Source organism: Streptomyces sp. NPDC058008, from assembly GCF_042886395.1.
Lineage (GTDB): Bacteria > Actinomycetota > Actinomycetes > Streptomycetales > Streptomycetaceae > Streptomyces.
This window is the reverse complement of sequence record NZ_JBHVQX010000038.1, coordinates 3,544-61,214: the sequence shown is the minus strand read 5'-3', so window position 1 is coordinate 61,214 and position 57,671 is coordinate 3,544. Positions and strand designations below refer to the sequence as shown.

The window sequence follows — 57,671 nt, the reverse complement described above, 5'->3', positions numbered from 1 at the left end:
CAGGCGTCGAACACCAGGACCGGGACCGAGCCCTGCCCGACGTTGCCCTGGTGGTCGTAGACCTGCTCGACGATCAGCTTCCCGCTGACGGGCTCGTAGGCGAGGACGCCCCAGCCGGAGCCCTGGGTGGTCGCGGCCGCCTTCGTCAGCTGGGCCCTGAAGCCCGCGTACGAACCGAAGGACTCGGTGATCGCGTCCGCCAGGTCACCCACACCGTCGGCCGCGAGGGGCTCCCCGCCGCCGTCACCGGTCATGTTGTTCCAGTAGATCGAGTGCAGGATGTGGCCGGAGAGGTGGAAGGCGAGGTTCTTCTGAAGGCCGTTGACCGCACCCCAGGCCCCCTTGTCGCGGGCCTCCTCCAGCTGCTCCAGGGTGTCGTTCGCACCCTTGACGTACGCGGCGTGGTGCTTGTCGTGGTGGAGCTCGATGATCTGCGGGTCGATGACCGGTTCGAGCGCCGCGTAGTCGTACGGGAGTTCCGGAAGCGTGTACGTGGCCATGGGATCGAACCCTCCAACTGCTGCAAGGTTGTTATTGCAAGTCTTTCGCAATTGCAGGCTAGCAGGAGGAAGCCCGGGACGTGATCGGTCCGGCGATCCGGGACGTCGTGCCGTCGCGCCTAAGGTGAGCAGGACACCGGTACGGCGGGAGGGGACGATGGTGGTGCGTGTACGCGAGGGCCGGCCGGAGGAGGCCGAGGCCCTGACCGGACTGGCCCTGCGGTCCAAGGCCCACTGGGGTTACGACGAGGCATTCCTGGCCGCCTGCCGTGACGAACTGACCGTCACCCCGGTGACACGGCGGGCGGGCGGACGGCGGTCGCGGAGGAGGACGGCCGCGTCCTGGGCTTCACCGCCCTGTCCGGGGAACCGCCCGAGGGGGCGCTCGGCATGATGTTCGTGGAGCCGGAGGCCATCGGCCGGGGCGTGGGCCGGCTGCTGTTCTCGCACACCGTGGCGCAGGCCCGGCGGCTCGGTTTCGAGTCCCTCACGATCGACGCCGACCCGCACGCCGAGCCGTTCTACCTCGCGATGGGCGCGGTCCGGACCGGCACCACGCCGTCCGGCTCGATCCCGGGCCGCGAACTCCCGCTGCTCGCCCTGCCGCTCCGCACTCAACCGCGCTGAGGCGCCGCCGCGCCGGGGAGCGCGCCGCGCCGGTCGCGCCGGAGCCCCGGTGCCAGGGCGAGCGTGACCACGAGCGAGGCGGCGGCCATCACCGCGATGGCCGCCGGGGCCGAACTCCGCTGGGCGACGGCTCCCGCGAGCGCCGCCGCCCCACCCTGCGCGGTGAGCATCCCGGAGGAGTGCAGGCCGAGCGCCTGGCCCGTCATCGTGCCCGGGGTCAGTGCCATCAGGCGCTCCTGGAACAGCAGGCTCGCCGAGAAGCCGGTGGAGGCCAGTGCCGTCAGGACCAGGGCCAGGGGCAGGGCAGGCCGCAGCGCGAACAGCACGTAGGGCGCGGCCAGCAGCAGGAGCAGCGGCGTGCCCAGCCGCCCCCGCCACCGCGCCGGCAGGAACCGTCCCGTCACGGTGTCCCCGGCCAGCATCCCGACGGCCGCGCAGGCCAGGAGGAGCCCCGCGCGGTCCGGCCGGTAGGGGACGAAGAGCGACTCGCAGCCGACGACCAGCCCGTTGGGCACCCAGAGCGAGAGGTAGACGCGCCGCCGGGGGCCCGAGGACCACAGCACGGCGTTGGTCCGCCAGGTCTCGCCCACCGACGGCCGCCCGGCCGCCCGGGGAGGCCGGCGCGCGATACCGGACCACGCGGCCGCGGCGCCGGCCAGGTACAGGGCCGCCGCCACCAAGAGCGTGCCGCGCGGCGACACCACGGCGACCAGGACGCCGCCCACCGCGTAACCGAGGACCTGAGTGGAGCCCGCGCACATGTTGAGCACCGCACGCCCCAGCAGGAAGGCGGGCCCGGGGAGCACCTCGTTGAGCAGCCCGTACCGCACCCCGCCGGTCACCGACGCGACGACGCCCTCGACCAGGACGACGGCGAACACCAGTGGCAGCGGCACCCCGGGGACGGCCAGCACGGCGGTCCCGATGCCGAAGGCGAGTGCCGAGCCGCAGAGCGCTCCGCGTGGCGGGAGCCGGTCGGCGGCGGACATCAGGAGGGTCGCGCCGATCACCTGGGCCAGCGAGGAACCGAACATGGAGAGGGCCGACAGCAGGGGAGACCCGGTCGTGGTGAACACCAGGACACCCAGGGCCAGTCCGCTCGTCGTCGAGGCGGCGTTCTGCAGGGCACTCGTCGCGAAGAGGGGGCCGAACTGCGGCATACGGAGAACGTCCCGGTAGGTGAGCATGGCGGGGAGTCTCCGTGAGCGTTCCGCAGGACCGTTACTGTTTCGCACGGAGGCGAAACCATGGGCTGGTGGCAGGTCGGCGCGGACACCCTGGCCGCGGGGCGGTTCGTCGTCTCGGAGCTGTCCGAGGCCACGGCGACGCTCCAGGCACTGGAGTGCGGAACGGCCGCCAACCCGGCCGAACGCGCCTGGTTCGAAGCCCACCGGCCCGCCTACCGGCAGCGCCTCGCCGGTGACCCGGTCACCGCCCGGCTCGTACGGACCGGTCTCGGCGGCCACTGGAACGCGGACTTCCTCACCCCCACACCCACCGGCGGGACCACGTTCGCCCAGGAGCTGGCGCAGGTGCGCGAGACGCCCCCCGAGCGCGCCCGCGCCGATCTGGAGGTGTCCGGCGGAGGACCGCTCCCCGCGGCGCTCCGGCGCTCCGACCTCCCGCGGAGGGCCGCGGGTCTGCTGGAGTGGGTGTGGGAGAGCATCGTGCTGCCGGACTGGCCACGCCGCCGGCGGATCATCGACGCGGACCTCGTGGCCCGTGCCGGACAGCTCGGCCGGGGCGGCTGGGCCGCCGCGCTGGACACGCTGAGCCCCGGGATGCGCTGGCTGGGCGACAGCCGGCTCCAGGTCAACCCGCGGGCCTACCCGCCACGTGAACTCGCCCGGGTGCAACTGGTGTTCGTTCCCGTCACACCACGCCAGGGCTGGGTCTCCTGGGACGCGGAGGCGCGACGCTACGCGGTCGTCTACGCCTGCTCCGGAACCCTGTCGGACGCGGACCGGCCCGTGGTCCCGGACGGCCTCGGCCGGCTGCTCGGAAGCTCACGGGCCGTCGTCCTCGTGCTGCTCGACCGCCCCAGGAGCACCACGGAGCTGGTGGGGCTGACCGGCCAGGGACTCGGATCGGTGGGCCGGCACCTCAAGGTCCTGCTGGACGCCGGGCTGGCCGGCCGCCGCCGGTCGGGCCGCTCGGTGCTCTACTTCCGTACGGAGGCGGGCGACGTGCTCCTCGGAGCCCCGCCCGGCTGAGGCGCCGCCGCGCCGGAGCCTCGGCCTCCGCCGCGCCCTAGGACTGCGGCCGCTCCTCGTCCCGGGTGCGGCGTTCGGCCCGCTTCTGCCGCACCACGCCGGTCACGATCAGCACCGCGGTGAGCGCGCCGGTCGCCAGCAGCTGGTCGCGGGTGCCGGGCTGGCGCAGCATCAGGGCGAAGATCCCGGCCATGGCGACCAGGGCCGCGATCGTCAGGCCCGGGAAGAGCCACATCCGGACGACGAGCCGCTCCGGTGTCTCGCGCTCCGTGCGGCTGCGCAGGACCAGCTGGGAGACGGCGATGAAGATCCAGACGACCAGGATCACCGCGCCGATCATGTTGAGCAGCCACGGGAAGACGTCGTCGGGACGCCAGTAGCTGAGCAGCACGCACAGGAAGCCGAAGACCGAGGAGGCGAGCACGGCGTTGCGCGGGACGCCCGAGGAGATCCTGCCGAGCACCTTCGGGCCCTGGCCGCGCGCGACGAGGGAACAGGCCATGCGCGAGGAGCCGTAGATGTTGGCGTTCATCGCGGAGAGCAGCGCGACCAGGATGACCACGTTCATGATCTCCGCGGCACCGCCGATGCCCAGGTGGTCGAGCATCGCGTAGAAGGGACCGACCTCGGCGACCTGGGGGTCGTCCCACGGCACGAGGGTCACGATGACGGCCATCGACCCGATGTAGAAGACGGCGATGCGCCACATCGCCGTACGCACCGCCTTGGCGACGCCCCGCACCGGGTTCTCGGACTCGGCCGCCGCGATGGTGACCGTCTCCAGGCCGCCGTACGCGAAGACGGAGGCCAGCAGGCCGATGATGAGGCCTTCGGAGCCGTTCGGCAGGAAGCCGCCGTCCCCGGTGAGGTTGGAGGTGCCGGGGGCGTCCGTGCCGGGCAGCACGCCCAGGATCGCCAGGAGGCCCAGCACCAGGAACAGGGTGATCGCGATGACCTTGAGCGCGGCGAACCAGAACTCGAACTCACCGAAGTTCTTGACGGCGGCGAGGTTCGTGCCCAGGAAGATCACCATGAACAGGGCGACCCAGGCCCACTCCGGCGTACCGGGCAGCCAGCCCGAGACGATCTGGGCGGCACCGATGCCCTCCAGCCCCACGGCCACGCAGAGCAGCACCCAGAACGACCACCCGGCGGTGAAGCCCGCCCACGGGCCGATCGCCCGTTCCGCGTGCACGGAGAAGGAGCCGGACGCGGGGTTGGCCGCCGACATCTCGCCGAGCATCCGCATCACGAACATGACCAGCAGCCCGGAGACGCCGTACGCCAGGACGATCGAGGGACCGGCCGCGGCGATCCCCGCGCCCGAGCCGACGAACAGCCCGGCGCCGATCACCCCGCCCAGGGCGATCATCGACAGATGGCGCTGCTTGAGTCCGTGGGTGAGCGCGGAGTCGGCGGCGGGGGCGTCCGTGGGGGGCGGCGCTGAGGACCGGGACATGGACAAACTCTGTTCACTGGTCGGGACAGGGGTCGGGCCACAGTCTTGCCACGAGCCCCGCCCAAGAGGAACGGCCGTCCGCTATACGGTCACCAGGTTCACACAAGGTGCGCACCCGCCTACGGCCGGACGCGCCGCTCCCGGACCGCCGCGACGAGCAGCACCAGGCCGGTGGCGCCCGCCGACCACAGCACCTGCGGACGGGCCGCGTCGTCGGTGAGCATCAGCAGCAGGACGGCCAGCAGACCGGCCAGGGTGACCCAGGTCAGATGCGGGAAGCACCACATCCGCAGGGTCAGGGCCCCCGGTGCCTCCCGTTCCAGCCGCCGCCGCAGCCTCAGCTGCGAGGCCGCGATCAGGCCCCAGACGAACAGCAGGACCGCGCCCACCGAGTTGAGCAGGTACAGGAAGACGGTGTCGGGCCACTTCAGGTTGAGCAGTACGGAGACGAAGCCGAAGGCCACCGAGGCGAGCACCGCCCGGCGGGGCACCCCGCCACCGCCGACCCGCCCGCCCGACGTCTTCAGCAGCCCGCGCGGCGCCTCGCCGCGCTCGGCCAGCGAGAAGACCATCCGGGACGAGCCGTACAGATTGGCGTTCAGAGCCGAGAGCAGCGCCACGAACACCACGATGTTCATGATCTGCCCGGCCGACGGAACCCCGACGGAGTCCAGGACCTTCACGTACGGGCTGAGCCCGGCCCGCTGCGCGGTCCACGGCAGCACGGTCACGATCACCAGCATCGAGCCGACGTAGAAGAACAGGATGCGCACCACGGCGCTGCGCACCGCACGCCCCACGGCCCGTGCCGGGTCGTCGGTCTCGGCCGCCGCGATCGTCACGACCTCCAGGCCGCCGAAGGCGAACACCACCGTGAGGACGCCGGAGACCACGCCGTCCCAGCCGTTCGGCAGGAACCCGCCCCGGCCGGTCAGGTTGGACAGGCCCACCGGGCGGGTGTCGGGGAGGACGCCGAGGACGGCCAGCAGACCCAGCGCCAGGAAGACCACGATCGCGGCCACCTTGAGCGCGGCGAACCAGAACTCGAACTCGCCGAAGTTCCTGACCGCCGTCAGGTTGGCCGCGGTGAAGACCACCATGAACAGCAGCACCCAGAGCCACTGGTCCACCGCCGGTACCCAGCCGTGGGCGATCTGCGCGGCGGCCGTCGCCTCCACGGCGAGCACCACCACCAGCATGAACCAGTAGAGCCAGCCCACGCTGAAGCCGGCCCAGCGCCCCAGCGCCCGCTCGGCGTGGACGGAGAAGGACCCGGACGCGGGCATCGCCGCCGACATCTCGCCGAGCATCCGCATCACCAGCATCGCGAGCGTGCCCGCGACCAGGTACGAGACGACGACGGCGGGCCCGGCCACCGCGATCCCGGCACCCGACCCGACGAAGAGGCCGGCGCCGATCACCCCGCCCAGCCCGAGCATCGTCAGATGGCGCTGCTTGAGACCGTGGGCCGGGGGCGCGGACGGAGCGGCGGGGTGCGTGGGGGGCGCGTCGTGCATGAGCTGCGGATCACTCTCGGATGATTTATGGGGAACCTACAGTCTCACGGGGCGGCCCTTCCTCCCGAACGCGGAGCCGCATGCACCTCTGCCTCAGTGACCAGCATCACGCCGGGGCGTGATTGCGCACGACTCTTTGTGCGAACCCGACTATCCCCTCACGCGCCGCTTTGTGGGCCGCTGATGGTGATCGAGTGATATTCCGTCGGCTAACGTCACCCTCAGTCCGTCCCTGCCTGCCGACCTCACCCGCGGAGTCCCGATGAGCACTGCTGCCGCCCCCGTCCGATCCGGAGCGGTCCTCGCCGACCTGCTGCCCGCAGCCCGGCACCGCTACGCCGTGGACACGGCGCTGGTCCTCGGCGGCGCCGCACTCACCGGCATCGCGGCCCAGATCGCCGTGCCCGTCCCCGGCTCCCCGGTTCCCGTCACCGGCCAGACCTTCGCCGCGCTGCTCATCGGCACCGCGCTCGGCGCCCGCCGCGGATTCCTCTCCCTCGCCCTGTACACGCTCGTCGGCATGGCCGGCATGCCGTGGTTCTCCGAGGGCACCTCCGGACCGGGCGGCGCGTCCTTCGGCTACGTCCTCGGCATGCTGCTCGCGGCCACCGTCGTCGGCGGCCTGGCCCGCCGGGGCGGTGACCGCTCCGTCCTGCGCACCGCGGGCACGATGGCCGTCGGCTCCCTCGTCATCTACGCCGTCGGCGTGCCGTACCTGGCGCTCTCCACCGGCATGTCCATGAGCGCCGCCGTCGCGGCCGGCCTGGTGCCGTTCCTGATCGGCGACGCCCTCAAGGCGGCCCTGGCCATGGGCGCGCTGCCCGCCTCCTGGAAGCTCATCGGGCGTCGCGGCTGACGCCGTAGGCACCGCCGAAGAGGCTCGCCGGGTCGTACCGCGACACCAGACCGGCGAGCCTCTCGCGTGTCCCGGGGCCGTGGAAGTCCCGTCCCGTCTCCGGGTGCCCCCCGCCGCCGAAGGAGAAGTTCAGCGCGCGGCCGAGGTGGTGGCGGGCCGTCCGCGCGGCCACCCGGGCGAAGAGCGCCCGTGCCGCCGTCACGTCCGTGCCCTGAAGCGGTGACAGCAGCCGCAGCAGGAAGCGCGCGTCGCGGTAGGGCACGGCGTTGCCGGGGGAGGGGGGTGAGGCCAGCGCGCCCCCCAGGTGGTTGAGCTGGACCACCGTCATCGCCGGCGCCTCCGGCCCGGTCAGTTCCAGCACCCCCGCCGCGGTCCCGGCGTCCAGTCCGCCGAGCATCAGCCCCTCGCCGTAGTAGGCGTGCGGGAGCGGCGGGTCGCTGTGGATGGTGGGGCTCTCTCCGTACGGCATCTCCCGCAGCGAGTCCGAGAGCGCGGGCCCGATCGCCCGCAGCGGCGCCACCAGCGCCTCGCCGTCCCGCGCCGTGCCGGTGGACGCGACGCGCACCGAGACGACGTACCGGCCCCGCAGCGGCTCCGGGAGCTGCGGCATGTCGGGGTAGCACAGCGCCGCCAGGGAGGAGGTGCAGGTCTCCGGCACGGTCCGCGTCCACTCCAGGTAGCGGCGCAGCACCTCGGGGGCGGTGGCCCCGTCGAAGGCGATCGAGCCGCCGTACAGCCGCTCCACGGCCACCAGGCCGGTCTCCAGCGCCGTCACGACGCCCAGCCGGTGGCCGCCGCCCCGCAGCCCCCAGAACAGGTCCGGTTCGCTGTCCGGGGTGACATGGCGCAGGACGCCGTCGGCGGTCACCACGTCCAGTGAGCGCACATGGTCGGCCGCGTAGCCGAACTCCCGCGCCAGGATGCCCAGTCCGCCGCCCAGGGTGTACGAGACGGCGCCCACGCCCGGCGCCGAGCCGTTCAGCGGCGCGAGCCCGTGCGTGGCCGCCGCGCCGGCCACCCGGCCCCAGGTGGCCCCGGCCCCGATGCGGGCCGTGCGCCGCACCGGGTCGATCTGCACGGCGTCCATCCGGCGGGTGCTGATCAGCGTCCCGCCCTCGACCGGGCCCGGAAGCCCGTGCCCGGTCGCGTGGACGGCCACGGACAGTCCGCGCGCCGCGGCCTCCCGTACGGCCGCCCGCACGTCGGCGTCCCCGGTGGCCTCCACCAGGACGTCGGGGCCGATGGTGAAGCCGGTCTGGAAACTCTCGACCGCGGGGGTGGCTGTCATGACGAAGGCTCTCCGTTCGCTGCGGGACCGCGTGGCGAGGGAGAGCCTTCCGGGTATACCTGACAACCGCCGTCAGGTATGCGTGCCGGTCACTCGACCGGCGTCCCCGCCCTGCGACCGCGGGCGTCGCGCACCAGCGAGACCACCACGACCAGGGCCGCGACCAGCAGGGAGAGCAGCACCTGCTCGCGCCCGGCGTCGTCGGTCAGCATGTAGACGAGGACGAAGGAGATCATCGCGATCGTCGCCCAGGTCAGATACGGGAAGAGCCACATCCGTACGACGAGCTTCTCGGGCGCCTCGCGCAGGATGATGCCGCGCATCCGCAGCTGGGTGAAGCAGATCACCAGCCACACGAACAGGGCGACCGCCCCCGAGGAGTTCAGCAGGAACGCGAACACCGTGTCCGGCCACTGGTAGTTGAAGAACACGGCCACGAAGCCGAACACGACGGACGACAGGATCGCCGCCTGCGGCACGCCCCGCTTGTTCACCCGGGAGAACGCCTGGGGCGCGTCGCCCCGCCGCCCCAGTGAGAAGGCCATGCGCGAGGCCGTGTAGAGGCCGGAGTTGAGGCAGGACAGCACGGCCGTGAGCACGATGACGTCCATGACCTGCCCGGCGTGCGGGATGCCTATGACGTTCAGGGCGGCGACGTAGGAACCGTCCTCGACGATCGAGGGGTCGTTCCACGGCAGCAGGGTGAGGACGACGAAGATCGAGCCCAGGTAGAAGATGGCGATGCGCCAGATCACGCTGTTGGTGGCCTTGGAGACGGCGCGCCGCGGGTCCTCGGACTCGCCGGCCGCCAGCGTCACGATCTCGCTGCCCATGAAGGAGAAGACGACCATCAGCACACCCGTGAGGACGGCCCCCGGCCCCTCGGGGAAGAACCCGCCGGTGTCCGTGAGGTGGGCGAGGCCGGACCCCGCGTGGTCGGAACCCGGCAGGACGCCGAAGACGGCGAGCAGGCCGACGACCACGAACGCGCCGATCGCCACGACCTTGATCCCGGCGAACCAGAACTCGAACTCGCCGTACGAGCCGACGGAGACCAGGTTGGTGGCCGTCAGGACCACCATGACGATCAGGGCCCACGCCCACTGCGGTACGCCGGGGACCCAGCTCTCCAGGATCTTGGCGCCCGCCGTGGCCTCGACGGCGAGCACCACGACCCAGAAGAACCAGTACAGCCAGCCGATGGAGAAGCCGGCCCAGCGGCCCAGGGCCTGGTCGGCGTAGGCGGAGAAGGAACCCGAACTCGGCCGGGCGACGGCCATCTCGCCGAGCATGCGCATGACGAATACGACCATCAGGCCGACCAGCGCGTACGACAGGAGGATGGCCGGCCCCGCGGCGGCGATGCCGGCGCCGGAGCCGACGAAGAGGCCCGCTCCGATCACACCGCCGATGGCGATCATCGAGAGGTGACGGTTCTTGAGCCCGGCCTGGAGCCCGTCCGGTGAACCGGGCCCACCCGGCTCGCCGGGCTGTTCGCCCGGTCCGGCCAGAGTCGTCTGCGACGTCATGGATCGAATCCTTACGTTTTCTGATCACGTGTGTCGGTGTTGCCTCGGCGGGGGTGCTGCGAGGACGAGGCCACGCATTCAAGCCCGGCCGACACCGGAAACGGAACCCCCTCGTCCGCTTCCTTGACCCGATCGTTGCCCTGGCGGGCCGCACGGGCCCGGACCCGAACCGGACCCCACGGAAAGCCCGGTGGGTCCCGACCCCGCTGACGATTACCCCGCCCCGTCCGTGCCACACTTCGCACCATGCGCGTGTACCTCGGCTCCGACCATGCCGGCTTCGAACTGAAGAACCACCTCGTCGAGTGGCTCACCGCCCACGGCCACGAGGCCGTCGACTGCGGTCCCCACATCTACGACGCCCAGGACGACTACCCGCCGTTCTGCCTCCGCGCCGCCGAGCGGACGGCCGCCGACCGGGACAGCCTCGGCATCGTCATCGGAGGCTCCGGCAACGGCGAGCAGATCGCCGCGAACAAGGTCAAGGGCGTCCGCGCCGCGCTCGCCTGGAGCGAGCAGACCGCCGCGCTCGGCCGTGAGCACAACGACGCCAACGTCGTGGCCATCGGCGGCCGGATGCACACGGTGGAGGAGTCCACCCGGTTCGTCGAGATCTTCCTGGACACCCCGTACTCGGGTGAGGAACGCCACACCCGCCGCATCGAGATGCTCTCGGCCTACGAGAACACCGGCGAGCTCCCCCCGATCCCGGCCCACCACCCGCAGCAGGGCTGAACGGCCCCGCACCGCCCTCCTCGTGCCGCCGGGCCCCCGCCCGGCGGCACGAGCGCGTCACCAGGAGACCCGCCGTGCCCGAGGGGCATACGATCCACCGCCTCGCCGCCGACCACCACGAGCGGTTCGCGGACCGCCCGGTGCGGGTGAGCAGCCCCCAGGGCAAGTTCTCCGACGGCGCGGCGCTGCTGGACGGCCGGGCCCTCACCGGTGTCGACGCCCACGGCAAGCACCTCTTCCTCGGCTTCGAGGGACAGGCCTGGGTCCACATCCACCTCGGCCTCTTCGGCAAGCTCGGCTTCGGCACCGTCCCCGCGCCCCCGCCCACCGACACCGTCCGGCTGCGCCTGCTCAACGACGCGCACCACGCCGACCTGCGCGGCCCCATCACGTGCGCCCTGATCACGGGCCCCGAGAAGCGCGCGATACACGACCGGCTCGGTCCCGACCCGCTGCGCGCCGACGCGGACGGCGAGCGGGCCTGGCGGCGGATCTCCCGCAGCCGTGTCACGGTCGCCGCCCTGCTCATGGACCAGAAGGTCGTCGCGGGCGTCGGCAACGTCTACCGCGCCGAGGTCCTCTTCCGGCACGGCATCGACCCCTACCGCGCGGGCACGGACCTCACCCGGGGCGAATGGGACGCGGTCTGGGCCGACCTCGGCGTCCTGATGCGTGAGGGCGTGCGGAACAACCGCATCGACACCGTCCGCCCCGAGCACCTCCCCGAGGCCATGGGCCGGCCCCCCAGGGTCGACGACCACGGCGGCGAGGTCTACGTCTACCGCCGGGCCCGGCAGGCCTGCCACATCTGCGGCACCGCGATCCGCACGGCGGACCTGGCCGCCCGCAACCTCTTCTGGTGCCCGTCCTGCCAGCCGTCGGCGGCGGGCCGGTAGGCGGCCCGGCTCAGAAGCCGTGCGGACACCACGGCTGGGTGTCCGAGGAGAACGCGAGGGACGCCGCGGCCAGCGCGCCCTCCCGCAGCTCGCGCACCCGGCCGGCCGCGGCGAGGGCCGACAGCGACACCCCGCCCAGATAGGCGGCCCCCAGCTCGTTCACGGACAGGGCCAGCCCGGCGGGGTCGTCCGTCCGCCGGCAGGTGGCCGCGCCCTTCGCGTCGGCGGTCAGCCGCCAACGCCCCGCGTTCCACGGGCAGAAGGCGTCCTCCACCTCCAGCACCACGTCGACCGGGGCCCGGTAGCTCCGGGCCTCCAGTGCCGCACCCAGCTCGACCAGCCGCACGTACAGTCCGTCGCGCACCCGCACCTCGCAGCGCCGGACGTCGGAGACCAGCCGCAGCACCGCGTCGTCCACGGGCCGGTTGCCGCACTCGACCACCGAGGTCAGGTCGATCCCGAACACGAAGCGCCACAGCGCCGCGTACGAGGCCGGATCGAGCGCCGCGAGGTCGCGCACCGCGACCGTCCCGCTGGGCACGGCGCCCTCCCAGGCGGGCCGCAGGCGGAACGTGACGTACCCCGTGACCTCGCCGTCCCGCTCCGCGAGGACGCACTGGAGCGGCGAGCCGCCGCCCCGGGCGCTCTCCGGGTCGTTCACGGGCACCCGCTCCCAGCCCGGCTGCCGCACCGGGGTACCGGGACGGCCGGGCGCCAGACGCGCGTACACGGCCTCGCAGGCGTCGAGCGCCTCCTCCGGGGACGACCGGCGCACCCGCACCCCGTCCGTGCCCGGGGGCAGCGCCAGCCGGACCCGGGAGCTGTCGATCCGCAGGCTCGTCTCCATCGTTGCCGCGCCGTAGCCGAACCGGCCGTAGATGCCGGGCTCCGACGCCAGCAGCACCGCGAGCGGCTCGCCCCACGAACGGACGTCCTCCAGCTGGCGCCGCATCATCGACGTCAGCAGTCCCTGCCTGCGGTGCGTCGCGGCGACGCTCACCATCGTGACGCCCGCGGCCGGGACCGCGGCCCCGCCGGGCACGGTCAGCCGGAAGCCGTACGCACCGGCCGTCCCCACCCACTCCGCGCCGTCCCGGTGACCGAGCGAACGCTCCGGCTCCGCAAGGGCGGCGTACATCTCACGGGTCCCGGGCGAGAACGGAACACCGCCGAACGCCAGCTCGACGCAGCCCAGCCACGTGTCCCAGTCCGATGCCGCCGGCACCCGCAATTCCGTGCTCATGATCCCTGCTTACCAGTGCCACGCCGCCCGAGCGACCCACTTTCGAACACATTGTCACAGGGTCCCCCTGCACCGGAGGCCGTCGGGTGGATAAGGTCCCGACAATGGCCCGTCGCAGAGGAGCAGAGACCTACACCGCCCGGTGGCGAAGATCGGCCCACCGGGCGCGCATCGCGCTGCGCCGGTCCGGGGTCGACTACTTCCGCGGGGACGGCTCCGACTGGATAGCTCTGGCCGGCCTCCTGGTCGTCATCCCGGTCATCACCTGCGCCACGCTGCTCAACCCGGTGTGGTGCTCACCGACCGCGCTGGCCCTGCCGATCGTCGCGGGCGGCCTGCTGCTGCGCCCGGCCAGCCTGCTGGGGCTCTACGCGGCCGCCGCCACGGCCCTGATCGTCGAGTCCCTGGCCCTCGGCCCGTACGCCGACGGACCGGCCCGGGTCACACCGGGCACCGTCCTGGTGGTCGCGGCCTGCGGCTTCTTCGGGCTGGTCCTCGCCCAGTTCCGGGCCAGGGTCGGAGTGCCGTGGCGGCGCGGCGGCACCATGCTCTTCGACCTGCGGGAGCGCATCCGGGTCCAGAGCGCCCTGCCCCGGCTGCCCGAGGGCTGGCACCGCGAGATGGCGCTCCGTCCCGCGGGCGGCCAGTCCTTCTCCGGAGACTTCGTCGTCGCCGCCCGCACCAACGGCGGGCGCACCCTGGAAGTCGTGCTCACCGACGTCTCCGGCAAGGGCATGGACGCGGGCTCCCGCGCCCTGCTGCTGTCCGGCGCCTTCGGCGGCCTCCTGGGCTCCCTGCCGCCGCACGGCTTCCTGCCCGCCGCCAACGGCTACCTGCTGCGCCAGGACTGGGACGAGGGCTTCGCGACCTCGATCCACCTCGTCCTGGACCTGGAGTCCGGCGACTACGAACTCCTCTCGGCCGGCCATCCCCCCGCGCTGCAACTGCACGCCGGCAGCGGCCGGTGGGAGGAGATGGCAGCCGAGGGCCCGCTCCTCGGCGTGTACGACGGGGCGCAGTTCGACGCGGTGAAGGGCTCCCTGGCCCCCGGTGACGTGCTGATGCTCTTCACGGACGGGCTGGTGGAGGCGTCCGACAGGGAGATCGAGGAAGGCATCGACCGGCTGACCGGCGAGGCCGACCGCTACGTCGCCACGGGGTTCGAGGGCGCGGCCTGGCATCTGATCGAGGCCTGCGCGAAGGACGTCAACGACGACCGCGCGCTCCTGCTCCTGTCACGCCACGCCTGAACCGTACGGAAGCGGTTGAAACGGTACAGGCGTCAAGTGTGGGCCCATTCATCACCCGAACGTGGAGGTGTTCCGGGGAGCACCGCCCGGGGGCCCGCCGCCCCGCGCGAGCCCCCGGCGCCCCGCACGCCGGACGCCGGGTGCGTCATCCCGGGTGCGTGGCCACGGCCCCCGCACCCGGGCCGTCCGCACCTCAGACCGGTACCGCCTCTTTCTCCGCCTCCTCCTGGTCCCGCTCCCGCTTGCCGGGCAGGATCCTGGCGAGCCAGTGCGAGCGGCCGGCCGCCAGTGGCGACAGGACCGCGAGCAGGAGCACGTACCCGGCGATGAACGGCGAGAGCCGCTCGTCCAGGCCCGCGCCCGCCGCCATCGTGGCGAGGATCAGCGCGAACTCGCCGCGCGCCAGCAGGGTGGTGGAGACGTTCGCCGTGGCCTTCGGGCCGAAGGCGTAGATCTTGGCCGTGGCCATTCCGGCGAAGACGTTCATCAGCACGGTCACCGCGACCGCCGCCAGCACCGGCCACAGCACGGTCGGCAGGTCACCGGGGTTGATGGACAGTCCGAAGGCGAAGAAGAAGATCGCCCCGAACGCGTCCCGCAGCGGATGGACCAGCTTCAGGATGCGGGTGCCCGAGGTCGTGCTGCCCAGCATGAGGCCGACCATGAACGCGCCGATCGCGTCGGCGACGCCGAACCACTCCGAGACCCCGGCCACGAAGACGGCGACACCGAGGAAGGATATGACCAGGAGCTCGTCGTCCTTGGTGTTCATCAGCTTGCCGATGAGCTTCGTGCCGAACCGCGCCATCAGGGCGAGCAGCAGCAGGAAGCCGAAGGCCTTGCCGCCGTCCAGCACCGCCGCCCCGAGACTGTCCGCACCGGACAGGATCGGCTGCAGCGCGGCCAGGTAGAGCGCGAGGAAGACGTCCTCGACGACGATGATGCCGAGGATCGGCCGTGTCTCCGGATTCCCGATCCGGCCGAGGTCCACCAGGACCTTCGTGACGATGGCGGACGACGAGATGCCGAGCACACCCGCGAGCACCAGCGCTTCCGAGGTGCCCCAGCCCAGCGCGAAGCCGAAGCCGAGACCCGCGCCGACGTTCAGGGCGAGATACGTGCCCCCGGCGAGCGCCATCTTGCGCCCGCCCGTCTTCAGGTCGTCCAGGTGGAATTCGAGGCCGAGGTAGAAGAGCAGCAGCACCAGGCCCAGTGCGGAGAGCATCTCCAGGTCGTGCGGATCGTCGAGGAGGACGACCCCCGGGGTGTGGGGGCCGAGCAGGATCCCGGCGAGGATGAACAGGGGGATGGTCGGCAGCCCGATGCGGCCGCCGACGCGGGCGAGGATGGCGGCCGCGAGGAACGCGCCCCCCATGGCGATGAGCGTGTCTGCGTGTCCGATGAGCCTGTCTCCTTCTTTCGGTCAAGAGCGCGTCAAGGAATCGTCAGTAATTAGTTTACCGAACGATCAGGGGTGCACTCGCGGGACCGTGGAGGCAGGCCGGAGCCCGGCGTAGGGTCGGCTCATGCCGTCGCCGTATCTGACCCTGTCGCAGGTGGAGACGATCGCCCGCGAGGCGCATCGTGAGCAGACCGACAAGGCGGGGCGCCCGTACGCCGAGCACCTGGCCGCGGTGGCCGAGGGCGTGCGGGCCCGGGGCGGCAGCGAGGAGCAGAGGGCGGCGGCCTGGCTGCACGACGCGATCGAGGACGGCGCGCTGTCCCGGCGGTGGCTGGAGGAGGCCGCGCTGCCCGGGAGCGTGAAAGAGATGGTCCTCGCCGTCACCAAGCGGGACGGCGAGGACCTCTTCGCGTACACCGGGCGGATTCTCGCCACGCCCGGGGCGCTGCTGATCAAGGAGTCGGACCTGGCGCACAACGCGGACCCCGGCCGGCTCGCGGTCCTGGAACCGGCGGTCCGTACCCGGCTGGCCGAGAAATATGCGCTGGTACGCGGCCTGTTGGGGCTCGACGGGGGCGGTGGGCCCGCCGAGCGGCGGGATCCGGCCAACCCCGCCGCACACTGACGGGCCGACGGGAGCGGCCCCCGGTGGAGGGGGCCGATCCGGACAGGCTCAGCGCCTGACGGGGTTCCGGCGGAAGGCCCAGTCCATGTCCGGCTCGGTCGCGAAGCGCAGCGCGCGCCGGACCGGCGGGGTGCACAGCAGACTCACCACGGCCGCCGCGGAGAGGGTCACGACGACGAGCCCCACGGGCCCGGAGAGCCACTCGTAGCGGTCGAACAGGCCGGAGTACTCGGCACCCTTCACCAGGAAGCCGTGCAGCAGATAGCCGCAGATGGTCCCGGCGCCCAGCACCGTGAACCACATGGGGCGGCGCGGCACCCAGGCCAGGAACGCGATCGTCAGCAGCAGCGCGCATCCGAACATCGCCAGGGACATCACGGCGCCCGACCACCAGGGGGCGTCCATCTCCTGGGCGGCGTTGCTGCGGTAGAACCAGCCCAGCCGCATGTGCGGTGCGGCCCAGTAGGCGAAGAGCAGGGCCCCGACGGCCACCGGGACGGCCGCCATCCGCACCTCGCGGCGCCGGATCAGCTGGAAGTGCTCGGGCTTCATCAGCAGGCCGAGCACGAAGAACGGCAGCAGCTGGCAGACGCGCTGGAGGTCCAGGTCGTCGCCGATCTCCGGGGTCACCGAGGCGAGCACGGCGATGGTGAGCGCGACGGGCATCGGGTGGCGCAGGGACTGCCACAGCGGGGTGGTGACCCGCCAGATGAACAGGGCGATCAGGAACCAGGTGAGGTAGAGCGGGTCCAGCAGGGTGATGGGGGTGTCCTCCACCCCGCCGACGTACCGCCTGAAGAGCGAGTACGCCGTCTCGAAGATCACATACGGCACCACGACCCCGGTCACGAGCCGCTTGACCTTCGGCGAGCTCATGTCGAACGACCGGGAGAAGTAGCCCGAGACGAGGATGAAGGCCGGCATGTGGAACGTGTACACGACCATGTACAGCGCTCGTGTGGTGCGGCTGCCCTCCATCACCGGCTCCCACGCGTGGGCCACGGCGACGAGCACGATCGCGAGGTACTTCACATTGTCGAAGTACGCGTCGCGGCGCTTGGCCGGAGCGGGCGCCGAGGTGCGGGCCGGAGCGGTCACGGAGGCGGTGGACGGGCCCCCGGCCGCTGTCAGGACCTGCTCGTGTCTCGGCTCCGACTCCCGGCTCTCCGGGGTGATCGGGGCCCTGTGAATTTCGCTCGGAGCTTTGGACATCTGCTGCACCTTAGACCCGTCGATCGGTATGCGTAAAACTCCCAAGAGATAGCGCGTGTTCCCTGTCATTCGAAAGCGAAACCACTGCCAACTGCCCGTTACGTGCTGATTCATCCCCCTTAAATGGTGCATATCGGCGGGTGGTTGGTGAGAGTGAATTTCGTCGCACGAACTCCTGGCAAATAGCTGTGAATGAAGTGTGGGGATATGGAAACGATCACATCCGGCACTATTCGAACTCCCCTGCGCACAGCGGACGCACAGTTTTTCCGCCCCGCCGGGGCGGGTCCGGCCCGGCACCCCGCGCACGCGGGTCGCACGCGGGGTCACAACCGAGCGCGCGCGTGCGCGAGGATGGCGCGATCCGGATGTTTGCCCCCATCACCCCGCAGCAGTCACAGGGGAGTTGGTGGCACGATGGGCGCGACGGAGGTGTGCTGGTCGCACGCCGCCGGGCCGGCAAGGCGGACCGACCAAGGGTGTGATCAGTCGTGGCCATTTCACTGTCTGTGGTGCTTCTGCTGGGCGTTGTCCTGGTGGTGCTGATCCGCGGTGGATCCATCAAGGGCGGGCCGGCGGTCGTCGCCGTGCTCTTCGGCTTCTTCCTGGCCTCGACGGGCATGGCCCCGTCGATCAACAGATTCATGAACTCGATAGCCGACACGCTCAACCAGATCAGCTTCTGAGGTCACGCGAGGTGCCCGGCCCGGCGGACGACCGCCCGCCGGGTCCCCGGCACGGGCGCGCGGGAGGGACCGAAGGCGCCCGCCCGGCCGGAAGGCGCGCGGGCCGTGGGGACGGCCCGGCCCGGAGGTCCGCCCGCCGCCCGGCCGCTGCCGCCCGCGGCCCGGTGTTCTCCGCGGAAGTGCCGGTTCCTTACCTCCCGGGTCATCGACCACGGTGAACGGGCGTGCCAGGCTCCCGGTCCACGGAGCCGAACCCGACCGGAAGGACACCATGCCCGCCTACGCCATAGCCCGCCTGCGGGAGGCCGCCCCGCACCCCGAGATCGCGCGGTACATCGAGCGGCTGCCCGGCACCTTCGAGCCCCACGGCGGACGCTTCCTCGTCCACATGACGGCGCACGAGGTCAAGGAGGGCGACTGGCCGGGGCACGTCGTGATGATCGGCTTCCCGGGGATCGAGGAGGCGCGGGCCTGGTGGGACTCTCCCGCGTACCGGGAGATCGCACCCCTGCGCTCGCGCCACATCGAGGGCGACGTCATCCTCGTCGAGGGCGTCCCCGAGGGCTACGACCCGGCCGCCGCCGTGAAGGCGCTGCGGGACGCCCTGCCCGCCGCACCGCCGGCCTGAGGACAGCGCGCCCGGGGGATGGGGCACGGGCGCCCGTGGAAGCACTCAGGGCCGGGCGGAGGAAACATCCTCCGCCCGGCCCTGAGCCGTTGGAGCGGGCGACGGGAATCGAACCCGCGTAGCTAGTTTGGAAGACTAGGGCTCTACCATTGAGCTACGCCCGCGAGCACCGCACCGCAGGTCCGGCGGACCGCGGTACGGGAAGCATCGTAGCGGGTCGGGGAGGGTGTCCGCACACCCGTACCGCCGTGCCCCGTGACGGCCCCGGTGCCGGTCCTCGTGACGGGCCGCGCGAAGCGGCCGACGCAGCGCTCGTCTGCATGTACCCTACGTGTCGCACCGACGGGGTGTGGCGCAGCTTGGTAGCGCGTCCGCTTTGGGAGCGGAAGGTCGTCGGTTCGAATCCGGCCACCCCGACCACCAGCAAGATCGCATTGTGGGAGTGCTCCCCCTTGCCGTTACTATGCAAATTGCGTGCCCGTGTGTCTGATGTACCGGGCTCGATCCGCGAAGCCGCCCCGGCGGCCCAGCAGAACCCCAAGAAGTCAGCCACCAAGGAGACCGAACCGTGAAGAGCGCCGTGGAGACCCTGAACCCGACTCGGGTTCGGCTCAGCATCGAGGTGCCCTTCGAGGAGCTCAAGGACAGCCTCGACGCGGCGTACAAGAAGATCAACCAGCAGGTCACGGTGAAGGGCTTCCGTAAGGGCAAGATCCCCAACCGCGTCATCGACCAGCGGTTCGGCCGTGGTGCTGTGCTGGAGGAGGCCGTCAACGACGCCCTTCCGAAGTTCTACACCGAGGCTGTCAACGAGGGTGAGCTCAACGTTCTGGGCCAGCCCGAGGTTGACATCACCGAGCTCAAGGACGGCGAGCTGCTGGCCTTCACCGCCGAGGTGGACGTCCGTCCCGAGATCGAGATCCCGGACTACTCCGGCATCGAGGTCACCGTGGACGCACTCGAAGTCACCGAGGAGGACGTCGACAAGGCCGTGGAGCAGCTCCGCGACCGCTTCGCCTCCACCAACCCGGTCGAGCGCGCGGCCGCCGAGGGCGACGTCGTGACGATCGACCTGGAGGCCAAGGTCGACGGAGAGGTCCTCGAGGACGGCGTGGCCGCCGGTGTCTCGTACACCATCGGTTCCGGCGAGCTCCTCGACGGCATCGACGAGGCCGTGACCGGCCTGGAGGCCGGTGGCGAGGCCACCTTCACCTCCGAGCTGAAGGGTGGCTCCGCGGAGGGCAAGGAAGCGGAGGTCACCGTCAAGGTCACCGCCGTCGCCGCCCGCGAACTGCCCGAGCTGGACGACGACTTCGCGCAGATGGCGAGCGAGTTCGACACGCTCGCCGAGCTGCGCGAGGACAGCCGCAAGCGCCTCGAGAACACCAAGCAGTACGACCAGGCCACCCAGGCCCAGGAGCGCGTCCTCGAGGAGCTGCTGAAGCTGGCCGAGGTCCCGATCCCCGAGAAGCTCCTCGCGGACGAGGTCCAGACCCGCAAGCACAACCTCGAGCACCACCAGCTCGGCCAGATGGGCCTCGACCTGGAGAAGTACCTCGAGATCCAGGGCAAGACCCTGGAGGAGTTCGAGAACGAGACCTCCGAGCAGGCCGTCAAGGGCATCAAGACCCAGTTCATCCTCGACGAGCTCGTCAACAAGGAGAAGCTGAACGTCAACCAGGAGGAGCTCACCGAGCACCTCATGCGGCGTGCGGCGTCCTCCGGCATGAGCCCCGACCAGTTCGCCCAGGCCGTCGTCGAAGGCGGCCAGGTGCCGATGCTCGTCGGCGAGGTCGCCCGCGGCAAGGCGCTCGCCGTCGTCGTCGAGGCCGCCAAGGTCACCGACACGAACGGTGAGATCGTCGAGCTGGAGGACGAGGAGGACGCGGACGAGGCCGCCACGACGGCCGAGGCCGCCGAGGGCGACACCGCCGAGCCGGCCGACGCGAAGAAGGACGAGAAGAACGAGGCCTGAGCCCCGCTCCGATCGTTGATCTGATCCGCACGGCGGGCCCCGGACATTCACGTCCGGGGCCCGCCGTCGTATCGGCCCCGCGCCCCGGGACGTACCCGGGAACCCTTGTGCGGACTGCTCACCTTGCGCTCCCAGCGAACAGTTGGGGAAGCGGGATGGCGTTGTCCCACCTGCGCGTTAGGGTCCATGAAGAGGAAGGGTCGGGTAGTCCCGGCCCACCCGGTACGAAGACGCTGAGACGGCCGGAGCCGTCAGAGACGAGCAGGTGGATACGTGACGAATCTGATGCCCTACGCCGCCGGAGAGCCGTCCCTCGGTGGAGGCCTCGGTGACCAGGTCTACAGCCGACTGCTCGGCGAGCGCATCATCTTCCTCGGCCAGCAGGTCGACGATGACATCGCCAACAAGATCACCGCACAGCTCCTGCTCCTTGCCGCGGAACCCGACAAGGACATCTACCTCTACATCAACAGCCCCGGCGGCTCGGTGACGGCAGGCATGGCGGTCTACGACACCATGCAGTACATCCCGAACGACGTGGTCACCATCGGTATGGGCATGGCGGCCTCGATGGGCCAGTTCCTGCTCACCGGCGGCACGGCGGGCAAGCGCTTCGCGCTCCCGAACACCGACATCCTGATGCACCAGGGTTCGGCCGGCATCGGCGGTACCGCATCGGACATCAAGATCCAGGCGCAGTACCTGCTCCGTACGAAGACGCGGATGGCCGAGATCACCGCCCACCACTCCGGCCAGAGCGTGGAGACGATCATCCGCGACGGCGACCGCGACCGCTGGTACACCGCCGAGGAGGCCAAGGACTACGGCCTCATCGACGAGATCATCTCGGTCGCGTCGGGCATCCCGGGCGGCGGCGGCACCGGCGCCTGATCCGGGCGTGCACGGCCCCGCACCCTCTCGTACGCCGAGACCCCCAGCCCATATGAACGCCACCAGGATGGTGAAGACCCACATGAACAACTTCTCCGGCGCCTCCGCGAGCGGCCTCTACACCGGCCCGCAGGTGGACAACCGCTACGTCGTCCCGCGCTTCGTCGAGCGCACCTCGCAGGGTGTGCGCGAGTACGACCCGTACGCGAAGCTCTTCGAGGAGCGCGTGATCTTCCTCGGCGTCCAGATCGACGACGCCTCGGCCAACGACGTCATGGCGCAGCTCCTGTGCCTGGAGTCGATGGACCCGGACCGCGACATCTCGATCTACATCAACAGCCCCGGCGGCTCGTTCACCGCGCTCACCGCGATCTACGACACGATGCAGTTCGTGAAGCCGGACATCCAGACGGTCTGCATGGGCCAGGCCGCCTCCGCCGCCGCCGTCCTGCTGGCCGCGGGCACCCCCGGCAAGCGCATGGCGCTCCCGCACGCCCGGGTGCTCATCCACCAGCCGTCCTCGCAGACCGGCCGCGAGCAGCTCTCCGACCTGGAGATCGCGGCCAACGAGATCCTGCGGATGCGCACGCAGCTCGAGGAGATGCTGGCCAAGCACTCCACCACCCCGCTGGAGAAGATCAGCGAGGACATCGAGCGCGACAAGATCCTTACCGCGGACGACGCACTCGCGTACGGTCTGGTGGACCAGATCGTCTCCACCCGTAAGACCACGGCCGGCGCGTCCGTCTGACGTCGGTCTTTCCCCTTGGCACGTTCCAACCGCGCGGCCCCGGCCGTGTGAACCGTGCCAAGGGGGGCCCGAACGGGGGGCCAGGCAAGGTACCGTCGGATAGAGGCACCAGGAGCCGCTGAACCAGGCTGCTCCCAGGCGAAGGGGAAGCACCTCGTGGCACGCATCGGTGATGGCGGCGACCTGCTCAAGTGCTCGTTCTGCGGAAAGAGCCAGAAGCAGGTGAAGAAGCTCATCGCGGGACCCGGTGTGTACATCTGCGACGAGTGCATCGATCTCTGCAACGAGATCATCGAGGAGGAGCTCGCGGAGACCTCCGAGGTGCGGTGGGAGGAGCTTCCCAAGCCGCGCGAGATCTACGAGTTCCTCGAGGGGTACGTCGTCGGGCAGGAGCCCGCGAAGAAGGCCCTCTCGGTCGCTGTGTACAACCACTACAAGCGGGTCCAGGCCGGCGAGAACGGCGGTGGCGCGAACCGCGAGGACGCCATCGAGCTCGCCAAGTCCAACATCCTGCTGCTGGGCCCCACCGGCTCCGGCAAGACACTCCTCGCGCAGACGCTGGCCCGCATGCTCAACGTCCCGTTCGCCATCGCGGACGCGACGGCGCTGACGGAGGCCGGCTATGTCGGCGAGGACGTCGAGAACATCCTGCTGAAGCTCATCCAGGCCGCCGACTACGACGTCAAGAAGGCCGAGACGGGCATCATCTACATCGACGAGATCGACAAGGTCGCCCGCAAGAGCGAGAACCCGTCGATCACGCGCGACGTCTCCGGCGAGGGCGTCCAGCAGGCCCTGCTGAAGATCCTGGAGGGCACCACCGCCTCCGTACCGCCGCAGGGCGGACGGAAGCACCCGCACCAGGAGTTCATCCAGATCGACACGACGAACGTCCTGTTCATCGTGGGCGGCGCCTTCTCGGGCCTGGAGAAGATCATCGAGTCGCGGGCCGGTGCCAAGGGCATCGGCTTCGGGGCGACGATCCGCTCCAAGCTGGAGATCCAGGCGAGCGACCAGTTCCAGGAGGTCATGCCGGAGGACCTGGTGAAGTTCGGGATGATCCCCGAGTTCATCGGCCGCCTCCCGGTCCTGACCTCGGTCCACAACCTGGACCGCGAGGCGCTGCTCCAGATCCTGATCGAGCCGCGCAACGCGCTGGTGAAGCAGTACCAGCGCCTGTTCGAACTCGACGGCGTGGAGCTGGACTTCGAGCGCGAGGCACTCGAAGCCATCGCCGACCAGGCGATCCTCCGCCAGACGGGCGCGCGCGGTCTGCGCGCCATCATGGAAGAGGTCCTCCAGTCCGTGATGTACGAGGTGCCGTCCCGCAAGGACGTGGCCCGCGTCGTCATCACCCCGGACGTCGTCCGCAACAACGTCAACCCGACGCTGGTCCCGCGCGAGCCGCGCACGATCGGCAAGAACGACGGCGGCCGCCACGAGAAGTCCGCGTAGGCGCGCAGCACGCACGCCGAAGGGGCGCCCGGGCAACAGCCGGGCGCCCCTTCGGCGTTGAGGCCGGGCCGGTCAGATCTTGGTGCGTGAGGTGTTGTAGAGCTTCGCGGCGAGGGTGGCCACGTCGTTCTGCGGCATGGACTTGCCGGCCAGCAGCGCGCCGCGGTCGGCGCCCACGACGATGGCCAGGGTGCTGTGGTCGGACCACACGCAGACGGGCGTGACGATCTCCTTGGGCCCGTTCTCCGGCGTACCGTCGCCGTCCTTGTTGATCACCTTGGCGGTCCGGCACTTCATCAACGCGCCGTCGAGGCCGTCGGGTTCGACGGCCTCGGCCTCGCCGACGAACGTGGCGTCATCGCCCTGCCCCGCCTGCTTGGGATCGCTGAGGGCGAGGTCGAGGGTCTTCGCCGGGTCGTCGATCTCGCCCCAGTAGCCCGTGAACCCGAGTGCCTTCGCCACGGCCTGGGCGTCACCGCTGAGGTAGGTGGCGTTCACCCGGTTCGCGTTCCGGATCCCCAGGGCCTCGGCCTGGGCCTTCGCCGTGCCCGTCAGGGCGGTGGACTTCGCCGGCGCGGCCCTCTTGTAGTCGTCCACCGCGTCGGCGGGCGTGAGCTTGTACCCCTTGGTGGCCTCCGCCACGTCGCTGTTGCCGCCGCTCGACGTGAGGAAGTACACCCCGCCCGCGACCACGGCCAGCGCCACCACCACCGCGCCGACGATCAGGCCGGTCCGCTTCTTCGGCGCACCCGGCTGCGGCGGCATGCCGGGGTACGCCTGCGGGCCCCCGTACGGCGGGGCGGGCGGCTGCTGTCCGTACGGGCCCGGCTGCTGCCCCGGCGGATAGCCGTAGCCCTGCGGCGGCACGCCCTGGGGGGCCTGCTGCGGGTAGCCGTAGCCGGGCTGCCCCTGCGGCGGAGGGCTGCCGTACGGGCCCGGCTGCTGGCCGTAGGGGCCGGGCTGCTGGCCGTACGGGCCCGGCTGCTGTCCGTACGGTCCCGGCCCGCCCTGCGGCGGCTGCTGGCCGTACGGGCCCGGCTGGTTGTGGCTCATGGCGCTGTCCCCTCCAGAATGCTTGTGCGTTGCGGACATCCTGACGGAAGCGGCGCTCACGCAGGGCGTCCGGGCGTACACCGTTACTCAACAAACCGGTTTCAGTGCACGACTGTGACGCCCCTAAACTGTGTGCCGTGACCGAGAACGCAGCGCAGCAGCCAGCCAGCATCCCCGAACTGCCGACCCAGTACGCGCCGGCCGAGGTAGAGGGGAAGCTGTACGAGCGCTGGGTGGAGCGCGGTTACTTCACGGCGGACCCGGAGAGCGAGAAGCCTCCGTACACGATCGTCATCCCGCCGCCCAACGTCACCGGCTCCCTGCACCTCGGCCACGCCTTCCAGCACACGCTGATGGACGCCCTGACCCGCCGCAAGCGGATGCAGGGCCACGAGACGCTGTGGCTGCCCGGCATGGACCACGCCGGCATCGCCACCCAGAACAAGGTCGAGCAGCAGCTCGGCGAGGAGGGCAAGTCCCGCCACGACCTGGGGCGCGAGGACTTCGTCGAGCGCGTCTGGCAGTGGAAGGAGGAGTACGGCGGCAAGATCCTCGGCCAGATGCGCCGCCTCGGAGACGGCGTCGACTGGTCCCGCGAGCGCTTCACCATGGACGAGGGCCTGTCCGCCGCGGTCCAGACCGTCTTCAAGAAGATGTACGACGACGAGCTGATCTACCGCGCCGAGCGCATCATCAACTGGTGCCCCCGCTGCCTCACCGCGATCTCCGACATCGAGGTCGACTACCAGGACGACGACGGCGAGCTCGTCTCCATCACCTACGGAGAGGGCGAGGAGACGCTGGTCGTCGCCACGACCCGCGCCGAGACGATGCTCGGTGACACCGCGGTCGCCGTCCACCCGGACGACGCGCGCTACACGCACCTCATCGGCCGGCGGATCAAGCTGCCGCTGACGGACCGCACGATCCCCGTCGTCGCCGACCACCACGTCGACCCGGAGTTCGGCACCGGTGCCGTCAAGGTGACCCCGGCGCACGACCCGAACGACTTCGCGATCGGCCAGCGCCACGGCCTGGAGTCGATGACCGTCATGGACGAGCGCGGTGTCATCACCGTCGCCGGTCCGTTCGAGGGCCTCGACCGCTTCGAGGCCAGGTCCGCCATCGTCGGCGCGCTGCGCGGACAGGGCCGGATCGTCGCGGAGAAGCGCCCGTACGTCCACTCCGTCGGCCACTGCTCGCGCTGCCGCACGACGGTCGAGCCCCGGCTCTCCCTCCAGTGGTGGGTCAAGGTCGAGACCCTCGCCGAGGCCGCCGGTGACGCGGTCCGCGACGGCCGGGTCGCGATCCACCCCAAGGAGATGGAGAAGCGGTACTTCGACTGGGTCGACAACCTCAACGACTGGTGCATCTCGCGCCAGCTCTGGTGGGGCCACCGCATCCCCGTCTGGTACGGCCCCGAGGGCCAGGTCGTCTGCGTCGGCCCCGACGAGCAGCCGCCCGCCGGCGAGGGCTGGACGCAGGACGCCGACGTCCTGGACACGTGGTTCTCGTCCGGCCTGTGGCCGTTCTCCACGCTCGGCTGGCCCGAGGAGACCCCGGACCTCAAGAAGTTCTACCCGACCGACGTCCTCGTCACCGGCCACGACATCATCTTCTTCTGGGTCGCCCGGATGATGATGTTCGGCCTGTACGTCATGGACGGCGAGGCCCCCTTCAGGACGATCGCGCTCACCGGCCTGGTCCGTGACGAGCGCGGCAAGAAGATGTCGAAGTCCTTCGGCAACGTCGTCGACCCGCTGGACTGGATGGACACCTACGGCTCCGACGCCGTCCGGTTCACCCTCGCCAAGGGCGCCAACCCCGGCACCGACGTCCCGATCGGCGAGGACTGGGTCCAGGCCTCCCGCAACTTCGCCAACAAGATCTGGAACGCCACCCGCTTCGCGATGATGAACGGCGCGACGGTCGCGGGCGAGCTCCCGCCCGTCGAGCAGCTCTCCGCCACCGACCGGTGGATCCTGTCCCGGCTGAACAAGACGGTCGCCGACGCCGACGCGTTCTACGAGGACTTCCAGTTCGCCAAGCTCAGCGACGCCCTCTACCACTTCGCGTGGGACGAGGTCTTCGACTGGTACGTCGAGCTGTCGAAGACCACGTTCTTCGCGGGCGGCGAGCAGGCCAAGGTGTCCGCCCGGGTCCTCGGCGAGGTCCTGGACGTCACGCTCCGGCTGCTGCACCCGATCGTCCCGTTCGTCACCGAGCAGCTCTGGACGACGCTCACCGGTGAGGAGTCCGTCGTCGTCGCCGCCTGGCCCGTGGACAGCGGCTTCCGGGACGAGGCGGCCGAGAAGGAGATCGAGCTGGTCCAGCAGGTCGTCACGGAGGTCCGCCGCTTCCGCTCCGACCAGGGGCTGCAGCCCGGCCAGAAGGTCCCGGCCGAGCTGACCGTCACCGGGACGGTGCTCGCCCCGCACGAGGCGGCCATCCGCCAGCTGCTGCGCCTCCAGCCGGCCGGTGACGGCTTCCACGCCACGGCCACGCTGCCGGTCGCGGGGGCCACGGTCGCCCTCGACCTGTCCGGGACCATCGACGTCGAGGCCGAGCGCAAGCGCCTCACGAAGGACCTGGGCGCCGCCGAGAAGGAGAAGGCGCAGGCCGACGGCAAGCTCGGCAACGAGGCCTTCCTGGCGAAGGCCCCGGACAACGTGGTCGACAAGATCCGCGGCCGGCTCTCCAAGGCCGAGGCCGACATCGAGCGGATCAGCGCCCAGCTGGCGAATCTGCCCCAGGCCTGATGACCTGGAGGTCCGGCCGGCGCACGGGTACGGCGCCGTGTGCCGGCCGGACCCGGACCGGAGTCCCCGCGCACCCGACCGACCGGGAGCGCGGGGGCTCCGCCGTACCCGGGGGAGCGCGGCACCGGGCGCTGCGCGCGATGTCGGCGGCCATCCGTAGACTGGCCCTGTGAGTGAGCCCCGCCCTTCAGACCGGCACGACGCGTCCGATCCCGACGACACCTTCGCGGAGATCGTCGACGAGGAGACCCAGCGCGATCCCGACCTGGCGGTGATCGAGGCCGGGAGCCGTACGCTGCGCACCCGGTCCGGGCCGCCGCAGGGCGAGGCGGTCCCCGACCGTCCCGCCGACCCCGAGACCGACCGGGCGCTGCGCGAGGTGGAGCAGGAGCTCGCCGGCCGCTGGGGCGAGACCAAGCTCGAACCGTCGGTGACCCGCATCGCGGCCCTGATGGACGTGCTGGGCGAGCCCCAGCGCGCCTACCCCTCGATCCACATCACGGGGACGAACGGCAAGACCAGCACGGCCCGCATGATCGAGGCCCTGCTGAACGCCCTGGACCTGCGCACCGGCCGCTACACCTCCCCGCACGTGCAGTCGATCACCGAGCGGATCAGCCTGGACGGCGCCCCGATCGACGCCGAGCGCTTCGTCGAGACGTACAACGACGTCAAGCCGTACGTCGAGATGGTCGACGCCCAGCAGCCCTACCGGCTCTCCTTCTTCGAGGTCCTGACCGGCATGGCGTACGCGGCCTTCGCCGACGCGCCGGTCGACGTCGCGGTCGTCGAGGTCGGCATGGGCGGCACCTGGGACGCGACGAACGTCATCGACGCCTCGGTCGCCGTCGTCACCCCGATCTCGCTGGACCACACCGACCGCCTCGGCACCACCGCGGGGGAGATCGCCGGTGAGAAGTCCGGCATCGTCAAGCAGGACGCCACGGTGATCCTGGCCCAGCAGCCGGTGGACGCCGCTCAGGTCATGCTGAAGAAGGCCGTCGAGGTGGACGCCACGGTCGCCCGCGAGGGCATGGAGTTCGGCATCGTCTCCCGCGAGATCGCGGTCGGCGGGCAGCTGCTGACCCTGCGGGGGCTGGGCGGCGAGTACGACACCATCTTCCTCCCGCTCTACGGGGCGCATCAGGCCCACAACGCCGCGGTAGCGCTCGCCGCCGTCGAGGCGTTCTTCGGCATCGGCGCGGACCAGGCCCGCAGCCTCGACATCGATGCGGTCCGCAAGGCCTTCGCCTCGGTGCTCTCGCCGGGACGCCTGGAGGTCGTCCGGTCCAGCCCGACCGTCGTCCTGGACGCGGCGCACAACCCGGCCGGAGCCCTCGCCACCGCCGAGGGCATCTCCGAGGCGTTCAGCTTCTCCCGGCTCATCGGGGTCGTCGGCGCCAGTGACGGCAAGGACGTCCGGGGGCTCCTCGAAGCCTTCGAGCCGATCTTCGCCGAGATCGTCGTCACCCGGAACTCCAGCCCGCGCGCCATGGACGCCGACGCGCTCGCGGCGGTCGCCGTCGAGGTCTTCGGCAACGACCGCGTCCAGGTCGAGCCCCGTCTGGACGACGCCCTGGAGGCGGCCATCACCCTCGCCGAGGAGGAGGCCGAATACGCGGGCGCCGGGGTCCTGGTGACCGGATCCGTGATCACGGTCGGCGAGGCCCGGCTGCTTCTGGGAAGGCGCTGACCTGTGCGTACGCTCTGTGCTTCGACGCTGATCGGCGAGTTCTTCGTCATCGGCTTCGCCGGGCTCGTGGCGATGAAGACCGACGGTCTGTCCATGGCCACGGTCTGGACGGTCTGCGGCATCGGCATGCTGCTGTCGGTCCTGCTCTGCGGTGTGATCACCCGGCCGGGCGGCATCCAGCTCGGCTGGGCGCTCCAGGTCCTGCTGGTGGCGAGCGGGTTCTTCGTGCCCACGATGTTCATCCTCGGAGTGATCTTCGGCGCCCTGTGGTGGGCCTCGGTGCACTACGGGCGGAAGATCGACGAGGCGAAGGCGCGGTGGGCGGCCCAGGCCGAGGCGCAGGAGAGCGCGCAGGCCCCGGCCTGAGGATGACGGAGCGTAAGCCCGCCCGTCGGCCCGCCGGCGTACCCCTGTAATCTCGCCCTCACCCGAACCGAAAGTCTGCAAGGAGCCGCACATGACCCAGCGCACCCTCGTCCTTCTCAAGCCCGACGCCGTCCGGCGTGGGCTGATCGGCGAGATCGTCGGCCGCATCGAACGCAAGGCCGGCTGGACGATCACCGCGCTGGAGCTGCGCACGCTCGACCAGGAGACCCTGGAGCAGCACTACGGCGAGCACAAGGGCCGTCCCTTCTACGAGCCGCTCGTCGAGTTCATGGCCTCCGGCCCCGTCGTCGCTCTGGTGGCCGAAGGCGAGCGGGTCATCGAGGGCGTCCGTGCCCTGGCCGGCCCCACCGACCCGATCGCCGCCGCGCCCGGCTCGATCCGTGGTGATTTCGGCTCGATCACCCGGGAGAACCTCATCCACGCCTCGGACTCGGAGGAGTCCGCGGAGCGGGAACTCAAGCTTTTCTTTCCCGGACTTTCCTGACTTCGGATCCCCCAATCAGCGCTCATGACCTGGGGCGACCGAAGTAATTCGGTCGCCCTTCGGCATAGGGTCACGTATCGCGGGAACGCATCCCCCCGACGTAACGTCACCATGGGTGGAACGGGCAGCCGTTCTGCTCACCATGGCGAAGGACCCTCGCGCTGTGTCCGTGCATACGGCACTACGATGGAAGCTTCCACGCCCGCAGCGCCAACCCTCGCCTACCTGAATCAAGCCATTCTTCGCTTCTTGGGAAGGCCCGACGCATCCTCATGGGGAACAAGGGGAACTCAATGTCGTTCATCGGCCGTGACATGGCTATCGACCTCGGGACTGCCAACACGCTGGTGTACGTCAGGGGGCGCGGCATCGTTCTGAACGAGCCGTCCGTCGTGGCCATCAACACCAACACCGGTGGCATCCTGGCGGTCGGCGCCGAGGCAAAGAAGATGATCGGCCGCACACCCGGCAACATCGTCGCCGTGCGGCCCCTGAAGGACGGCGTGATCGCCGACTTCGAGATCACGGAGCGCATGCTCCGCTACTTCATCCTCAAGATCCACAAGCGCCGCTACCTGGCCCGCCCGCGGGTCGTCGTCTGCGTGCCCTCCGGTATCACGGGGGTCGAGCGACGCGCCGTCATCGAGGCGTCGACGCAGGCGGGCGCGCGCCAGGTGCACATCATCGAGGAGCCCATGGCCGCGGCCATCGGCTCCGGCCTGCCCGTCCACGAGGCCACCGGCAACATGGTCGTCGACATCGGTGGCGGCACCACCGAGGTCGCCGTGATCTCGCTCGGCGGAATCGTCACGGCGCAGTCGATCCGGGTCGCCGGCGACGAGCTGGACAACGCGATCATCCAGCACATCAAGAAGGAGTACTCCCTCCTCCTCGGTGAGCGCACCGCCGAACAGATCAAGATCACGATCGGCTCGGCGTACGAGATGGAGAAGGACGAGCACACCGAGATCCGCGGACGCGACCTGGTCTCGGGCCTGCCCAAGACCGTCGTCATCTCCGCGACCGAGGTCCGCAAGGCCATCGAGGAGCCCGTCAACGCGATCGTCGACGCCGTGAAGACGACGCTCGACAAGTGCCCGCCCGAGCTCTCGGGTGACGTCATGGACCGCGGCATCGTCCTCACCGGCGGCGGCGCGCTCCTGCGCGGACTCGACGAGCGGCTCCGCCACGAGACGGGCATGCCGATCCACATCGCCGAGGACCCGCTGGACTCGGTGGCACTCGGATCCGGCAAGTGCGTCGAGGAGTTCGAGGCACTCCAGCAGGTGCTGGACGCCCAGCCCCGACGCTGAGACACGACGTTCCGCCGTACGGGCACTGCCGTCCCGTACGGCGGAACATCGGTATACAGGCACGAAACACAGGCACGAACATTCCGACGAGGAAGGCACGGCCGCCGCACGTGAGGGACACACGAGAGAGCCGGCTGCTCCTGGTGCTGCTGATCGCCATCGCATTCGCCCTGATCACGGTGGATATCCGCGGTGGCGAGGGGTCACCGGTGGACGGAGCCCGGCAGGCCGCCGCCACGGTCTTCGGACCGGTCGAGAACGGCGTCTCGGCGGCGGTGGACCCGGTGGGCAACGCCATCGGCGCCGTCCGGGACTCCGGTGACCGGCACGACCGGATCGCGGCACTCGAGCACGAGAACACCGCGCTGAAGACGAAGCTCGGCAGCGACGACCGCAACACCAGCAAGGCCCGTCAGCTCGACACCATGCTGAAGACCGCCGGCGCCGGCCAGTACGGCATCAAGGCCGCCCAGGTCATCGCCATAGGAGCGGCCCAGGGCTTCTCCTGGACGATCACCATCGACGCGGGGGCCAAGGACGGCCTCCAGCGCGACATGACCGTGCTGAACGGCGAGGGGCTCGTCGGCCGGGTCACCACCGTCGGCCCGAACACCGCGACCGTCCTGCTGGCCAACGACCCCGACTTCACCGTCGGCACCCGGCTGGAGAAGACCGACGAGCTCGGCTTCGCCACCGGACAGGGCTCACGGCCGCTCTCGGTCCAGTTCCTCAACGGCAAGGCCGACGTGAAGAAGGGCGACCGGCTGGTCACCTTCGGCTCCAGCAAGGACAAGCCCTTCGTACCCGGTGTGCCGGTCGGCGAGGTCGTCCGCGTGGACCCGTCCGGCGGCGACCTGACCCGGACCGTCTACGTCCGCCCGTACGTCGGCTTCACCAAGCTCGACGTCGTGGGCATCGTCGTCCAGGCGCCGCGCGAGGACCCCCGCGACATGGTCCTGCCGAAGCAGCCCGCGAAGCCGGCGAAGCCCAAGCCCACCCCGACCGTCACCGTCACGGTCCAGCCCAACGGCGACCTCGTCGACGGCAACGGGACGGTGGTCGGGAACATCAACGAGAAGCCCGGGGCGTCACCCTCCCCGGGCGTCTCCCCGGACGCCTCCGGCAACGCCGACCAGGCCGCCGGTGACGCGGCGAACGAGCAGGAATAGAGCTGATCCCCATGCGCTTCAACCGGACGCTGCTCTCCGCCACCCTGGTCGTGGTCGCCCTCGTCATCCAGGTCTCCGTCCTCGCCCGCCTCCAGCTCCCCGGCGCCACCCCGGACCTCCTGCTCCTCGTCGTCCTCGGACTCGCCTTCGTCTACGGGCACGTCAGCGGCGCCCTCATCGGCTTCGGCGCGGGCCTCCTCGCCGACGTGGCTCCGCCCGCCGACCACGCCGCCGGGCGCTACGCCCTGGTGCTCTGCCTCGTCGGCTACCTCGCCGGACTGGCCCGCCCGGAGAACGGCCAGCTCAAGTCGGCCTTCACCCCGATGGCCTTCGTCGTCGCCGCGGCGATCGGATCGACCCTGCTGTACGCCGGGGTCGGCGCCCTCGTCGGCGACACGGCCGCCCGTCATGTGGGCCTGGGCAGCCTGCTGTTCACCGCCGCGGTGTACGACCTGCTCCTCGCGCCGTTCACCGTTCCGCTGATCATGGCGCTCGCCAGACGCACCGAGAACGACCCGGTCGCCGAGAGTTCCAGCAGCGGCGACGTCGCCGCCGGCTGGCTGGCCTCCGGCACCGGGCTGCGGATCGGCAGCCAGCGGGGCGGGATGCGCCTGAGGGCGGCCCGCGGACGCGCCGCACGCGCGGGAAGGATCAAGGGGGTCAAGCGACTGTGAGGCCGTACCGGCACCGGACGGACACCTGGGGCGACCGCCCCCGCACCTCCCGCCGACCCACCACCACCGGGGGCACCCCGTGAGCAACATCCCGGAGACGGGCCGGACCCCGCGGGTCCAGATCCGTCTCGTCGTCATCCAGGTCCTCGTCTTCTCCCTCCTCCTGACGCTCGGCGGCCGGCTCTGGTACCTCCAGATCCGCAACGGGCAGGAGTACACCGACGAGGCCAAGAACAACCACGTCCAGCAGGTCGTGCAGCCCGCCGTGCGGGGGTCCATCCTCGACGCGCGCGGCGTGCCCCTCGCCGACAACGAGACGCGGCTCGTCGTCTCCGCGAGCCGTACCGAGCTGATGAAGATGAAGGACGACGGCGTCGGTGTCCTCACCCGGCTGGCCGACGTCCTCGACATGAAGCCCAAGGACGTCCTGGACAAGGTCCGCCTCTGCGACGCCAAGACCCCGCAGCCCTGCTGGAACGGCTCGCCCTACCAGCCGATCCCGGTCACCGACGAGGCCACGACCCAGCAGGCCCTCACCATCCGTGAGCGCGCCGAGGACTTCCCGGGCATCACGGCCGAACCCACCGCCGTGCGCCGCTACGCCGCCCCCGGCAAGGCCAACACCGCCCAGGTCCTCGGATACCTCTCGCCCGTCACCGACGAGGAGGTCACCAAGGCCCAGGACACCGACTCGCCCTACCTCCGCTCCGACCAGGTCGGCCGCTCCGGCCTGGAGCGCACGTACGACAAGGAACTGCGCGGCAAGGCCGGCGTCACCCGGTACGAGGTCGACAACCTCGGCCGCGTCATCGGCCAGGCGCAGAACGACGAGGCCGAGGCCGGGGCCAGCGTCGTCACCTCCATCGACGCACGGGTCCAGGCCGTCGCCGAGTACGAGCTGAACAAGGCGATGGAGACGGCGCGCACGGAGATGGACCGCAACACCAACGAGCTGTACAAGGCCGACTCCGGCGCCGTCGTCGTCATGGAGGCCAAGACCGGACGCATCGTGTCCATGGCGTCCCTGCCCACGTACGACCCCAACGCCTGGATCGGCGGCATCTCCGCCAAGGACTACGCCAAGCTCACCGGCAAGAAGTCCAACTTCCCGCTGCTCAACCGGGCCATCCAGGGCACCGCCGCACCCGGGTCGATCTTCAAGGTCATCTCCTCGACCGCCGCCGTCAACGCCGGATACGAGTTCGACGGCAACTACCCCTGCCCCAGCTCGTACTCCATCGGCGGCCAGGTCTTCAAGAACTTCGAGTCCCAGGGCTACGGCAGCATCAGCCTCGGGCGCGCCCTGGAGGTCTCCTGCGACACGGTCTACTACGGCCTGGCGCACAAGGAGTGGGCGAAGGACGGCGGCAACAACCCGAAGAAGAAGCCCGCCGACTGGTTCTACAGGACGGCCCACCAGTTCGGGCTCGGCAAGGACACCGGCATCGACCTCCCCAACGAGGTCTCCGGCCGTGTCCCCGACCGCCAGTGGAAGCAGAACTTCTACGACGCCAACAAGGCGTCCTGGTGCAAGCAGGGCAAGAAGGACGGCACGTACGTCGAGAAGATCGCGTACGAAGGCTGCGTCGAGGGCAACAAGATGCGCGCCGGTGACTCCGTCAACTACTCGATCGGCCAGGGCGACACGCTCGTCACCCCGATCCAGATGGCGACCATCTACGCCGCGATCTCCAACGGCGGCACCCTGTACGACCCGACCGTCGGCAAGGCGATCGTCAGCGGCGACGGCAGGACCGTGCAGGAGATCGCGCCCAAGTCCCACGGGAAGCTGCCCTTCAAGGGAGACACGCGCGACAAGATAGACGAAGCCCTCGCGGGTGTCGCGACCCGGGGCAGCGCCGCCTGGCGGTTCGGCGGCTGGCCCCAGGACAAGATCCCGATGCACGCCAAGACGGGCACGGCCGAGGTCTACGGCAAGCAGACGACCTCCTGGTTCGCCACGTACACCAAGGACTACTCGATCGTCATGACGATCTCCCAGGGCGGTACGGGCTCCGGCGCCTCGGGCCCCGCCGTGCGCAACATCTACAACGCGCTCTACGGACTCGACGCGAGCGGCAAGCAGGACATCAAGAAGGCGCTGCTGCCCACCCCCCAGAAGACCCTGCCGAAGATCAGGCCGGACGGCCAGATCGAGTCGCCGAAGATCAAGCCGTACACCCCCGTGGCACCCGCCGAGGACGGCACGCAGGCCCTCGCGGGCGCCCTCCCCGGAACCCTGGGGAGGCGTGACTGATGGCAGGCTTCTCCGTCTCGCGCTACGTCCCCGAGGAACGGTCCGTCTGGGTCAAGCTCACCGCCCGCGACTCCGTCGTGCGGCGGCTGGACTGGCCCCTGCTCGGATCGGCCGTCGCCCTGTCCTTCGTCGGGTCGCTGCTCGTCTGGTCGGCGACCCGGGGACGCGACTCGCTGACCCACGGCGACCCGTACTACTTCCTGTTCCGGCACGCCCTGAACACCGGTATCGGCGTGGCGCTCATGATCGGCACCGTCTGGCTCGGCCACCGCACCCTCAGGGGAGCGGTCCCGGTCCTGTACGGCATCTCGGTGCTGCTGGTCCTCGCGGTCCTCACCCCGCTCGGTGCCACCGTCAACGGCGCGCACGCCTGGATCATCATCGGCGGGGGGTTCTCCCTCCAGCCCTCCGAGTTCACCAAGATCACGATCATCCTGGGCATGGCGATGCTGCTCGCCGCCCGGGTCGACGCCGGTGACCAGCTGTACCCCGACCACAGGACCGTCGCCAAGGCGCTCGGTCTGGCGCTCGTCCCGATGGCCGTCGTCATGCTGATGCCCGACCTCGGTTCCGTCATGGTCATGGCCGTCATCGTGCTCGGCGTGCTCCTCGCCTCCGGCGCGTCCAACCGCTGGGTCTTCGGGCTCCTCGGCGCGGGTGCGGCGGGCGCGGTCGCCGTCTGGCAGCTCGGGGTCCTCGACGACTACCAGATCGCCCGCTTCGCGGCGTTCGCCAACCCGGCACTCGACCCGGCCGGCGTCGGCTACAACACCAACCAGGCCCGCATCGCCATCGGCTCCGGCGGGCTCACGGGCACCGGGCTCTTCAACGGCTCCCAGACGACCGGCCAGTTCGTCCCCGAACAGCAGACCGACTTCGTCTTCACCGTCGCGGGCGAGGAACTCGGCTTCCTGGGGGCCGGGCTGATCATCGTGCTGCTCGGCGTCGTGCTGTGGCGCGCCTGCCGCATCGCCCGCGGGACGACCGAGCTCTACGGGACCGTCGTGGCCGCCGGCATCATCGCCTGGTTCGCGTTCCAGTCCTTCGAGAACATCGGGATGACACTCGGGATCATGCCCGTGGCGGGACTCCCGCTCCCGTTCGTCTCGTACGGAGGATCGTCGATGTTCGCCGTCTGGGTGGCGATCGGACTGCTCCAGTCGATCAAGGTGCAACGGCCGATGTCGGCCTGAGGACTCCGCCCGGCGCTGCATACCGGCGGGCAGCGCGGATAGATTCGTCCTATGGCGGACTCGAAGCGCGAGGTCGAGCGGAAGTACGAAGCGACTCCCGGGACCCGGCTGCCGGACCTGACCCGTGCGGCCGGGGTCGCGGCCGTCGTCCACCGCGGCCTCACCGAACTCGACGCCGTCTACTACGACACCGAGGACCTCCGGCTGGCCGCGGACTCCCTCACCCTGCGCCGCCGCACGGGCGGGGACGACGCCGGGTGGCACCTCAAGATCCCGGTCTCTCCCGGCGTCCGCGACGAGATCCGCGCCCCGCTCACCGACGCCCTGCCGGCCGCCCTCGGCGCCCTGCTCCGCTCCCGCGTGCGGAACGCGCCGGTGACCCCCGTCATGCGGATCCTCTCCGCCCGGGACGTCCACCACCTCCTCGACGGGGACGGCGCCCTGCTCGCCGAGCTGAGCATCGACGAGGTGCTCGCGGAGCGCCTCACGGAGGAAGGGCACGGCGCCACCTCGGCGTGGACCGAGATGGAGGTCGAACTGGCCGACGACGGCGACCCCGCCCTCCTGGACGCGGTCGGCCGACGGCTGCGCAAGGCCGGTGTCCGGCCCGCGGACGCCCCGTCCAAGCTGTCCAGGGCCCTCACCGAGACCGCCCCGGCCGGCCGGGGCGGAACACGCCGGGGGAGGGAACCCGCCCCGCGCACCGCCGGGGACCACGTGCTCGCCTACGTACGCCGCCAGGTCACGGCCCTCGTCGAACTCGACCCCGCCGTCCGCCGGGACCTGCCGGACAGCGTGCACCGGATGCGGGTCGCCACCCGCCGGCTGCGCAGCACCTTCCGGACGTACCGGCCGGTCCTCGACCGCACCGTCACCGACCCGCTCCGCGGCGAGCTGAAGTGGCTCGCCGCCGAACTCGGCGTCGAACGCGACCAGGAGGTCCTCGACGCACGGCTGCGCGCCCACGTCGCCGGACTGCCCGCCCCCCTGCTCCTGGGCCCCGTGAGCGCCCGGCTGGAGCTCAGCTCCGCCGCGCGCCGCACCGGAGCGCGGCAGCGGGTCGCCTCCGTGCTCGACGACGGGCGCTACCTGGCCCTGCTGGACGCCCTGGACGCCCTCCTCGCCGACCCGCCCCTGCGCCCCGCCGCCGCGCGGGCACCCCGCGACGCCCTGCCCCGCGCCGTGCTCCGGGAGTACGAACGCCTCGCCACGCGCGTCGGATCGGCCCTCGACGAACCCGCGGGCCGAAGCCGCGACGTGGCCATGCACGAGGCCCGCAAGGCCGCCAAGCGCGTCCGCTACGCCGCCGAGGCCGCCAGGCCCGCCCTGGGGAAGCCCGCCAAGCGGTTCGCCGGGCGGATGAAGTCCGTGCAGTCGGTCCTCGGCGACCACCAGGACGGCGTCGTCGCCCGGGACGCCCTGCGCACCCTCGCGGTCCAGGCCCACGGCGCGGGGGAGTCCGCGTTCACCTGGGGCCTGCTCTACGCCAGGGAGGAGGCCGCGGCCGCGGCACGGGAACGCGAGCTGCCGGAGGTCTGGGCCCGGGCGGCCCGCCCGGGCCTGCGCGCGGCACTGGAAGGCTGAGCACCGGGTTACGCTTGGTGGTCACCCCTGCCAGCTACGAAGGTCCTCAGATGTCTGCCGAGTCGGTCTTCCCGCAGCTCGAAGCTCTGCTCCCGCATGTGCAGAAGCCCATCCAGTACGTCGGCGGTGAGCTGAACTCCACCGTCAAACCGTGGGACGAATGCGACGTCCGCTGGGCACTCATGTACCCGGACGCCTACGAGGTCGGGCTCCCCAACCAGGGCGTCATGATCCTCTACGAGGTGCTCAACGAGCGCCAGGGCGTCCTTGCCGAGCGCACGTACAGCGTGTGGCCGGACCTCGAGGAGCTGATGCGCGAGCACAAGGTGCCGCAGTTCACCGTGGACAGCCACCGCCCCGTCGGCGCCTTCGACGTGTTCGGCCTCAGCTTCTCCACCGAGCTGGGCTACACCAACATGCTCACGGCCCTGGACCTCGCGGGCATCCCGCTGGAGTCCAAGGACCGCACCGTCGACCACCCGATCGTGCTGGCGGGCGGCCACGCCGCGTTCAACCCCGAGCCGATCGCGGACTTCATCGACTGCGCGGTCATCGGCGACGGCGAGCAGGCCGTCCTGGAGATCACCGAGATCGTCCGCGCCTGGAAGGCCGAGGGCCGTCCCGGCGGCCGGGAGGAGGTGCTGTTCCGCCTCGCGAGGACGGGCGGCGTCTACGTCCCCGGCTTCTACGACGTCGAGTACCTCCCCGACGGCCGCATCGGCCGCGTCGTGCCCAACAGGTCCGGCGTGCCGTGGCGCGTGTCCAAGCACACCGTCATGGACCTCGACGAATGGCCCTACCCCAAGCAGCCGCTCGTCCCCCTCGCCGAGACCGTCCACGAGCGGATGTCCGTGGAGATCTTCCGCGGCTGCACCCGCGGCTGCCGCTTCTGCCAGGCCGGCATGATCACGCGCCCCGTGCGGGAGCGAAGCATCACCGGCATCGGCGAGATGGTGGAGAAGGGGCTCAAGGCCACCGGCTTCGAGGAGGTCGGCCTCCTGTCGCTCTCCTCCGCCGACCACACCGAGATCGGCGACATCGCCAAGGGCCTCGCCGACCGGTACACGGACGACAAGATCGGCCTCTCGCTGCCCTCCACCCGCGTCGACGCGTTCAACGTGGACCTGGCCAACGAGCTGACCCGCAACGGCCGCAGGTCGGGCCTCACCTTCGCCCCCGAGGGCGGCTCCGAGCGCATGCGCAAGGTCATCAACAAGATGGTCTCGGAGGAGGACCTGATCCGCACGGTCGCCACCGCCTACGGCAACGGCTGGCGCCAGGTGAAGCTGTACTTCATGTGCGGCCTGCCCACCGAGACCGACGAGGACGTCCTCCAGATCGGCGACATGGCGGTCAACGTGATCGCCAAGGGCCGTGAGGTCTCCGGGCAGAACGACATCCGCTGCACCGTCTCCATCGGCGGCTTCGTGCCCAAGCCGCACACCCCCTTCCAGTGGGCCCCGCAGCTCAGCGCCGAGGACACCGACGCCCGGCTGAAGAAGCTCAGGGACAAGATCCGGGACGACAAGAAGTACGGCCGCTCCATCGGCTTCCGCTACCACGACGGCAAGCCCGGCATCGTCGAGGGCCTGCTCTCCCGCGGCGACCGCCGCGTCGGCTCCGTCATCCGCGAGGTCTACGAGTCCGGCGGCCGGTTCGACGGCTGGCGCGAGCACTTCAGCTACGACCTCTGGATGAAGAGCGCCGGCAAGACGCTCCCTGACCTCGGCGTGGACGTCGACTGGTACACCACCCGCGAGCGGACGTACGAGGAGGTCCTGCCCTGGGACCACCTGGACTCCGGTCTCGACAAGGACTGGCTCTGGGAGGACTGGCAGGACTCGCTCGACGAGACCGAGGTCGAGGACTGCCGCTGGACCCCGTGCTTCGACTGCGGCGTCTGCCCCCAGCTGGACCTGGACATCCAGATCGGCCCCACCGGCAAGAAGCTCCTGCCGCTGACGGTCGTGAAGTAGACCCCACGGGTGACAGCCCGGTGACGAACGCCCGGCCCGGGAGACTCCGGGCCGGGCGTTCGCGTTCCTCCCGGTGTGCGACCCGGCGAGCGGTACCGCGGACCCGCACCCGACGAGGGCGGTGACGGCCGTCCGGCCGTCCTCGACGGAATCCCGGTCGGGATCGTGGTGCTGGTACCGGGTGGGTCGTGGGGAGGTTCGTGCGGGGTCCGGTGTTCCCGTGCCCGTGATGCGGTCGGGTGGCGTGCGGGTGAAGGCGACGTCGCTGGTGGGGGGTGTACCCGCCCCCTCTCCCGGCCCGGCCGGCCTGGTCCCTGAGCTGCGCGCCGACGGCCCGGGCCCACCGCACGGTGTGTACGCCGGTGGGGCACTTCCCGCGCGGAACGGTCCGGGCACCGCCCGGGCGCGCCGCGATCGAGGCGGGGCACGCGGCCCGCGGCGCGCTCGTTCCGGCCCGGCAGGCGCTCCGCGCCGCCCGCAGGGACGCCTCGCGCGCACGCGCCGGAGCGCCGCAGGCCACGGACGCGCGGGAACCCGAAGGGTCCGCGGCGCGTACCCTGGGTAGGACAACGACTGTCCCCAGCGCGGCGCCCGCATCCGAGATCTCCCTGCCTGCCGAGAAAACCGTCAGGCGGGGGTGAGCCGGAGCGGCACCCCGGGGCACCCCGTATTTCGTGGGCGGCACGCCACCGCGGCCGCCCCGCACCGAGGAGAAGAACCACTGGGCAAGCGACAGCCCGAAGGCCCGCCGCCCGCACCGGCGGTGCAGCGCATCAGACTGCGCTACACCAAGCGGGGCCGCCTCCGGTTCACCAGTCACCGAGACTTCCAGCGTGCCTTCGAGCGGGCGCTGCGCCGCTCCGAGGTGCCCATGGCCTACTCGGCGGGCTTCACCCCGCACCCCAAGGTGTCGTACGCCAACGCCGCCCCCACGGGTACCGGCAGTGAGGCCGAGTTCCTGGAGATCGCCCTCACCGAGGCGCGTGATCCCGCCACCCTGCGCGAACTGCTCGACGCGTCGATGCCCCAGGGCCTCGACATCGTCGACGCGGTGGAGGCCCGCACCTCCGGCCTGGCCGACCGGCTGACCGCGTCCGTATGGGAGATGCGGCTGGACGGCGTCGCCGTGCAGGACGCCGAGAAGGCCGTCGAGGCCTTCATGGGCGCCGGGACCGTAGAGGTCCAGCGCCGCGCGAAGAACGGCGTGCGGACCTTCGACGCCCGTGCGGCGGTCGTCGGCCTCCAGGCCCTCGATCCACAGCCTGATAGGTCCGGGGACGGGCCCTGTGCGATACTGCGGCTGGTAGTGCGGCACGTGACACCTGCCGTGCGACCCGACGACGTCCTGTCCGGTCTCCGAGCTGTGGCCGACCTAACGCCGCCGGTCCCCGCAGCGGTGACCAGGCTGGCGCAGGGGCTCTTCGACGAGGAGTCCGGCACGGTGACCGACCCGCTCGCGCCCGACCGCGAGGCAGCCCCGGCCGTTCCCACGGCCGATCCGGCCGCCGCGGCGGCGCCGGAAGGTGCAGGTTCCGCGTAAGGCGGTCGTTGTAGCGCAGCCCTCGGACTCGGGAGCCACCTGGGTCGGGCCGCGCACCGCCCCATAAGACTTTCGCCAGGCCGTGCGTAGCGCGTACGGAACCGGCGAGCCAGACATCAGCTCCCGTGCGGCGCCCGCGCCCCGGACGGCGGTATCGCGCACATCACGCGAATCGCGTCGGACCGGAACAAGGCGCGGCGCCCGGGAGCGCGACGGGAGAACCGCCCGCATGCACGAGCCGAACGAATCCGGTACGACCGGAAACAACGAGGACAACAACGCCCCCGGGGACAAGCTGCCGCCGCGCCGCAGGCGCCGCGCCGCTTCCCGCCCCGCCGGCCCGCCGTCGGGTGCGCCGGGCGCGGCCGTCGCCGAGGACGTCGCGCCTGCCGTGACGGCCGCCGCCGACACGGCCGAGCCCGAAGCCGAGGCCGCGCCGCCGGTGCGCGCCCGTCGCCGTGCGGTCCGTAAGGCGACCGCTCCGGCGGGTGCGCCGCAGGCCGCCGAGGTCGTGGAGCCGGTCGCCGAGACCGCCCCGGCCGAGGAGGAGGCCGAGGAGACCGCCGAGGCGGTGGAGCCCGCGCCGCCGGTGCGCGCCCGTCGTCGCGCGGTCCGTAAGGCGACCGCTCCGGCGGGTGCGCCGCAGGCCGCCGAGGTCGTGGAGCCGGTCGCCGAGACCGCCCCCGTCGAGGAGGAGGCCGAAGAGGCCCCCGCCGCCGAGGCCCCGGTCGCGGAGGCCCCCCGTGGCCGCCGCCGCGCCACCCGTAAGGCCACCGCCCCGGCGGGTGCCCCCCAGCAGACCGAGGCCGCCACGCCGGACGTCACCGCGGCCGAGCCCGTGAAGGCCGCCGAGCCCGTCGCCGAAGCCGCCGCCGAGCCGGCCGCGCCGCGAGGCCGCAGCCGCCGCCGCGCGTCGGCCCCGGCCGGTGCGCCGCAGGGCGCGCAGACCGACGAGGCCCCCGCCGTGACCGAGGCCGCCGCCGAGCCCGCCCGGACGGAGGAGCCCGCTCAGGAAGCCGCCGCCGAGGCCGCGCCGGCGCGCGCCCGCCGCCGCGCCACGCGTAAGGCGACCGCCCCGGCCGGCGCGCCGCAGCCCGCCGACGAGGCCGCCGAGGCAGCCGCGGAGAAGAGCGAGAGCCTCCCCGCCGCCGTCGCCGAGGAACTGGCCGCCGAGACCGAGCAGGTCGAGGAGGCGGCGCCGCGGGGCCGTCAGCGCCGCCGGGCCACCGCCGCCGCCGGCCGTCCCGAATTCACCGGTAGGACCGAGGAGCCCGCCCGCAAGGGCCGTCGCGCGACACGCCCCGCCGTGGCCGTGTTCCAGGCCCCGGTCTTCGCCGAGCCGATGTTCCAGACCCCCGAGACCGCGGCCGCCGCCGCGGCCGCGGCGGGCTCCGCCCCGGCGTACGACGAGAACGACGAGGTCGAGGAGCAGAAGCCCGCCGACCGCGCGCCGCGCCAGGCCGAGGACAGGCAGCCGGCCCAGGCCGCACCCGCCGAGACCGAGACCGCCTCCCAGGGAGGCTCGCGCCGGCGTCGGCGCCGTCGTGGTGAGGCCGTCGAGACCGAGCCCGCCACGACCCCGGTCACGCTTCCGGCCGAGCAGCCCGCTGCCGCCGCCGCGCCCGCCGAGGACGAGCACGAGGCCGGCTCCGGGGCGGACGCCGAGCACGAGGGCGACGACACCGACGAGTACGGGGACCGGCCCTCGCGCCGCCGCCGTCGTGGTGGCCGCCGCCGTCGTCGCGGAGAGGCCGGCGACACGGACGACGCCGAGCAGCAGCAGGACGACGGAGCCGCGGACCGCTCCGAGGACGAGCAGCAGGCGCACGAGGACGACGAGGACGACGAGCACGAGTCCTCGGGTTCCAGCAGCAGCCGCCGCCGTCGCAGGCGCCGCCGCCGCAGCGGTGACGCCTCCGGCGAGGACGCGGGAACGGGTACGGACGACCCGGAGCGCACGGTCGTCAAGGTCCGCGAGCCGCGTGAACGGCGTGGCAGGGAAACGGCCGAGCGCGAGCCCGGCACCGGCTTCGACGAGGTCCAGTCCATCAAGGGCTCGACCCGTATGGAGGCCAAGAAGCAGCGCCGACGCGAGGGCCGTGAGCAGGGCCGCCGCCGCGTCCCGATCATCACCGAGGCCGAGTTCCTCGCCCGCCGCGAGGCCGTCGAGCGCGTCATGGTCGTCCGCCAGAGCGGCGAGCGCACCCAGATCGGTGTCCTCGAGGACAACGTGCTCGTCGAGCACTACGTCAACAAGGAGCAGGCCACCAGCTACGTCGGCAACGTCTACCTGGGCAAGGTGCAGAACGTCCTGCCGTCCATGGAGGCCGCGTTCGTCGACATCGGCAAGGGCCGCAACGCCGTCCTGTACGCGGGCGAGGTCAACTTCGAGGCGCTCGGCATGGCCCACGGGCCGCGCCGCATCGAGACCGCGCTGAAGTCCGGCCAGTCCGTCCTCGTCCAGGTCACGAAGGACCCCATCGGCCACAAGGGCGCCCGCCTGACCAGCCAGGTCTCGCTGCCCGGCCGGTACCTGGTCTACGTGCCCGAGGGCTCGATGACCGGCATCAGCCGCAAGCTGCCCGACACCGAGCGCGCCCGGCTGAAGACCATCCTCAAGAAGATCGTCCCCGAGGACGCGGGCGTCATCGTGCGTACCGCCGCCGAGGGCGCGAGCGAGGACGAGCTGCGCCGTGACGTCGAGCGGCTCCAGCAGCAGTGGGAAGAGATCCAGAAGAAGTCGAAGAACACCAGCAGCTCCAACGCGCCGACGCTGCTCTACGGCGAGCCGGACATGACCGTCCGGGTCGTCCGGGACATCTTCAACGAGGACTTCTCGAAGGTGATCGTCAGCGGTGACGACGCCTGGGAGACCATCCACGGCTATGTCTCGCACGTGGCACCGGACCTGACGGACCGTCTCTCACGCTGGACGTCCGAGGTGGACGTCTTCGCGACGTACCGCATCGACGAGCAGCTGATGAAGGCGCTGGACCGCAAGGTCTACCTGCCGAGCGGCGGCTCGCTGGTGATCGACAAGACCGAGGCGATGGTGGTCGTCGACGTCAACACCGGCAAGTTCACGGGCCAGGGCGGGAACCTCGAGGAGACCGTCACCAAGAACAACCTGGAGGCCGCCGAGGAGATCGTGCGCCAGCTGCGGCTGCGCGACCTCGGAGGCATCGTCGTCGTCGACTTCATCGACATGGTGCTGGAGTCCAACCGGGACCTGGTGCTGCGGCGGCTGCTGGAGTGCCTGGGCCGCGACCGTACGAAGCACCAGGTCGCCGAGGTCACGTCGCTCGGCCTGGTCCAGATGACCCGCAAGCGGGTGGGCCAGGGCCTGCTGGAGTCCTTCTCCGAGACCTGCGTCCACTGCAACGGGCGTGGCGTGATCGTCCACATGGAGCAGCCCACGGCCGCCGGCGGCGGCGGTGGCGGCAAGCGGTCCAAGAAGCGCGGCCGCGGCGGCGCCGGACACGAGCACGGCCAGGACCACGAGCACGCCGAGCAGCCGGCGGAGGTGGAGACGGAGGCCGAGGTGGCCGCGGAGGTCGCCGCCCCGGTGGCCCTGCCCGAGCCGGAGTTCGTGGCCGACGAGGAGCTGTACAGCAGCCCGGCCGAGGCCGAGGCGGCGGCGTCCCGCGGCCGTGGCCGCCGGCGCGCGACCCGCAAGGCGACGGCTCCGGCCGGCGCACCCGCCGCCGAGACCGCCCCGGCGGCCCCGGCGGCCGAGGAGGAGCCGAGGCCCGAACCGGCCGCCGAGATCCCGGCGGAGGCTCCCGCCGCACCCGAGGCCGAGGCCGCGCCCCCGGCCCGTACCCGGCGCAGGGCGACCCGGAAGGCGTCCGCCCCCGCGGGCTCGCCCAAGGCGGCCGACGTGACACCCCCGGTGCAGCCGGCCGAGCCCGCGGCGGAGCCCGTCGCGGTCGAGGACCCGGTCGTCGAGGCTCCGGCGCCCACCGCACCGGCGGAGACCCCCGAGGCCCCGAAGGCTGACGAGGAGTCCGCCCCGGCGGCCCCGCCGCGCGCCCGTCGCCGGGCGACCCGCAAGGCCACCGCGCCCGCCGGGTCACCGGCCGGAGCCGAGGAGGCCGAAGTCGTCGTGGTCACCGACGAGGGCTCCGACACGCCCGGTACCGAAGCGGCGGAGCCCGAAGCGCCGGTGAAGAAGACCGCGGCGCGGAAGACCGCTAAGAAGGCCACGGCGAAGAAGGCGGCCACCAAGAAGACGGCCGCCAAGACGGTCGCGAAGAAGACCGCGGCGAAGAAGACGACGACGAAGAAGGCAGCGGCCAAGAAGACCGTCGCCGCCGAGCAGTCGTCGCCTTCCGTGACAGCGTCGACGTCGTCGGCCGACTCGGGGCCGGCCGCCGGCTGAGCATTTCGTAACCGGTTGTTCATCGATCCGTGTCCCGCCCCGAAGCCTTCGGGGCGGGACACGTGCTTTGTTTCAGAACTGATGCAGTAGCCGGTTAACGGGCCCGAAATCACCTGAGAAATCCCTGATAATGTGACGGCGGTCGCTGCCTGTGAAGTTCCCGCGAGGGAACTACGGTCAGTGACCGATCCGGTTCACGACCGACCGGGTCCAGTTTCCTCGGTAGGGCGTCGGCATTGTGCCGGTGGGGTGACGCGCGGCCTCGTGAGACGTCCCGCACCCCGGATCTCTGCCTGTGAAGAGCTCTTGCGGTGTTCAAGGAGGACGTCCATGACGAGCATCAACGAGCAGCCGATTCCTGCTGCCCGCCCTGTCATCGGTGAAGAGGAGATCGAGGCCGCGGTGCGCGTGCTGCGCAGCGGTCGCGTCGTGCAGGGCCCGGAGGTCGCGGCCTTCGAGGAGGGCTTCTCCGAGCTGGTCGACGGCCGCCACTGCGTCGCCGTCAACTCCGGCACCTCCGCACTGCACATGCTCCTGCTCGCCCTCGGCATCGGCCCGGGCGACGAGGTGATCGTCCCTTCGTTCTCCTTCGCGGCCTCCGCCAACGCCGTCCGACTGGTGGGCGCCGACGTGGTGTTCGCCGACATCGAGCCCGGCAGCTACGGCCTCGACCCGGCCGCGGTGGAAGCGGCCGTCACGCCGCGCACCGCCGCCATCATGCCGGTGCACCTCTACGGCCACCCGGCCGCCATGGACAAGCTCATGCCCATCGCGGCCAAGCACAAACTCGCCGTCGTCGAAGACGCCTGCCAGGCGCACGCGGCGGCCCTGAACGGCACCCCCGTGGGCGCGTTCGGCGAAGGAGGAACGTTCAGCTTCTACCCGACGAAGAACATGCACGCCCTGGAGGGCGGCATGGTCACGACGGCCGACGCCGAACTCGCCCGCACCCTGCGCCTCCTGCGCAACCAGGGCATGGAGCAGCGGTACGCCAACGAGATCGTCGGCGCCAACATGCGCATGACGGACGTGGCCGCCGCCGTCGGCCGCGTACAGCTCACCAAGGTCGGTGGCTGGACCGAGCAGCGCCGCGCCAACGCCGCGTACCTCGACGCGCACATCTCCGCCCCGAACGTCACGACGCCGCCGGTCGCCGAAGGTGCCCGCCACGTCTACCACCAGTACACGATCCGGGTGCGGGGGGACCGCGAGGCCGCGATGGCCAAGCTCACCGAGGCGGGCGTCGGCAACGCCGTCTACTACCCGACCCCGATCCACCGGCTGAAGCCGTACTGGGAGCCGGACCAGAAGGCCGGCCGGAACTGGGACCTGCCCGAGACCGAGCGGGCCGCCGCCGAGGTCGTCTCGCTCCCCGTCCACCCGTCGCTCGGCGAGGGCGACCTCGAACGCATCGCCAACGCGGTGAACGCACTGGGGGAGAGCCTGTGACCGCCGTACTGAAGGCCGGGCTCGTCGGCCTCGGCTCCATGGGGCGCCACCACGCCCGTGTCCTCGCCGGCCTCGACGGTGTGGAACTCGTCGGCGTCGTCGACCCGATGGGCGACAAGAACGGCTGGGCGCAGGGCGCCCCCGTCCTGTCGGCCGTCGAGGAACTCATCGCGCTCGGCATCGACTACGCCGTCGTGGCCTGCCCGACCGCCCTGCACGAGGAGGTCGGCCTGCAACTGGCCGACGCCGGTGTCTGCGCCCTGATCGAGAAGCCGCTGGCCGACACCGTCGAGGGCGCCCGCCGCCTCGTCGAGGCCTTCGAGTCGCGCGGCCTCGTCGCCGGAGTCGGCCACATCGAGCGCTGCAACCCGGCTCTGCTCTCGCTGCGCGGCCGCCTGGAGGCGGGCGAGCTCGGAGACGTCTTCCAGGTCGTGACCCGCCGTCAGGGGCCCTTCCCGCACCGCATCGCGGACGTCGGCGTCGTCAAGGACCTCGCCACGCACGACATCGACCTGACGGGATGGGTGACCGGCCAGACGTACACGTCGATCGCCGCCCACACCGTCTCCAAGTCCGGCCGCCCGCACGAGGACATGGTCTCCGCGGTGGGCCAGCTCTCCGACGGCACCATGGTCAACCACCTGGTCAACTGGCTGAGCCCGCTCAAGGAGCGCTTCACGTCGGTCACCGGTGAGCGCGGCTGCTACATCGCCGACACGCTGACCGCCGACCTCACGTTCCACTCGAACGCGGCGGTGACCACCGAGTGGGAGGCGCTGCGCGCGTTCCGCGGTGTCTCCGAGGGCGACATGATCCGCTACGCCATCCCGAAGCGCGAGCCGCTCCTGGTCGAGCACGAACTCTTCAGGGACGCGGTGCTGGGCGAGCCGGCCGACATCTGCACGCTGCGGCAGGGACTGCGTACCGTCGAGGTGGCGGCGGCGGTCCTGGAGTCGGCCGTGAGCCGCACCACCGTCCGCCTCACGGACGGACAGCAAGCGGGTCAGGGGCTGGAGAGTTGACCACACCGGACGTCACCGTCGTCGTAGCCGTCTACAACACCATGCCGTACCTGACCGAGTGCCTGAACTCACTGGCCGGTCAGAGCATCGGACTCGATCGCCTGCAGGTCGTCGCGGTCGACGACGGTTCCACGGACGACAGCGGGCAGGAACTCGATCGTTTCGCGGCGAAGTACCCCGACACGTTCACCGTGGTGCACCAGGCCAATTCCGGCGGGCCTGCCGCACCGAGCAATCGGGCTCTGGAATTGGCCACCGGCCGTTACGTGTATTTCATCGGCTCCGACGACTATCTCGGTGACGAGGCGCTGGAGCGCATGGTGGCATGCGCCGACGAACACGGTTCCGATGTGGTCGTGGGCAAAATGGTCGGAACCAACGGCCGTTATGTGCACCAGAAACTCTATGCCGAGAACAATGCGGACGTCAGCCTCTTCGATTCGGCGCTGCCCTACACGCTGGCCAACACCAAACTGTTCCGGCGTGAACTCGTCGAGAAGCACCGCCTGCGTTTCCCCGAGGACATGCCGGTCGGCAGCGACCAGCCGTTCACGATCGAGGCGTGCGTCCGGGCCCGCAAGATCTCGGTGGTCGCCGACTACACGTGCTACTACGCGGTCAAACGCGGCGACTCCAGCAACATCACCTACCGGGCCGATCACCTGGCCCGGCTGGCCTGCGCCGCGAAGATCATGGAGCACACGGCCGGTCTGATCGAGCCCGGCCCCGAGCGCGACGCCGTGTTCAAGAGGCATTTCGAGTGGGAGCTCTCCAAGCTCCTCCAGAAGGACTTCGCCCTCCTGGACACGGACACCAAACGCCGGGTGTGCGAAGGAATAGCCGAACTGCTGGACGCCTACTACACCGACGCCCTGCGGGACAACACAGGTGTGACCCGGCGCGTCCGTTTCGGCCTGGCCCGACGCGGCGCGGTCGACGAACTCACCCGTGCGCTCACCGACGAGGCGGAGCACGGGGCCCCGCCCTTCCTCCTGGAGGACGGACGCGCCTTCGCGGCGTACCCGGGCTTCAGGGACAGCGCGGTCGGCCTGCCGGACAGCTGCTACGAGGTCCTCGGCGAAGGCGTCGCCGGGCGCCTCGCCAAGCACACGGAGCTCGAGTCCGCCGAGTGGGAGCAGAAGGGGTCCGAGCTCTCGCTCACGCTCGTCCTGCGGCTCGGCGTCATCGGCGACACGTCCTCGGTGGGGGTCGCGCTCGTCCAGGGGGCGATGCCCAAGAGCGCGGACAAGCCGGGAGCCCGCCGGCTGCCCGCGGGGACCGTCCCGCCGGCCGCGTCCGGTGACATCACCGGGGAGACGGCGGAGGACGGGAAGCGGACCAGGCTGACCGCGCGCATCCCCCTCCAGCCGGCCAACGCCAAGCGCGGTGTCCGGGTCCACGTGGACGTGGCAGGCTCGGTGTACGAGATCCCCGTGCGGGCCGACGGGCTCCCGATGCCGCTGGCCCGGCGCTGGGGCGGAGCGGTACCGCACCGGGTGTCCGCCAACGTGAATCCGAAGGGCCGTCTCGTCATCACCACCGCTCCTCTGTGGGAGACGAAGACGGGTGTGTTCAGGCGCCTGCGCCGCAAGCTGTCCAGGCTGAAGAGGAAAGTAACCCGATGAACATCTGTGTAGTCGCGCTCGGCAAGATCGGTCTTCCGCTCGCCGTGCAGTTCGCCGCCAAGGGCCACACCGTCGTGGGCGCGGACGTCAACGCGAAGGTCGTCGAGCTGGTCAACGCGGCCACCGAGCCGTTCCCCGGCGAGCACGACCTGGACGTCAAGCTCAAGGAGACCGTGGGCGCGGGCCTGCTCTCCGCGACGACGGACACCACGGCCGCGGTCGCCGCGTCCGACGCCGTCGTGGTCGTCGTCCCGCTGTTCGTGGACGCCGAGGGCACCCCGGACTTCGGCTGGATGGACTCGGCGACGAAGGCGATCGCCGCGGGCCTGAAGCCGGGCACCCTCGTCAGCTACGAGACGACGCTGCCGGTCGGTACCACGCGCACCCGCTGGGCGCCGATGCTCGCCGAGGGCTCCGGCCTCACCCCGGGCCGCGACTTCCACCTCGTCTTCTCCCCGGAGCGCGTCCTGACCGGCCGCGTCTTCTCGGACCTGCGCCGTTACCCGAAGCTCGTCGGCGGCATCGACGAGGCCTCCTCGCAGCGCGGTGTGGAGTTCTACGAGGCGGTGCTCGACTTCGACGACCGCGAGGACCTGCCCCGCCCCAACGGCGTCTGGGACCTCGGCACGGCGGAGGCCTCGGAGCTCGCCAAGCTCGCCGAGACCACGTACCGCGACGTCAACATCGGTCTGGCCAACCAGTTCGCCCGGTTCGCCGACAAGAACGACATCGACGTCAAGAAGGTCATCGAGGCCTGCAACAGCCAGCCCTACAGCCACATCCACCAGCCCGGCATCGCCGTCGGCGGCCACTGCATCCCGATCTACCCGCGGATGTACCTGTGGAACGACCCGGAGGCCACCGTCGTGCGCTCGGCCCGCGAGGCCAACGCCGCGATGCCCGAGTACTCCGTCGACCTGCTGGCCGCCGCCTACGGCGACCTGGACGGCGTCGGGGTCCTGGTGCTGGGTGCCGCTTATCGCGGAGGGGTCAAGGAGACCGCCTTCTCCGGCGTCTTCGGGGTCGTCGAGGCGCTGAAGGCGCGCGGCGCGGTCCCGTTCGTCTCCGACCCGATGTACACGGCCGACGAGCTGACCGCGCACGGTCTCGTGCCGCACGAGGGCCAGGCCGTCACCGCCGCGATCCTCCAGGCCGACCACGCGGAGTACCGCGAGCTGGCCGCCGCCGACCTGCCGGACGTCCGCGTCCTGGTCGACGGGCGCCGCACGACGGACCCGGCCAACTGGGCGGGCGTCCGCCGCGTCGTCATCGGCGGCTGACCGTATGACCTGGCTGATCACCGGCGGGGCCGGCTACATCGGGTCGCACGTCGTCAGGGCGATGACGGGACACGCCTCCCTCGTCGTCCTCGACGACCTCAGCACCGGCCGTGCCGAACGCCTTCCCGCCGGGGTGCCGTTGGTGCAGGGCTCGGTCCTCGACCGGGAGACGGTCGACCGAGTCCTGCGCGAGCACTCCGTGACGGGCATCGTGCACATCGCGGGGAAGAAGCGGGTGGCCGAGTCCGTGGACCGGCCGCTGTACTACTACCGCGAGAACATCGAGGGACTGCGCGTCCTGCTCGACGCGGCCGCGGGCGCGGGAGTGGACCGTTTCGTCTTCTCCTCCTCGGCGGCCGTCTACGGCATGCCCGACGTCGACCTGGTGACGGAGGAGACCCCCTGTCTCCCCCTCAGCCCGTACGGCGAGACGAAGCTCGCCGGCGAGTGGATGGTGGCCGCGGCGGGCAAGGCGCACGGCATGGCCACGGTCTCCCTGCGGTACTTCAACGTGGCGGGGGCCGCGTCGCCCGAACTGGGCGACGACGGCGTCTTCAACCTGGTGCCGATGGTCTTCGAACGGCTCACCGGGAACGAACGGCCGCGGGTCTTCGGCGACGACTACGCCACCCCCGACGGCACGTGCGTCCGTGACTACATCCATGTCGAGGACGTCGCCGCCGCCCACCTCTCGGCCGCCCAGCGCCTCCTGGACGACCGGTCCGCGTCCCTCGTGCTCAACATCGGCCGTGGCCAGGGGGTCTCGGTCACCGAGATGGTCGCCGTCATCCAGGACGTCACCGGATACCACGAGCTGAAGCCCGAGATCGGGGCACGGCGGCCCGGCGACCCCGCCAGGGTCGTCGCCGCGGCCGACCGCATCGGCGCCGAACTGGGCTGGACGTCGCGCCACGACGTCCGGGCCATGGTGGCCTCGGCCTGGGACGGGTGGTGTCTGAGACACCCGGAAGCCCGTCGCTGAACGGTCCGTCCAACGGCTGAGGCCCGTACCCCCTGGGGGGTACGGGCCTCAGCCGTTGGACGGACGCCGGATCAGGCCTCGTCGAGGAAGAGCCCGTCGAACTGCTTCCCGACGACGCTCCAGTCCCAGGCCGAGACGGCGTGCTCCGAAGCCAGCGAGCCCGCCTTCTGCCAGGACTCCTCGGTCGAGGTGACGTCCAGGATGCGCTGAGCGGCCTCCTCGGGTGAGCCGACGACCCAGCCCTCCGGGTAGAGGGTCCGCGCGCTGTTCGCCCGGCCCGCGTAGAAGGGCCAGTCACGGACGACCGGCAGGGCGGCGCTCGCGGCGCCCTCCATCAGTCCCACGTGGCAGCCTTCGCGCACCGACGAACTGAGGATCACGCCGATGTCGGTCAGCGCGCTTGGGACGTCGTCGGTCGGACCCAGCCGCACCACCGCGCCGGACTCGACGAGGGGAGCCAGCTCCCGCTCGAGGAGCGCCCGGTAGTCCGCGGTGGCCTTGCTGGTCTTCGGCTCCATGTCACCGCCCACCAGGAGCAGCCGGTAGCGCTCGTCGTGCTCCCGCACGCGCTTGAGCACGTCCACCGCCCACAGCGGATCCTTGGCGACCTGGCTGACGCCGATCAGGCCGAGGTTGAAGCGGGCTTCGGCGGGCTTGGGCCGGACGAAGCCGGACAGCTCCATCGCGTTGTCGAGCAGGTGCGTGCGCGGTGCGCCGTCGCCGCGCAGCTGCGGCACCAGCGAGGTGACCAGGTCCCTGACGTGCGGGGCGACGAAGACGAGGTCGTCGACCCGGGAGAAGTCCGTCATGTGGGGCCAGCGCGTGAACGCCTCGTAGCTGTGCAGCCGCACCACGATGCGGGTGTCGCCGGGATCGATGGTGGTGAGCATCGCGGCGGGCCCGACGGACCAGTCGAGGAACACCGTGTCCGCCCAGTCCAGGTACGGACGCATCAGCCGCTCGACGTCCGCCTGGTAGTCGGTCGTCCCGTCGGCCAGCTTGTCCTCGAGCATGAGCCGCGCGGCCCACGAGATCCGCTTCAGCCACTTCTGGGCGGCGAGGTCCAGGTAGCGGAGCTCGACCCGCGGGTGGTCCTCGTACCGCGACAGCACGTGGTGGAGGAAGTTCGCGTTGGCACTCGTGGTGACGAGCAGGCGCAACGGGCGGTCGGCCGGAGGGGCCGCCGCGGGGGTCTTCCTGCCGCGCGGCCGGGCCACCGCCTGGAAGGCCGTCGAGCTCTGGAGGCGCTTGATGTACTTCTCCGCGTCCTCGGCCAGCGGCGAGCTCAGCTGGTCTATGTGCAGAACGCGGTGGAAGTCCAGGAAGAGCGCCCTGTTCAGAGCCTCGGACGCGGCCTCGTGGTCACCCTTGGCGTACAGCTCGTCCGCCTCCGCGAGACGGGCGCCGACCGCCTTGGGAAGATCACGGGGGCTGATGCCCCGGGCGATCTCCGTCATGACGCCCTCGTCCAGCAGCTCGGCGCGCAGCGCGGGATCGGGGATCCTGGAAGCGGCCGTCGTCAGCGCTATGGCCGCGCCGCTGGTACGGCCGGCCCACTGCATGCCCTCCGCGACGTAACGGGAGGCCGCCACCCGTGCCTTGACCGGCACACCAGGGGCGCTCACCGCGGAACGCCAGAGCCGGGCGCCGAGGGCGGAGCGCATGACGGGGCGCGCCGTCGCCGTGCGCATCATGGCCGCCGGGATGTTGTCGATGGACCGGCGTACGTCCTTGGCGACCGCGCCGAGCGCCGGGAGGGTGGCCTGGCGGGCGACCGTCCCCTGCTGCCTGAGCTTGTCCAGGGCCGTCAGGGCCGCCGAGACGCCGAAGTGGGCCTCAGCCGCGGGGTTGTACTGCGAGAGCCGCCACACCGTGTAGACGGCCCCGGTGTCCAGGGCCACGATGACCTGGGCCTTCAGCGCGCGCTGCCGGAGCCAGCGGTCCCGCTGCGACTGAAGCCACACCCGCATGCCCGGGGGGGACGCCTTGGCCCTGCGCCGGACCGAACTGCTCCGGCTGGACAGACCGCGGGGCAGCTGGTGCACCCCCTCCAGCGCGATCAGGGACAGCTCCTCCTCCACCGCCATCACATGGAAGGTGCCCGCCAGGTAGACCCCGGCTTCGCGGTCACGGAACTTGCCCACCGAGTCGGCCAGGAGACCGAGCTCCGGTCTTTTGGTGGCGACGAACAGAACCTCGGTCACGACGCGGTGCCTCCGGTGACGATGGACTTCTCGGCGAGGACCGCTGCGTCCTCGGTGCCCGTGCCCGCCGCGCGGTCGGCGGCGAGCTGGTCGATCAGCTCCTTGACCGCGACGGTCATCAGCGTCTCCCTGGTGAACTGGTCCGCGTGGGCCATCGCCTCCGCGTGGACGGCGTCGCTGGTCTCGACGGCCATGTGCGCCGCGCGGATGAACGAGCCGGTCAGCGCCTCCTCGTCCAGACCGACCGCGCCGGTCCACAGCGGGTGGCCGCGCAGGACGTTCGACGCGTCGTGTTCGACGACGTGCGCCGACACGATGGGCAGCCCCGTCGCCATGTACTCGTAGACCTTGCCCGAGGTCACGTAGCGGCCGCCGATGAGGATCAGGACCATGGCGTCCCACGCGGCGTAGATCGAGGCGACCTCCGCCTTGGCGGCGGGACCGCCGAAGCGGACACCGTCGGCCTCGGCCTGCTTCAGTATCTCGGCGTGGCGGTTCGCCTCGCGGCCGGCACCGTTGCCGATGTGGCCGCGCACGTCGAAGCGCGCGTTGGCCAGCAGCGGCTCCTGCTCGCGAGCCGCCCGCCAGGCGGCGAGTACGGTCTCGAGGTGCTGGGCGGTGAAGTTGACCGTGCCCAGGTAGCCGAAGGCGAGGCCGGACTCCGGATCGGGCCGGTGCGCGCGGCCCGGTGAGCTGTCCGCGTCGTAACCGTTGCGGACGACGCGGATGCGGTCCGCGAAATCGGGGTACCGCGTGCGGTAGTGGTCGGCGATCGGATCGTTGACCACCCACAGCGAGACCGCGTTGTCCAGGATCTTCTGCTCCCAGCGCCCGAGCTCGGAGTCGCGTGAGAAGGCCTCCACGCCCTCGATCACGTCGATCGACCAGCCGTCGCGGAAGTCGACCGCGTACGGGACCCGTGCCTCCTCCCACAGCTTCCACGCCGCGGCGAGGTTCACGTAGGGGACGCAGCTGGCGAGGAGGAGATCCGCGTGGTGCTCACGGTGGATGTCCAGTACCGCCTGCTCGAGCGCACCGCGCCACTCGCCGAAGTTCGACTCGGGGAAGGTGCTGGTCTGGCGGGCGCGGAGCTGGGCGACCCAGGCGTTGGGCCGGAGCGCGCGCTCCTCGTCGTAGAGACGGATGTCCGTCTCCAGGTCCTCACGCGCCAGCGGGAGTTCGACGATGTTCACCAGCGGGTCGACCTGCTCCAGGAGAGTCAGGTCGACACCGGAGTCCCGCTCCCAGGATTCCTGGGCGATCGTGACGACGGTGACATCCCAGCCTGCGTTGATGAACTGGTTCGCGGTCTCGCGCATGCGGTACGCGCAGCTCTTGGCAGCCGGCGGGAAACCGATGGCGAGGTAGATCACATGCGGCCGAGCGCCTTTGGTGGGCAGCCCGGACCTGGGAGACGCTGACATAACGGATGACGCTAGCACGGTGACATATACGTATAAGCGCCGCTCGCGGCGCTCCGCACGTCACGCGCGCCGGCTTCCCCCCTTCCACTCTTCCATGATCCGGACGACGTTCTCCGCCGCGTGACCGTCGCCGTACGGCGTACCGGGGTCCGCGGTGGGCGTGGCCCGGGTCACCGTGTCGGCCCAGGCGCCCGCGTCCATCGTGTGCGGGTCGGGCACCAGGACGTTCCAGCCGGTCCCGACCGTCTCCACCCACTCCGTCTCGGGGCGGATCGTCGTCGTGATCCTCTTGAGGAGAAACGCTTCTTTCTGCAGGCCGCCCGAGTCGGTGACGACACCGGAAGAGGCCAGCACGGCGGCGACGAGGCCCGCGTAGGGGAGAGGGCGGCCGACGTGGACGGCTCCCTGGTCCAGCTTGATGCCGTGCTCCTCGGCGCGAGCGACAAGCCGCGGGTGGGCGAGCAGGGCCACGGGGACCGGCAGGCCGGCCAGGGACTCCAGGATCGCCGAGAGGCGTGCGGGGTCGTCGGTGTTGTCCGGACGGTGCAGCGTGGCGAGGAGGAACGGCTGCGTGGGGTCGATGCCCTCGGGCAGCGCGGGCGCGGCGTGCTCCCCGGCGAGCACGGCGTCGCGGATCCGCAGGCAGATGTCGACCATCACGTCGCCGGCCAGCTCGGAGCGCTCGGAGAGCCCCTCGGCCGCCAGGTGGCGCATCGCCTCCTCGGTCGGTGCCAGGAGGAGGTCCGCGCAGTGGTCGGTCAGTACCCGGTTGTGCTCCTCCGGCATGCGCCGGTTGAAGGAACGCAGGCCCGCTTCCAGGTGGGCGACCGGGAGGTGCATCTTCACCGCGGAGAGTGCGCCCGCGATGGTGGAGTTGGTGTCCCCGTAGACCAGGACCCAGTCCGGCTTCTCCCGCTCGAGAACCGGGTCGAGTGCGGAAAGCACGGATCCCGTCTGCGACCCGTGACTTCCGGAGCCCACACCCAGATGGACATCGGGGTCGGGGATACCGAGCCCGTCGAAGAAGACATCGGACAGGTCCGCGTCGTAGTGCTGGCCCGTGTGCACGATGAAATGCTCGTGTTCCGTACCTGCGAAGGCTGCCGAGATGGGCGCCAGCTTCACCAATTGTGGACGGGCACCGACGATGCTGATGACTTTCACTGAGCACTCTTCTTCTGGGTCAGGTCACACGTGGGATGTCAGGCCAATGGTAGGCAATCGCCGGGGCGCGGGCGCTCCACCTCGGCGGTGTCGAAGGCGCGTCATGACGCTGTCACCTGGGGCTGGGGCCTGCGCCGGTGCCTTTCACGGCCTGATAACAATCAGGCGAACAAAATGGGCGGGTCTCCTTACAGGGAGAGGAAAAGCGCGCGGGCTGGCCGGTTTACGGGAAGTGCCGCCGGTTTGGACTTTGTGTGCGCGCCCCCTCAACCGGGGGGAACCGGGTTACCCGGGTCGGGGCGGGGCCCCCGCCGGGACCC

Annotated in this window: 43 protein-coding genes, 2 tRNA genes and 1 pseudogene (1 of these 46 running past the window's edge); 32 read left to right on the top strand and 14 right to left on the bottom strand. The window is 71.2% G+C overall.

Annotated elements, in window-relative coordinates:
* Window positions 1-500, bottom strand: the 5' portion of a protein-coding gene (locus ACFVS9_RS29750) for a superoxide dismutase (protein WP_383113332.1). It extends 142 nt beyond the left edge of the window; the window shows 500 of its 642 coding nt (coding positions 1-500); it begins with the start codon at window positions 498-500; its stop codon lies off the left edge, out of view.
* A 157-nt stretch (window positions 501-657) separates the two neighbouring features.
* Between ACFVS9_RS29750 and ACFVS9_RS29745 the strand changes: the two are divergent.
* Window positions 658-1,127 (top strand): annotated as a pseudogene (locus tag ACFVS9_RS29745) (GNAT family N-acetyltransferase).
* On the opposite strand, the gene ACFVS9_RS29740 reads toward ACFVS9_RS29745, so the two are convergent.
* A complete protein-coding gene (locus ACFVS9_RS29740) occupies window positions 1,115-2,314 on the bottom strand; it encodes an MFS transporter (RefSeq protein ID WP_389937308.1) in 1,200 nt (399 codons plus the stop codon). The pseudogene ACFVS9_RS29745 and the gene ACFVS9_RS29740 overlap by 13 nt on opposite strands.
* Window positions 2,315-2,374: 60 nt before the next feature.
* Here ACFVS9_RS29740 and ACFVS9_RS29735 point away from each other — a divergent pair, with 60 nt between their 5' ends.
* Window positions 2,375-3,340, top strand: coding sequence for an ArsR/SmtB family transcription factor (locus ACFVS9_RS29735; RefSeq protein ID WP_389937305.1), 966 nt, complete (start codon window positions 2,375-2,377; stop codon window positions 3,338-3,340).
* A gap of 37 nt (window positions 3,341-3,377) precedes the next feature.
* Here ACFVS9_RS29735 and ACFVS9_RS29730 read toward each other — a convergent pair whose 3' ends face one another.
* Together ACFVS9_RS29730 and ACFVS9_RS29725 are read right to left on the bottom strand one after the other, a co-directional pair.
* Window positions 3,378-4,799 (bottom strand): amino acid permease, encoded by a 1,422-nt coding sequence (locus ACFVS9_RS29730; RefSeq protein WP_383113328.1) that lies wholly within the window; start codon window positions 4,797-4,799, stop codon window positions 3,378-3,380.
* Window positions 4,800-4,918: 119 nt separating this feature from the next.
* Window positions 4,919-6,316, bottom strand: a complete 1,398-nt coding sequence (locus tag ACFVS9_RS29725; RefSeq protein ID WP_389937300.1) for an amino acid permease — start codon at window positions 6,314-6,316, stop codon at window positions 4,919-4,921.
* A gap of 262 nt (window positions 6,317-6,578) precedes the next feature.
* Between ACFVS9_RS29725 and ACFVS9_RS29720 the strand changes: the two genes are divergently transcribed.
* Complete coding sequence (locus ACFVS9_RS29720; RefSeq protein ID WP_383113326.1) at window positions 6,579-7,172, top strand: biotin transporter BioY; 594 nt, start codon at window positions 6,579-6,581, stop codon at window positions 7,170-7,172.
* On the opposite strand, the gene ACFVS9_RS29715 is transcribed toward ACFVS9_RS29720, so the two are convergent.
* Window positions 7,153-8,460, bottom strand: a complete 1,308-nt coding sequence (locus ACFVS9_RS29715; RefSeq protein ID WP_389937297.1) for an FAD-binding oxidoreductase — start codon at window positions 8,458-8,460, stop codon at window positions 7,153-7,155. The genes ACFVS9_RS29720 and ACFVS9_RS29715 overlap by 20 nt on opposite strands.
* A gap of 89 nt (window positions 8,461-8,549) precedes the next feature.
* Window positions 8,550-9,989 (bottom strand): amino acid permease, encoded by a 1,440-nt coding sequence (locus tag ACFVS9_RS29710; protein WP_383113324.1) that lies wholly within the window; start codon window positions 9,987-9,989, stop codon window positions 8,550-8,552.
* Window positions 9,990-10,235: 246 nt separating this feature from the next.
* On the opposite strand from ACFVS9_RS29710, the gene ACFVS9_RS29705 reads away from it, so the two are divergent.
* Together ACFVS9_RS29705 and ACFVS9_RS29700 are read left to right on the top strand one after the other, a co-directional pair.
* A complete protein-coding gene (locus ACFVS9_RS29705; RefSeq protein WP_383113323.1) occupies window positions 10,236-10,724 on the top strand; it encodes a ribose-5-phosphate isomerase in 489 nt (162 codons plus the stop codon).
* A gap of 74 nt (window positions 10,725-10,798) precedes the next feature.
* Window positions 10,799-11,620: an Fpg/Nei family DNA glycosylase gene (locus ACFVS9_RS29700; protein WP_389937292.1), complete on the top strand. Its 822-nt coding sequence runs from the start codon at window positions 10,799-10,801 to the stop codon at window positions 11,618-11,620.
* 10 nt (window positions 11,621-11,630) lie between these two features.
* Here ACFVS9_RS29700 and ACFVS9_RS29695 read toward each other — a convergent pair whose 3' ends face one another.
* The gene (locus ACFVS9_RS29695; protein ID WP_383113321.1) at window positions 11,631-12,863 is read right to left on the bottom strand and encodes a GNAT family N-acetyltransferase; all 1,233 of its coding nucleotides are present in this window, start codon (window positions 12,861-12,863) and stop codon (window positions 11,631-11,633) included.
* Between the two features lie 104 nt (window positions 12,864-12,967).
* Here ACFVS9_RS29695 and ACFVS9_RS29690 point away from each other — a divergent pair, with 104 nt between their 5' ends.
* The gene (locus ACFVS9_RS29690; RefSeq protein ID WP_383113320.1) at window positions 12,968-14,113 is read left to right on the top strand and encodes a PP2C family protein-serine/threonine phosphatase; all 1,146 of its coding nucleotides are present in this window, start codon (window positions 12,968-12,970) and stop codon (window positions 14,111-14,113) included.
* Window positions 14,114-14,306: 193 nt separating this feature from the next.
* Here the strand turns inward: ACFVS9_RS29690 and ACFVS9_RS29685 are convergent, their stop codons facing one another.
* Window positions 14,307-15,488 carry a cation:proton antiporter gene (locus tag ACFVS9_RS29685; protein ID WP_383113319.1) on the bottom strand — a complete coding sequence of 394 codons (1,182 nt, stop codon included), beginning with the start codon at window positions 15,486-15,488 and terminating at the stop codon, window positions 14,307-14,309.
* 151 nt (window positions 15,489-15,639) lie between these two features.
* On the opposite strand from ACFVS9_RS29685, the gene ACFVS9_RS29680 reads away from it, so the two are divergent.
* Window positions 15,640-16,140 carry an HD domain-containing protein gene (locus ACFVS9_RS29680; protein WP_383113318.1) on the top strand — a complete coding sequence of 167 codons (501 nt, stop codon included), beginning with the start codon at window positions 15,640-15,642 and terminating at the stop codon, window positions 16,138-16,140.
* A gap of 48 nt (window positions 16,141-16,188) precedes the next feature.
* Here the strand turns inward: ACFVS9_RS29680 and ACFVS9_RS29675 are convergent, their stop codons facing one another.
* Complete coding sequence (locus tag ACFVS9_RS29675; protein ID WP_389937287.1) at window positions 16,189-17,352, bottom strand: acyltransferase family protein; 1,164 nt, start codon at window positions 17,350-17,352, stop codon at window positions 16,189-16,191.
* Window positions 17,353-17,843: 491 nt separating this feature from the next.
* Between ACFVS9_RS29675 and ACFVS9_RS29670 the strand changes: the two genes are divergently transcribed.
* Complete coding sequence (locus ACFVS9_RS29670) at window positions 17,844-18,038, top strand: hypothetical protein (protein WP_014156281.1); 195 nt, start codon at window positions 17,844-17,846, stop codon at window positions 18,036-18,038.
* A 271-nt stretch (window positions 18,039-18,309) separates the two neighbouring features.
* Complete coding sequence (locus tag ACFVS9_RS29665; RefSeq protein WP_389937283.1) at window positions 18,310-18,666, top strand: DUF1330 domain-containing protein; 357 nt, start codon at window positions 18,310-18,312, stop codon at window positions 18,664-18,666.
* Window positions 18,667-18,756: 90 nt separating this feature from the next.
* On the opposite strand, the gene ACFVS9_RS29660 is transcribed toward ACFVS9_RS29665, so the two are convergent.
* Window positions 18,757-18,830, bottom strand: a tRNA-Gly gene (locus tag ACFVS9_RS29660).
* A gap of 179 nt (window positions 18,831-19,009) precedes the next feature.
* Here ACFVS9_RS29660 and ACFVS9_RS29655 point away from each other — a divergent pair.
* From ACFVS9_RS29655 to clpX, 5 genes are all read left to right on the top strand, one after another.
* A tRNA-Pro gene (locus ACFVS9_RS29655) sits at window positions 19,010-19,086 on the top strand.
* A gap of 148 nt (window positions 19,087-19,234) precedes the next feature.
* Complete coding sequence (gene tig / locus ACFVS9_RS29650) at window positions 19,235-20,641, top strand: trigger factor (RefSeq protein ID WP_383113315.1); 1,407 nt, start codon at window positions 19,235-19,237, stop codon at window positions 20,639-20,641.
* Between the two features lie 285 nt (window positions 20,642-20,926).
* Window positions 20,927-21,532 (top strand): ATP-dependent Clp protease proteolytic subunit, encoded by a 606-nt coding sequence (locus tag ACFVS9_RS29645; RefSeq protein ID WP_356883006.1) that lies wholly within the window; start codon window positions 20,927-20,929, stop codon window positions 21,530-21,532.
* Window positions 21,533-21,599: 67 nt separating this feature from the next.
* Window positions 21,600-22,283: an ATP-dependent Clp protease proteolytic subunit gene (locus tag ACFVS9_RS29640; protein ID WP_030122564.1), complete on the top strand. Its 684-nt coding sequence runs from the start codon at window positions 21,600-21,602 to the stop codon at window positions 22,281-22,283.
* A 156-nt stretch (window positions 22,284-22,439) separates the two neighbouring features.
* Complete coding sequence (gene clpX / locus ACFVS9_RS29635) at window positions 22,440-23,738, top strand: ATP-dependent Clp protease ATP-binding subunit ClpX (protein WP_007448932.1); 1,299 nt, start codon at window positions 22,440-22,442, stop codon at window positions 23,736-23,738.
* 72 nt (window positions 23,739-23,810) lie between these two features.
* Here clpX and ACFVS9_RS29630 read toward each other — a convergent pair whose 3' ends face one another.
* Entirely contained in the window at window positions 23,811-24,791 is a 981-nt protein-coding gene (locus ACFVS9_RS29630; protein WP_389937278.1) for a hypothetical protein, read from the bottom strand.
* Window positions 24,792-24,928: 137 nt separating this feature from the next.
* Here ACFVS9_RS29630 and ACFVS9_RS29625 point away from each other — a divergent pair, with 137 nt between their 5' ends.
* From ACFVS9_RS29625 to galE, 18 genes are all read left to right on the top strand, one after another.
* Window positions 24,929-27,550 carry a valine--tRNA ligase gene (locus ACFVS9_RS29625; RefSeq protein WP_389937276.1) on the top strand — a complete coding sequence of 874 codons (2,622 nt, stop codon included), beginning with the start codon at window positions 24,929-24,931 and terminating at the stop codon, window positions 27,548-27,550.
* Window positions 27,551-27,719: 169 nt separating this feature from the next.
* The gene (locus ACFVS9_RS29620; RefSeq protein ID WP_383113312.1) at window positions 27,720-29,243 is read left to right on the top strand and encodes a bifunctional folylpolyglutamate synthase/dihydrofolate synthase; all 1,524 of its coding nucleotides are present in this window, start codon (window positions 27,720-27,722) and stop codon (window positions 29,241-29,243) included.
* Between the two features lie 3 nt (window positions 29,244-29,246).
* A complete protein-coding gene (locus tag ACFVS9_RS29615; RefSeq protein WP_383113311.1) occupies window positions 29,247-29,609 on the top strand; it encodes a DUF4233 domain-containing protein in 363 nt (120 codons plus the stop codon).
* Window positions 29,610-29,700: 91 nt separating this feature from the next.
* The gene (ndk, locus tag ACFVS9_RS29610; protein WP_376378281.1) at window positions 29,701-30,114 is read left to right on the top strand and encodes a nucleoside-diphosphate kinase; all 414 of its coding nucleotides are present in this window, start codon (window positions 29,701-29,703) and stop codon (window positions 30,112-30,114) included.
* Between the two features lie 293 nt (window positions 30,115-30,407).
* Window positions 30,408-31,427: a rod shape-determining protein gene (locus ACFVS9_RS29605; RefSeq protein WP_383113310.1), complete on the top strand. Its 1,020-nt coding sequence runs from the start codon at window positions 30,408-30,410 to the stop codon at window positions 31,425-31,427.
* 110 nt (window positions 31,428-31,537) lie between these two features.
* Window positions 31,538-32,596, top strand: a complete 1,059-nt coding sequence (gene mreC, locus ACFVS9_RS29600; RefSeq protein WP_383113309.1) for a rod shape-determining protein MreC — start codon at window positions 31,538-31,540, stop codon at window positions 32,594-32,596.
* A gap of 11 nt (window positions 32,597-32,607) precedes the next feature.
* Window positions 32,608-33,270, top strand: coding sequence for a rod shape-determining protein MreD (mreD, locus tag ACFVS9_RS29595; protein WP_383113308.1), 663 nt, complete (start codon window positions 32,608-32,610; stop codon window positions 33,268-33,270).
* A gap of 79 nt (window positions 33,271-33,349) precedes the next feature.
* A complete protein-coding gene (gene mrdA, locus ACFVS9_RS29590) occupies window positions 33,350-35,527 on the top strand; it encodes a penicillin-binding protein 2 (protein ID WP_383113307.1) in 2,178 nt (725 codons plus the stop codon).
* On the top strand, window positions 35,527-36,720 hold the full coding sequence (rodA, locus tag ACFVS9_RS29585; protein ID WP_383113306.1) for a rod shape-determining protein RodA: 1,194 nt from the start codon (window positions 35,527-35,529) through the stop codon (window positions 36,718-36,720). Before mrdA ends, rodA begins: the two co-directional genes overlap by 1 nt.
* A gap of 51 nt (window positions 36,721-36,771) precedes the next feature.
* The gene (locus ACFVS9_RS29580) at window positions 36,772-38,304 is read left to right on the top strand and encodes a CHAD domain-containing protein (protein WP_389937270.1); all 1,533 of its coding nucleotides are present in this window, start codon (window positions 36,772-36,774) and stop codon (window positions 38,302-38,304) included.
* Window positions 38,305-38,354: 50 nt separating this feature from the next.
* Window positions 38,355-40,280, top strand: a complete 1,926-nt coding sequence (locus ACFVS9_RS29575; RefSeq protein WP_383113304.1) for a TIGR03960 family B12-binding radical SAM protein — start codon at window positions 38,355-38,357, stop codon at window positions 40,278-40,280.
* A 763-nt stretch (window positions 40,281-41,043) separates the two neighbouring features.
* Complete coding sequence (locus ACFVS9_RS29570; protein WP_389937267.1) at window positions 41,044-41,820, top strand: TIGR03936 family radical SAM-associated protein; 777 nt, start codon at window positions 41,044-41,046, stop codon at window positions 41,818-41,820.
* 229 nt (window positions 41,821-42,049) lie between these two features.
* Window positions 42,050-46,201 carry an Rne/Rng family ribonuclease gene (locus ACFVS9_RS29565; RefSeq protein ID WP_389937264.1) on the top strand — a complete coding sequence of 1,384 codons (4,152 nt, stop codon included), beginning with the start codon at window positions 42,050-42,052 and terminating at the stop codon, window positions 46,199-46,201.
* Window positions 46,202-46,531: 330 nt separating this feature from the next.
* Window positions 46,532-47,650 (top strand): DegT/DnrJ/EryC1/StrS family aminotransferase, encoded by a 1,119-nt coding sequence (locus ACFVS9_RS29560; protein WP_383113301.1) that lies wholly within the window; start codon window positions 46,532-46,534, stop codon window positions 47,648-47,650.
* Complete coding sequence (locus ACFVS9_RS29555; RefSeq protein WP_389937261.1) at window positions 47,647-48,672, top strand: Gfo/Idh/MocA family protein; 1,026 nt, start codon at window positions 47,647-47,649, stop codon at window positions 48,670-48,672. The genes ACFVS9_RS29560 and ACFVS9_RS29555 overlap by 4 nt, the downstream gene beginning before the upstream one ends.
* Entirely contained in the window at window positions 48,669-50,297 is a 1,629-nt protein-coding gene (locus ACFVS9_RS29550) for a glycosyltransferase family 2 protein (protein ID WP_389937258.1), read from the top strand. The genes ACFVS9_RS29555 and ACFVS9_RS29550 overlap by 4 nt, the downstream gene beginning before the upstream one ends.
* A complete protein-coding gene (locus ACFVS9_RS29545; RefSeq protein ID WP_383113296.1) occupies window positions 50,294-51,577 on the top strand; it encodes a nucleotide sugar dehydrogenase in 1,284 nt (427 codons plus the stop codon). Before ACFVS9_RS29550 ends, ACFVS9_RS29545 begins: the two co-directional genes overlap by 4 nt.
* Before the next feature lie 4 nt (window positions 51,578-51,581).
* Window positions 51,582-52,559, top strand: a complete 978-nt coding sequence (galE, locus tag ACFVS9_RS29540) for a UDP-glucose 4-epimerase GalE (RefSeq protein ID WP_389937255.1) — start codon at window positions 51,582-51,584, stop codon at window positions 52,557-52,559.
* A gap of 71 nt (window positions 52,560-52,630) precedes the next feature.
* Here galE and ACFVS9_RS29535 read toward each other — a convergent pair whose 3' ends face one another.
* From ACFVS9_RS29535 to wecB, 3 genes are all read right to left on the bottom strand, one after another.
* Window positions 52,631-54,763, bottom strand: coding sequence for a glycosyltransferase family 1 protein (locus tag ACFVS9_RS29535; protein ID WP_389937252.1), 2,133 nt, complete (start codon window positions 54,761-54,763; stop codon window positions 52,631-52,633).
* Window positions 54,760-56,136, bottom strand: a complete 1,377-nt coding sequence (locus ACFVS9_RS29530) for a glycosyltransferase (RefSeq protein ID WP_389937324.1) — start codon at window positions 56,134-56,136, stop codon at window positions 54,760-54,762. Before ACFVS9_RS29530 ends, ACFVS9_RS29535 begins: the two co-directional genes overlap by 4 nt.
* A gap of 111 nt (window positions 56,137-56,247) precedes the next feature.
* A complete protein-coding gene (wecB, locus tag ACFVS9_RS29525) occupies window positions 56,248-57,351 on the bottom strand; it encodes a non-hydrolyzing UDP-N-acetylglucosamine 2-epimerase (RefSeq protein WP_389937249.1) in 1,104 nt (367 codons plus the stop codon).
* Between the last annotated feature and the right edge of the window lie 320 nt (window positions 57,352-57,671).

Coding starts and splice junctions, on each gene's coding strand:
- ACFVS9_RS29680 (WP_383113318.1), top strand. CDS start 15,640: ATGCCGTCGCCGTATCTGACCCTGTCGCAGGTGGAGACGATCGCCCGC.
- ACFVS9_RS29725 (WP_389937300.1), bottom strand. CDS start 6,316: ATGCACGACGCGCCCCCCACGCACCCCGCCGCTCCGTCCGCGCCCCCG.
- ACFVS9_RS29735 (WP_389937305.1), top strand. CDS start 2,375: ATGGGCTGGTGGCAGGTCGGCGCGGACACCCTGGCCGCGGGGCGGTTC.
- ACFVS9_RS29695 (WP_383113321.1), bottom strand. CDS start 12,863: ATGAGCACGGAATTGCGGGTGCCGGCGGCATCGGACTGGGACACGTGG.
- ACFVS9_RS29675 (WP_389937287.1), bottom strand. CDS start 17,352: ATGTCCAAAGCTCCGAGCGAAATTCACAGGGCCCCGATCACCCCGGAG.
- ACFVS9_RS29715 (WP_389937297.1), bottom strand. CDS start 8,460: ATGACAGCCACCCCCGCGGTCGAGAGTTTCCAGACCGGCTTCACCATC.
- ACFVS9_RS29690 (WP_383113320.1), top strand. CDS start 12,968: ATGGCCCGTCGCAGAGGAGCAGAGACCTACACCGCCCGGTGGCGAAGA.
- galE (WP_389937255.1), top strand. CDS start 51,582: ATGACCTGGCTGATCACCGGCGGGGCCGGCTACATCGGGTCGCACGTC.
- ACFVS9_RS29560 (WP_383113301.1), top strand. CDS start 46,532: ATGACGAGCATCAACGAGCAGCCGATTCCTGCTGCCCGCCCTGTCATC.
- ACFVS9_RS29630 (WP_389937278.1), bottom strand. CDS start 24,791: ATGAGCCACAACCAGCCGGGCCCGTACGGCCAGCAGCCGCCGCAGGGC.
- ACFVS9_RS29720 (WP_383113326.1), top strand. CDS start 6,579: ATGAGCACTGCTGCCGCCCCCGTCCGATCCGGAGCGGTCCTCGCCGAC.
- ACFVS9_RS29685 (WP_383113319.1), bottom strand. CDS start 15,488: ATGGGGGGCGCGTTCCTCGCGGCCGCCATCCTCGCCCGCGTCGGCGGC.
- ACFVS9_RS29730 (WP_383113328.1), bottom strand. CDS start 4,799: ATGTCCCGGTCCTCAGCGCCGCCCCCCACGGACGCCCCCGCCGCCGAC.
- ACFVS9_RS29545 (WP_383113296.1), top strand. CDS start 50,294: ATGAACATCTGTGTAGTCGCGCTCGGCAAGATCGGTCTTCCGCTCGCC.
- ACFVS9_RS29740 (WP_389937308.1), bottom strand. CDS start 2,314: ATGCTCACCTACCGGGACGTTCTCCGTATGCCGCAGTTCGGCCCCCTC.
- ACFVS9_RS29580 (WP_389937270.1), top strand. CDS start 36,772: ATGGCGGACTCGAAGCGCGAGGTCGAGCGGAAGTACGAAGCGACTCCC.
- ACFVS9_RS29665 (WP_389937283.1), top strand. CDS start 18,310: ATGCCCGCCTACGCCATAGCCCGCCTGCGGGAGGCCGCCCCGCACCCC.
- ndk (WP_376378281.1), top strand. CDS start 29,701: ATGACCCAGCGCACCCTCGTCCTTCTCAAGCCCGACGCCGTCCGGCGT.
- ACFVS9_RS29710 (WP_383113324.1), bottom strand. CDS start 9,989: ATGACGTCGCAGACGACTCTGGCCGGACCGGGCGAACAGCCCGGCGAG.
- mreD (WP_383113308.1), top strand. CDS start 32,608: ATGCGCTTCAACCGGACGCTGCTCTCCGCCACCCTGGTCGTGGTCGCC.
- ACFVS9_RS29575 (WP_383113304.1), top strand. CDS start 38,355: ATGTCTGCCGAGTCGGTCTTCCCGCAGCTCGAAGCTCTGCTCCCGCAT.
- ACFVS9_RS29640 (WP_030122564.1), top strand. CDS start 21,600: ATGGTGAAGACCCACATGAACAACTTCTCCGGCGCCTCCGCGAGCGGC.
- ACFVS9_RS29605 (WP_383113310.1), top strand. CDS start 30,408: ATGTCGTTCATCGGCCGTGACATGGCTATCGACCTCGGGACTGCCAAC.
- ACFVS9_RS29645 (WP_356883006.1), top strand. CDS start 20,927: ATGCCCTACGCCGCCGGAGAGCCGTCCCTCGGTGGAGGCCTCGGTGAC.
- ACFVS9_RS29705 (WP_383113323.1), top strand. CDS start 10,236: ATGCGCGTGTACCTCGGCTCCGACCATGCCGGCTTCGAACTGAAGAAC.
- ACFVS9_RS29565 (WP_389937264.1), top strand. CDS start 42,050: ATGCACGAGCCGAACGAATCCGGTACGACCGGAAACAACGAGGACAAC.
- rodA (WP_383113306.1), top strand. CDS start 35,527: ATGGCAGGCTTCTCCGTCTCGCGCTACGTCCCCGAGGAACGGTCCGTC.